The sequence below is a fragment of the Pseudomonas guariconensis genome (assembly GCF_015680235.1).
Lineage (GTDB): Bacteria > Pseudomonadota > Gammaproteobacteria > Pseudomonadales > Pseudomonadaceae > Aquipseudomonas > Aquipseudomonas guariconensis_A.
The window spans coordinates 57,501-112,799 of record NZ_JADLJL010000015.1; the positions used below are offsets into that span (position 1 = coordinate 57,501).

The 55,299-nt window shown below is 63.4% G+C and carries 56 protein-coding genes, 2 pseudogenes and 1 riboswitch (2 of these 59 running past the window's edge); of the genes and pseudogenes, 28 read left to right on the plus strand and 30 right to left on the minus strand.

Annotated features, from left to right (window positions below):
- On the plus strand, positions 1–513 hold the 3' portion of the coding sequence (locus tag IRZ56_RS12670) for a DNA-binding protein (RefSeq protein WP_196145255.1). Its footprint begins 240 nt before the window's first position; only the last 513 of its 753 coding nucleotides appear in the window; the start codon falls outside the window, past its left edge; it ends in the stop codon at positions 511–513.
- A gap of 88 nt (positions 514–601) precedes the next feature.
- Positions 602–769, plus strand: a complete 168-nt coding sequence (locus IRZ56_RS12675) for a DUF6021 family protein (protein WP_196145256.1) — start codon at positions 602–604, stop codon at positions 767–769.
- A gap of 67 nt (positions 770–836) precedes the next feature.
- Here IRZ56_RS12675 and IRZ56_RS12680 read toward each other — a convergent pair whose 3' ends face one another.
- Entirely contained in the window at positions 837–1,091 is a 255-nt protein-coding gene (locus IRZ56_RS12680) for a hypothetical protein (RefSeq protein WP_084857850.1), read from the minus strand.
- Positions 1,092–1,115: 24 nt separating this feature from the next.
- The gene (locus IRZ56_RS12685) at positions 1,116–1,616 is read right to left on the minus strand and encodes a DUF4142 domain-containing protein (RefSeq protein WP_196145257.1); all 501 of its coding nucleotides are present in this window, start codon (positions 1,614–1,616) and stop codon (positions 1,116–1,118) included.
- 167 nt (positions 1,617–1,783) lie between these two features.
- On the opposite strand from IRZ56_RS12685, the gene IRZ56_RS12690 reads away from it, so the two are divergent.
- From IRZ56_RS12690 to IRZ56_RS12700, 3 genes are all read left to right on the plus strand, one after another.
- Positions 1,784–2,026 (plus strand): hypothetical protein, encoded by a 243-nt coding sequence (locus IRZ56_RS12690; protein ID WP_196145258.1) that lies wholly within the window; start codon positions 1,784–1,786, stop codon positions 2,024–2,026.
- Positions 2,023–2,811, plus strand: coding sequence for an exodeoxyribonuclease III (xth, locus tag IRZ56_RS12695; RefSeq protein ID WP_196145259.1), 789 nt, complete (start codon positions 2,023–2,025; stop codon positions 2,809–2,811). Before IRZ56_RS12690 ends, xth begins: the two co-directional genes overlap by 4 nt.
- An 88-nt stretch (positions 2,812–2,899) precedes the next feature.
- The gene (locus tag IRZ56_RS12700) at positions 2,900–4,453 is read left to right on the plus strand and encodes a sensor domain-containing diguanylate cyclase (RefSeq protein ID WP_196145260.1); all 1,554 of its coding nucleotides are present in this window, start codon (positions 2,900–2,902) and stop codon (positions 4,451–4,453) included.
- Between the two features lie 4 nt (positions 4,454–4,457).
- Here IRZ56_RS12700 and IRZ56_RS12705 read toward each other — a convergent pair whose 3' ends face one another.
- Together IRZ56_RS12705 and IRZ56_RS12710 are read right to left on the minus strand one after the other, a co-directional pair.
- Entirely contained in the window at positions 4,458–4,973 is a 516-nt protein-coding gene (locus IRZ56_RS12705; RefSeq protein WP_196145261.1) for a GNAT family N-acetyltransferase, read from the minus strand.
- Positions 4,974–5,040: 67 nt separating this feature from the next.
- The gene (locus IRZ56_RS12710; protein WP_196145262.1) at positions 5,041–5,748 is read right to left on the minus strand and encodes an MgtC/SapB family protein; all 708 of its coding nucleotides are present in this window, start codon (positions 5,746–5,748) and stop codon (positions 5,041–5,043) included.
- A gap of 461 nt (positions 5,749–6,209) precedes the next feature.
- Between IRZ56_RS12710 and IRZ56_RS12715 the strand changes: the two genes are divergently transcribed.
- Complete coding sequence (locus IRZ56_RS12715) at positions 6,210–6,680, plus strand: sterol desaturase family protein (protein ID WP_196145263.1); 471 nt, start codon at positions 6,210–6,212, stop codon at positions 6,678–6,680.
- A 13-nt stretch (positions 6,681–6,693) separates the two neighbouring features.
- On the opposite strand, the gene IRZ56_RS12720 is transcribed toward IRZ56_RS12715, so the two are convergent.
- The 3 genes from IRZ56_RS12720 to IRZ56_RS12730 are packed head-to-tail and all read right to left on the minus strand — an operon-like array spanning position 6,694 to position 9,457.
- On the minus strand, positions 6,694–7,716 hold the full coding sequence (locus IRZ56_RS12720) for a FecCD family ABC transporter permease (RefSeq protein ID WP_196145264.1): 1,023 nt from the start codon (positions 7,714–7,716) through the stop codon (positions 6,694–6,696).
- The gene (locus tag IRZ56_RS12725; RefSeq protein WP_196145265.1) at positions 7,716–8,684 is read right to left on the minus strand and encodes an ABC transporter substrate-binding protein; all 969 of its coding nucleotides are present in this window, start codon (positions 8,682–8,684) and stop codon (positions 7,716–7,718) included. The genes IRZ56_RS12720 and IRZ56_RS12725 overlap by 1 nt, the downstream gene beginning before the upstream one ends.
- Positions 8,681–9,457: an ABC transporter ATP-binding protein gene (locus IRZ56_RS12730; protein WP_196145266.1), complete on the minus strand. Its 777-nt coding sequence runs from the start codon at positions 9,455–9,457 to the stop codon at positions 8,681–8,683. The genes IRZ56_RS12725 and IRZ56_RS12730 overlap by 4 nt, the downstream gene beginning before the upstream one ends.
- A 108-nt stretch (positions 9,458–9,565) precedes the next feature.
- Positions 9,566–9,773, minus strand: a riboswitch (cobalamin riboswitch).
- A gap of 288 nt (positions 9,774–10,061) precedes the next feature.
- Here IRZ56_RS12730 and IRZ56_RS12735 point away from each other — a divergent pair.
- Positions 10,062–10,424, plus strand: coding sequence for a hypothetical protein (locus IRZ56_RS12735; protein ID WP_230390377.1), 363 nt, complete (start codon positions 10,062–10,064; stop codon positions 10,422–10,424).
- 231 nt (positions 10,425–10,655) lie between these two features.
- Here IRZ56_RS12735 and IRZ56_RS12740 read toward each other — a convergent pair whose 3' ends face one another.
- On the minus strand, positions 10,656–11,606 hold the full coding sequence (locus IRZ56_RS12740) for a GlxA family transcriptional regulator (RefSeq protein WP_196145267.1): 951 nt from the start codon (positions 11,604–11,606) through the stop codon (positions 10,656–10,658).
- A 105-nt stretch (positions 11,607–11,711) separates the two neighbouring features.
- Between IRZ56_RS12740 and IRZ56_RS12745 the strand changes: the two genes are divergently transcribed.
- From IRZ56_RS12745 to IRZ56_RS12760, 4 genes are all read left to right on the plus strand, one after another.
- Complete coding sequence (locus IRZ56_RS12745; protein ID WP_196145268.1) at positions 11,712–12,509, plus strand: SDR family NAD(P)-dependent oxidoreductase; 798 nt, start codon at positions 11,712–11,714, stop codon at positions 12,507–12,509.
- Positions 12,510–12,531: 22 nt separating this feature from the next.
- Complete coding sequence (locus IRZ56_RS12750; protein ID WP_196145269.1) at positions 12,532–13,296, plus strand: SDR family oxidoreductase; 765 nt, start codon at positions 12,532–12,534, stop codon at positions 13,294–13,296.
- 35 nt (positions 13,297–13,331) lie between these two features.
- Positions 13,332–13,850 (plus strand): carboxymuconolactone decarboxylase family protein, encoded by a 519-nt coding sequence (locus IRZ56_RS12755; RefSeq protein WP_196145270.1) that lies wholly within the window; start codon positions 13,332–13,334, stop codon positions 13,848–13,850.
- 230 nt (positions 13,851–14,080) lie between these two features.
- Complete coding sequence (locus IRZ56_RS12760) at positions 14,081–14,728, plus strand: hypothetical protein (protein WP_196145271.1); 648 nt, start codon at positions 14,081–14,083, stop codon at positions 14,726–14,728.
- Between the two features lie 400 nt (positions 14,729–15,128).
- Here the strand turns inward: IRZ56_RS12760 and IRZ56_RS12765 are convergent, their stop codons facing one another.
- Positions 15,129–15,593 carry a hypothetical protein gene (locus IRZ56_RS12765; RefSeq protein ID WP_196145272.1) on the minus strand — a complete coding sequence of 155 codons (465 nt, stop codon included), beginning with the start codon at positions 15,591–15,593 and terminating at the stop codon, positions 15,129–15,131.
- Between the two features lie 322 nt (positions 15,594–15,915).
- Between IRZ56_RS12765 and IRZ56_RS12770 the strand changes: the two are divergent.
- Both IRZ56_RS12770 and IRZ56_RS12775 read left to right on the plus strand, forming a co-directional pair.
- Positions 15,916–16,335 (plus strand): annotated as a pseudogene (locus IRZ56_RS12770) (potassium transporter TrkH); the annotation flags it as partial.
- Positions 16,336–16,383: 48 nt separating this feature from the next.
- A complete protein-coding gene (locus IRZ56_RS12775; RefSeq protein WP_196145273.1) occupies positions 16,384–17,346 on the plus strand; it encodes a bifunctional GNAT family N-acetyltransferase/nucleoside diphosphate kinase regulator in 963 nt (320 codons plus the stop codon).
- Between the two features lie 271 nt (positions 17,347–17,617).
- On the opposite strand, the gene IRZ56_RS12780 is transcribed toward IRZ56_RS12775, so the two are convergent.
- Positions 17,618–18,091, minus strand: coding sequence for a DUF1348 family protein (locus IRZ56_RS12780; protein ID WP_196145274.1), 474 nt, complete (start codon positions 18,089–18,091; stop codon positions 17,618–17,620).
- A 260-nt stretch (positions 18,092–18,351) separates the two neighbouring features.
- Between IRZ56_RS12780 and IRZ56_RS12785 the strand changes: the two are divergent.
- The 9 genes and pseudogenes from IRZ56_RS12785 to IRZ56_RS12825 all read left to right on the plus strand — a co-directional run.
- Positions 18,352–18,522, plus strand: a pseudogene (locus tag IRZ56_RS12785) (amino acid ABC transporter substrate-binding protein); the annotation flags it as partial.
- Positions 18,523–18,573: 51 nt separating this feature from the next.
- The gene (locus tag IRZ56_RS12790) at positions 18,574–19,266 is read left to right on the plus strand and encodes an amino acid ABC transporter permease (RefSeq protein WP_196145275.1); all 693 of its coding nucleotides are present in this window, start codon (positions 18,574–18,576) and stop codon (positions 19,264–19,266) included.
- A 293-nt stretch (positions 19,267–19,559) separates the two neighbouring features.
- Positions 19,560–20,912, plus strand: coding sequence for a TULIP family P47-like protein (locus IRZ56_RS12795; protein ID WP_196145276.1), 1,353 nt, complete (start codon positions 19,560–19,562; stop codon positions 20,910–20,912).
- A gap of 64 nt (positions 20,913–20,976) precedes the next feature.
- Positions 20,977–23,151 (plus strand): TULIP family P47-like protein, encoded by a 2,175-nt coding sequence (locus IRZ56_RS12800; protein ID WP_196145277.1) that lies wholly within the window; start codon positions 20,977–20,979, stop codon positions 23,149–23,151.
- 32 nt (positions 23,152–23,183) lie between these two features.
- Entirely contained in the window at positions 23,184–24,578 is a 1,395-nt protein-coding gene (locus IRZ56_RS12805; RefSeq protein ID WP_196145278.1) for a TULIP family P47-like protein, read from the plus strand.
- A 56-nt stretch (positions 24,579–24,634) separates the two neighbouring features.
- Positions 24,635–24,991, plus strand: a complete 357-nt coding sequence (locus IRZ56_RS12810; protein WP_196145279.1) for a hypothetical protein — start codon at positions 24,635–24,637, stop codon at positions 24,989–24,991.
- A gap of 435 nt (positions 24,992–25,426) precedes the next feature.
- Positions 25,427–25,621 (plus strand): hypothetical protein, encoded by a 195-nt coding sequence (locus IRZ56_RS12815; protein WP_196145280.1) that lies wholly within the window; start codon positions 25,427–25,429, stop codon positions 25,619–25,621.
- 2 nt (positions 25,622–25,623) lie between these two features.
- Complete coding sequence (locus tag IRZ56_RS12820) at positions 25,624–25,866, plus strand: hypothetical protein (RefSeq protein ID WP_196145281.1); 243 nt, start codon at positions 25,624–25,626, stop codon at positions 25,864–25,866.
- Between the two features lie 337 nt (positions 25,867–26,203).
- Positions 26,204–26,431, plus strand: a complete 228-nt coding sequence (locus IRZ56_RS12825) for a hypothetical protein (protein WP_196145282.1) — start codon at positions 26,204–26,206, stop codon at positions 26,429–26,431.
- 106 nt (positions 26,432–26,537) lie between these two features.
- Here the strand turns inward: IRZ56_RS12825 and hemB are convergent, their stop codons facing one another.
- The 13 genes from hemB to IRZ56_RS12890 form a co-directional block, all read right to left on the minus strand.
- A complete protein-coding gene (hemB, locus tag IRZ56_RS12830; RefSeq protein ID WP_084857879.1) occupies positions 26,538–27,509 on the minus strand; it encodes a porphobilinogen synthase in 972 nt (323 codons plus the stop codon).
- A gap of 159 nt (positions 27,510–27,668) precedes the next feature.
- Positions 27,669–28,373 (minus strand): NAD(P)H-dependent oxidoreductase, encoded by a 705-nt coding sequence (locus tag IRZ56_RS12835; protein WP_196145283.1) that lies wholly within the window; start codon positions 28,371–28,373, stop codon positions 27,669–27,671.
- 99 nt (positions 28,374–28,472) lie between these two features.
- Positions 28,473–29,888, minus strand: coding sequence for an aldehyde dehydrogenase family protein (locus tag IRZ56_RS12840; protein ID WP_196145284.1), 1,416 nt, complete (start codon positions 29,886–29,888; stop codon positions 28,473–28,475).
- On the minus strand, positions 29,881–31,071 hold the full coding sequence (locus IRZ56_RS12845; RefSeq protein WP_196145285.1) for a pyridoxal phosphate-dependent aminotransferase: 1,191 nt from the start codon (positions 31,069–31,071) through the stop codon (positions 29,881–29,883). Before IRZ56_RS12845 ends, IRZ56_RS12840 begins: the two co-directional genes overlap by 8 nt.
- 12 nt (positions 31,072–31,083) lie before the next feature.
- Positions 31,084–32,691 (minus strand): 5-guanidino-2-oxopentanoate decarboxylase, encoded by a 1,608-nt coding sequence (locus IRZ56_RS12850; protein WP_196145286.1) that lies wholly within the window; start codon positions 32,689–32,691, stop codon positions 31,084–31,086.
- Positions 32,684–34,801 carry an acetate--CoA ligase family protein gene (locus tag IRZ56_RS12855; RefSeq protein ID WP_196145287.1) on the minus strand — a complete coding sequence of 706 codons (2,118 nt, stop codon included), beginning with the start codon at positions 34,799–34,801 and terminating at the stop codon, positions 32,684–32,686. Before IRZ56_RS12855 ends, IRZ56_RS12850 begins: the two co-directional genes overlap by 8 nt.
- Positions 34,802–34,818: 17 nt before the next feature.
- Positions 34,819–35,979, minus strand: coding sequence for an acyl-CoA dehydrogenase family protein (locus tag IRZ56_RS12860; protein ID WP_084857888.1), 1,161 nt, complete (start codon positions 35,977–35,979; stop codon positions 34,819–34,821).
- A 33-nt stretch (positions 35,980–36,012) separates the two neighbouring features.
- Positions 36,013–36,804, minus strand: coding sequence for an enoyl-CoA hydratase/isomerase family protein (locus tag IRZ56_RS12865; RefSeq protein ID WP_196145288.1), 792 nt, complete (start codon positions 36,802–36,804; stop codon positions 36,013–36,015).
- Positions 36,805–37,118: 314 nt separating this feature from the next.
- Positions 37,119–38,528 carry an amino acid permease gene (locus tag IRZ56_RS12870; RefSeq protein WP_196145289.1) on the minus strand — a complete coding sequence of 470 codons (1,410 nt, stop codon included), beginning with the start codon at positions 38,526–38,528 and terminating at the stop codon, positions 37,119–37,121.
- A gap of 199 nt (positions 38,529–38,727) precedes the next feature.
- Positions 38,728–40,983 (minus strand): ATP-binding protein, encoded by a 2,256-nt coding sequence (locus IRZ56_RS12875; protein ID WP_196145290.1) that lies wholly within the window; start codon positions 40,981–40,983, stop codon positions 38,728–38,730.
- Positions 40,980–41,753: a substrate-binding periplasmic protein gene (locus IRZ56_RS12880; protein ID WP_196145291.1), complete on the minus strand. Its 774-nt coding sequence runs from the start codon at positions 41,751–41,753 to the stop codon at positions 40,980–40,982. Before IRZ56_RS12880 ends, IRZ56_RS12875 begins: the two co-directional genes overlap by 4 nt.
- 5 nt (positions 41,754–41,758) lie before the next feature.
- Entirely contained in the window at positions 41,759–42,475 is a 717-nt protein-coding gene (locus tag IRZ56_RS12885; RefSeq protein ID WP_196145292.1) for a response regulator, read from the minus strand.
- A 74-nt stretch (positions 42,476–42,549) separates the two neighbouring features.
- Positions 42,550–43,194: a TetR family transcriptional regulator C-terminal domain-containing protein gene (locus IRZ56_RS12890; RefSeq protein WP_196145293.1), complete on the minus strand. Its 645-nt coding sequence runs from the start codon at positions 43,192–43,194 to the stop codon at positions 42,550–42,552.
- A 128-nt stretch (positions 43,195–43,322) separates the two neighbouring features.
- On the opposite strand from IRZ56_RS12890, the gene IRZ56_RS12895 reads away from it, so the two are divergent.
- On the plus strand, positions 43,323–44,069 hold the full coding sequence (locus tag IRZ56_RS12895; protein ID WP_196145294.1) for an enoyl-CoA hydratase: 747 nt from the start codon (positions 43,323–43,325) through the stop codon (positions 44,067–44,069).
- A gap of 3 nt (positions 44,070–44,072) precedes the next feature.
- On the opposite strand, the gene IRZ56_RS12900 is transcribed toward IRZ56_RS12895, so the two are convergent.
- Positions 44,073–44,939, minus strand: a complete 867-nt coding sequence (locus IRZ56_RS12900; protein ID WP_196145295.1) for a LysR family transcriptional regulator — start codon at positions 44,937–44,939, stop codon at positions 44,073–44,075.
- 135 nt (positions 44,940–45,074) lie between these two features.
- Here IRZ56_RS12900 and IRZ56_RS12905 point away from each other — a divergent pair, with 135 nt between their 5' ends.
- The gene (locus IRZ56_RS12905; protein ID WP_196145305.1) at positions 45,075–46,061 is read left to right on the plus strand and encodes an NAD(P)H-quinone oxidoreductase; all 987 of its coding nucleotides are present in this window, start codon (positions 45,075–45,077) and stop codon (positions 46,059–46,061) included.
- A 13-nt stretch (positions 46,062–46,074) separates the two neighbouring features.
- Here the strand turns inward: IRZ56_RS12905 and IRZ56_RS12910 are convergent, their stop codons facing one another.
- From IRZ56_RS12910 to IRZ56_RS12920, 3 genes are all read right to left on the minus strand, one after another.
- Positions 46,075–46,803 carry a PA1136 family autoinducer-binding transcriptional regulator gene (locus tag IRZ56_RS12910; RefSeq protein ID WP_196145296.1) on the minus strand — a complete coding sequence of 243 codons (729 nt, stop codon included), beginning with the start codon at positions 46,801–46,803 and terminating at the stop codon, positions 46,075–46,077.
- Positions 46,800–47,675 (minus strand): glyoxalase III HchA, encoded by an 876-nt coding sequence (hchA, locus tag IRZ56_RS12915; RefSeq protein ID WP_196145297.1) that lies wholly within the window; start codon positions 47,673–47,675, stop codon positions 46,800–46,802. Before hchA ends, IRZ56_RS12910 begins: the two co-directional genes overlap by 4 nt.
- Positions 47,676–47,834: 159 nt before the next feature.
- Positions 47,835–48,971, minus strand: a complete 1,137-nt coding sequence (locus IRZ56_RS12920) for a glycerate kinase (RefSeq protein WP_196145298.1) — start codon at positions 48,969–48,971, stop codon at positions 47,835–47,837.
- Positions 48,972–49,897: 926 nt separating this feature from the next.
- Between IRZ56_RS12920 and IRZ56_RS12925 the strand changes: the two genes are divergently transcribed.
- Together IRZ56_RS12925 and IRZ56_RS12930 are read left to right on the plus strand one after the other, a co-directional pair.
- On the plus strand, positions 49,898–50,185 hold the full coding sequence (locus tag IRZ56_RS12925) for a hypothetical protein (RefSeq protein ID WP_084857532.1): 288 nt from the start codon (positions 49,898–49,900) through the stop codon (positions 50,183–50,185).
- An 88-nt stretch (positions 50,186–50,273) separates the two neighbouring features.
- Positions 50,274–50,888, plus strand: coding sequence for a Yip1 family protein (locus IRZ56_RS12930; RefSeq protein WP_196145299.1), 615 nt, complete (start codon positions 50,274–50,276; stop codon positions 50,886–50,888).
- A 17-nt stretch (positions 50,889–50,905) separates the two neighbouring features.
- Here IRZ56_RS12930 and IRZ56_RS12935 read toward each other — a convergent pair whose 3' ends face one another.
- On the minus strand, positions 50,906–51,169 hold the full coding sequence (locus IRZ56_RS12935; protein ID WP_196145300.1) for a DUF1652 domain-containing protein: 264 nt from the start codon (positions 51,167–51,169) through the stop codon (positions 50,906–50,908).
- Positions 51,170–51,505: 336 nt separating this feature from the next.
- On the opposite strand from IRZ56_RS12935, the gene IRZ56_RS12940 reads away from it, so the two are divergent.
- Entirely contained in the window at positions 51,506–51,733 is a 228-nt protein-coding gene (locus IRZ56_RS12940) for a DUF6555 family protein (RefSeq protein ID WP_084857528.1), read from the plus strand.
- A 67-nt stretch (positions 51,734–51,800) separates the two neighbouring features.
- Here IRZ56_RS12940 and IRZ56_RS12945 read toward each other — a convergent pair whose 3' ends face one another.
- Together IRZ56_RS12945 and IRZ56_RS12950 are read right to left on the minus strand one after the other, a co-directional pair.
- Positions 51,801–52,673: a pirin family protein gene (locus tag IRZ56_RS12945; protein WP_196145301.1), complete on the minus strand. Its 873-nt coding sequence runs from the start codon at positions 52,671–52,673 to the stop codon at positions 51,801–51,803.
- 165 nt (positions 52,674–52,838) lie between these two features.
- Positions 52,839–53,726 (minus strand): EamA family transporter, encoded by an 888-nt coding sequence (locus IRZ56_RS12950; protein WP_196145302.1) that lies wholly within the window; start codon positions 53,724–53,726, stop codon positions 52,839–52,841.
- Positions 53,727–53,986: 260 nt separating this feature from the next.
- On the opposite strand from IRZ56_RS12950, the gene IRZ56_RS12955 reads away from it, so the two are divergent.
- On the plus strand, positions 53,987–55,299 hold the 5' portion of the coding sequence (locus IRZ56_RS12955) for a purine-cytosine permease family protein (RefSeq protein ID WP_196145303.1). Its footprint extends 85 nt past the window's final position; 1,313 of the gene's 1,398 nt are visible here — the first part of the coding sequence; its start codon is at positions 53,987–53,989; the stop codon falls past the right edge of the window.

The following is a 55,299-nucleotide window of genomic DNA, read 5'->3' on the forward strand; positions in this document are numbered from 1 at the left end:
GAGGAAGCCCAGGTAAGCATTCGCGAAGCGCAAGCTTCGTTCGACCAACAGCGCGAGCATCTGCAGGCCCAGTTGCAGCTGGCCCAGCAGGCGCTGGGGGAGCTGCAAGCGCGCCTGGCCGACAAGGATGAGCGGGTTCGCTCGCTGGAAGAGCTGCAACGCCATGCGCGCGATGCGCAGGAACAGGACAAGCGGCGCCACGAGACGCAGGTGCAGCAGTTGCAGGTGGAAGTGCTGCGCCTGCAGCAAGCCATTGCCTTCCGCCAGGAGGAGGGCACGCGCCTGCATCGGGATAACGAACGGTTGTTGGCGGAGAGCCGCCGTGCTGCGGCCAAGCGCAAGGTATTGGATGAACAACTGGAGCAACGCGACGCCCAGATACAAGGGCTGCGTTCGATCCTCGCCCAGGCACAGGGCGCAGGGGATGAAATGCGTCGGCAGCTGGAGCAACTGCAGGCCAAGCTGGACGCCCGCACAGCAGAGCTCTCGGCGTGTCAGGCGCGTCTGCGCTGACGCCATCGGGCGCCGTGGTGCGCAGATGAATCAAACTTCGTAGGGGCTGCGGACTCTTCCGTAGACACCCTCTACCGGAGACAACCGCATGAGCAGACCTGAACAGCACAAGCCCGTTGACGGCCCCCATTCTTCCGAGCACGCGACACGCAAGAGCGACCTGGGTTTCGATCCGGATTCCCCCGACCTGGAAGACCCGCAAGTCGACCCGCAAGGCCCGGCCAAGGCGCCTCGGGACGAAGAAAAGAAGGATTGACCACGAAGGCTTCGCCAGCGCCCCGGGTGTCGAGTCGCTGGCGAAGGTTTGGTACCGTCAGGCGTGATCAGCCTTGGGGCATTTTCTTGGCTTCTTCCACGCCCGCCGAGGACAGCTTGATCGGGTAGTTCACGCTCAGCCGATGCTCGGCATCGACATCGACGCTACCGTCCTGGATCAATCCCTGCTCCTGCAGGGTCTTGAGCATCCCTGCCACGGCCTTCTCGCCGCGGTAGTTGTCCAGCAGTTCCTTGCCCAGCCCTTGCGGGTGGGCATGGAACAGGCGGGTGAGGATTTCGGAACGCAGTGCATCGTTACTCATGGCATGCCTCACGCGTGCTGCAGGTCATTTGCCGTGCTTGGCCTGGAGCTGCTTGGCGTGCTCCAGGTGCTGTTCGAGCTTGGGCAGGGTTTCGCTGGCAAAGGCCTTGAGCTCGGGTTTGTCGGAGGTGTTCGCTTCGTCCTTGAACAGTTTCACGGCCTTTTCATGGGCCTCGACCTGGTTGTTGATATACGACTGGTCGAAGGACTCGTCGCGCCATTGCAGGATCATCTTCTTGACCTTGTCGGTCAGCGCGGCCTCGTCCGGCACGCTGATATCCAGCGAGCGGGCGACATCGCCGAGTTTCTGGTTAGCCTGGGTGTGATCGGTGACCATCTGCTGGGCGAAGGCCTTGATCTCAGGGTTCTTGCTCTTTTCCTGGGCCAGGTTGCCCGTCACCACTTCGGCGATGCCCGCCTCGGTGGCGCTGTCGACGAAGTCGTTGGAGCTGGCGGCCAGCACATGCATCGAAGCCATGCCCAGCGCGACGGTCAGGCCGACTCGCTTGAGGAACAGATTGCTCATGTGTCACTCCTTATCCATTGGCGCGACCTCAGTGTCGCTTAGGGTTGAGCATGGCCGATGGGCAAAGGTTTGATTTTTCTGCGCACCACGAGGCGAATGGTCATTGGGTTGAACGTTGCCGGCAACCTGGGCTCAGACATTCAAAGGTTGCACCGAGGAACCTGCCCATGAGCATCGAACGCAGCATTCCCGAGCTCGAAGCCTGGTACGCCCAGTACGATGACGCGAGCTATCGGCGCGAGTCGCCGGATGCTTACCACCATGAACTGATCCGTACCGCCGAAGCCCTGCGCGACGATGGCGCTATCGACTGGGACGACTGGCTGGCGCTCAAGGCCCTGGCCGACCAGGCCCATGGGCGTGCCCTCGCAGAAGCCGTGCAGGCCCATGTCGACGACCCTGACGCATGAAGACCTTGAAGATCGCCACGTTCAACATCAACGGCATTCGCAGCCGCCTGCCTGGGCTGCTGGCATGGCTGGCGCGCGAGCAGCCGGACATCGCCTGCCTGCAGGAGCTCAAGGCCGCCGACAAGGACTTCCCGCGCGATGCTCTGGAGGCTGCAGGCTATGGTTGCCTACACCACGGCCAGCCGTCCTGGAACGGCGTGGCCATCCTCGCCCGGGGCAGCGAGCCGCTGGAAGTACGACGGGGCCTGCCAGGCATGGAGCAGGACAGCCAGAGCCGGTACCTGGAAGCCGCGGCCCATGGGGTTTTGGTGGCCTGCCTGTACCTGCCCAACGGCAACCCCCAGCCCGGGCCAAAGTTCGACTACAAGCTGCGCTGGTTCCAGTGCCTCAACACGCACGCCCAGGGGCTGCTGGACAGCGGCCACCCGACGGTGCTGGCCGGAGACTTCAACGTGGTGCCCACCGACCAGGACATCTACAATACGCGCTCCTGGCTCAAGGACGCGCTGCTCCAGCCCGAGAGCCGCGAATGCTACCGCCAGCTGCTGGCCCAGGGCTGGAGCGACGCGATCCGCCAACTGCACCCGCACGAGCAGGTCTATACGTTCTGGGATTACTTTCGTAACCATTGGCAGCGCAACGCGGGCCTGCGCATCGACCATTTACTGCTCAGCCGCGAGCTTGCGCCACAGCTCGAGGCCGCCGGGGTGGATGCCTGGGTGCGCAACGAGCCGAAGGCAAGCGACCACGCGCCGGTGTGGATCTCGCTGCAGACCGCGTCGTAGGGCGGCGTAACTTGCCAAGCGTTGTCCGCGGGCCCGGTACGCTGATCTATAGTCATAGGCGGCGAGGGCTGGACAGCAAGGGAATGTAATGGCCGTAAGCAGGAAGCAGAACGAGGAAGGGCCATTTGCGCTCACCAGCGAAGACCGGGCCGTTGGGCTGTTGCGCCTGGTCGTGAGCTTCATGGCGGTGGTGCTACTGGCCTTCCTGTCGATCGAGGGCTGGCGGATCGCCCGTGATTACCGCCATGCCTCCCTCAACGCCGAAGATGCGGTGATCAACCTGGCCAGGGCCACTGCGCAGCATGCCGAGGACGCCATCCGCCAAGTCGATGTCATCACTGCGGCACTGGCCGAACGCCTCGAAGGCGATGGTTTCGCCAACCTTGACCGGCCGCGGCTGCATGCCTTGCTCAAGCTACAGAAAACCATCATGCCACAGCTGCACGGCCTGTTCGTGTACGACGCCGACGGTCGCTGGGTGGTGACCGACCAGGCTGCCATACCCAAGCACGCCAACAACGCCGACCGCGACTACTTCATCTATCACCGCACCCATGCCGATCGGGACGTGCGTATCGGTTCGGTGGTGCGCAGTCGGTCCACGGGAGACCTGATCATCCCGATCTCTCGACGTCTGGACCACCCGGACGGCCGTTTCGCCGGCGTGCTGCTGGGCACCATCAAGGTGGATTGGTTCGTGCGTTATTACGGCGACTTCAAGATCGACGAGCGTGGCGCGCTGGTGCTGGCCAAGCGTGATGGCACCATCCTGGTCCGGCGGCCCTTCGTCGAACAGGTGGTGGGGCGCAGCCTGTCGGAGAGCGAAATCTTTCGCAATCACCTGCCCTATGCCGACCAAGGCGTGGCCGAGGCCGTGGCGGTGGTGGACGGCACGCCGCGTTTGTACGCCTACCGGGCGCTATCGAGCTACCCGCTGGTGGTCGAGGCAGGCTTGTCGCGCGAGTCGATCCTCGCCCCATGGCGTCACGACATGCTCAAGTCGGTACTCGTGCTGCTGCTGTTGCTGGTGGGGCTGGCGGCCTTCGGCTGGGTGGTACTGCGCCAGTTGCGCGAGCGCATCGTCATCGAGCGCGCCTTGCACCAGGCGCACCAGACCCTAAAGTCCCTGGCGCTCACCGACAGCCTGACGGGCCTGGGCAACCGCCGGCGGCTCGATGGTGTATTCGACGCCGAGATCCGCCGGGCGCGGCGCCAGGGCTACCCGTTGGCGCTGGTGATGATGGACCTGGACTACTTCAAAGCCTACAACGACCGCTATGGCCACCCAGGTGGCGACCAGTGCCTGCGGCGTTTCGGCGAGATGTTGCAGCATGCGCTGAAACGGCCGGGCGACCTGGCGGTGCGCTATGGCGGTGAGGAGTTCACCTTGCTGCTGCCCAATACCGATGCCCAGGGTGCGGTGGCGATCGTGCAGGAGATCCTGGCCTTGCTGCGCCGACAGATGATCGAGCATGCCGGCAGCCCGCTGGGGTATGTCACCGCCAGTGCAGGCATCGCGGTCGGATATCCAGGCCCAGAGGCGGTTACCCCGGAAGGCCTGATGGCGGCGGCGGACGGAGCCCTGTACGAAGCAAAACGTCAAGGGCGGGACCGGCATTGCCTGGCCTCCAGCGCGCCCTGATCATTCAGCCTGCCGACTGGACCAGCAATGCCATGGCGCAGCGTCCAACCAGGCCATGTGCATGCTCCTGACGCAGGACCTCACGCAGGCGAGTATCCAGTTGAGCCTGTTCGACGACCTTGAACCCATGGCGCGCGTAGAACGGCGCATTCCAGGGCACCTCGGCGAAGGTCGTCAGGGTGACGACACGCATGCCTTGGCTGCGCGCCACGGATATCGCCCACTGCAGCAGAGCGCGACCGATACCTTGGCCCTGCGCCTGCGCGCACACCGAGATTTCATGGATATGCAGCCAGTCGTTGGCCTGTTCGGTGCAGATGAAACCCCGCAGGTGGTCGTTGTCGTCAATGGCCACCCAACTGCCTTGCCCGGCGATGAATGCCCGGTGGGCCGCATCGTCCAGCACATCGCCGCTCGCCAGCCAGGCCAGGTCGGGCAAAGACAGGAACGCCTGGGCCGCCGAGCGCTCGATGGCCGCAAGCAAGGGGACGTCATGAAGGCGGGTGGGGCGAATGCGCATCGGCTGTCCTTGGCGAAACGCCCAGTTTGCGAGCCTTGCCGTACAAAAGACAAGGCTCGCGTGAGGCTCATTCGCCAACCAGCTCGCGCAGCTGCCAGCGAACCGAGCTGACGCCTTTCTCGAGGCTTACCCGGCTGACCAGGCGTTCGAGCTGGGTGGGGGCCTGTGGCGTGCCGAGCAACTCGGCGCGAACCTCCAGGCGCGCGGGGTTGGCCAGGTCTTCGCTGTGCAGTGATTGCAGGCGCAGGCCTGGGTCGCTGAGGCTGTGCAGCATCAGGCTGCGCACCTGGATCTCGTCCTCGGCGCGGCAGACGATACGCACCTCGAAACGCTGCTCCACCTCGCTGGCCGGCAGCACGTCCTGGCGGTCCAGGCGTTGGGCGATGTCACGCAGCAGGATATTGGCGCACAGCACCACCAGGCTGCCCAAGGTCGCCTCCAGCAGCAGGCCCAGGCTGCACAGCACGCCGACGGCAGCCGTGCACCAGAGGGTGGCTGCGGTGTTCAGGCCTCGCACGTTGAAGCCGTCGCGCATGATCACGCCGCCGCCGAGAAAGCCGATGCCGGACACTACATAGGCAGCGATACGCGAGGCATCGGTGGGCGCCATGCCAGGCACCGCCTGGGTCATGAGTACGAACAGGCAAGCGCCAGTGCTGACCAGCGCGTTGGTACGCAGGCCGGTCAGGCGCTGGCGCAGTTGACGTTCGGCACCGATCAGGGCGCCGAGTACCAGGGCTACGCTGACGCGCAGCAGAAAGACTTTCCAATCCATAGCAAACCTCATTTCCCGGGCGCATGCCCGCGGGGCGCCGTCACGTGCGGCGCAACTGAAAACAACGAGTGCGAGGACCACATGCCCGCATGCCGGGGCACGGGGCAGGAAGGAAAGAAGGGGAGACATCGGCCCGCTTGGGCTGTGATGAACCACCGTCTACCGAGTGCGGCAAGACAGTGGCAGGAGGGCTGCCGGACTAGCTTGCCGTGTGGGCCTGTCGCAATCGACTGGGGCTACTGTCCAATGCAGGACTCCTGTTGTGGGATGCAAAACTGCGCCGCGGACCTTACGCCTGGCGCCGGGCAGGGTCAAGGGCAGTTGCGTGACAATTGCGCTTTCTGGGAAATTTCCTTCATGAAGTCAGGCATTAGCCGACTGGGACTTTCATGAAAAAGGCCACCGAAGCGCCCCCAGGCGGTGTTAACCTTGCCCCCTTCGTTACAACTTCGGACCGTTACATGCTGTTCAATCTCGCCATCCTGTTCGGCACGCTGGTGGCCATGGAAGGCGTCGGCACACTGGCCCACAAGTACGTGATGCATGGCTGGGGTTGGTGGCTGCACCGCTCGCACCATGAGCCGCACCTGGGCATGCTGGAGACCAACGACCTGTATCTGGTGGCACTCGCCCTGATCGCTTCGGGCCTGGTCGCCCTGGGCAAGGCCGGGTACGCGCCGCTGCAATGGGTCGGCGCTGGCGTGGCGGGCTACGGCGTGCTGTATGTGTTGGCCCATGATGGCTTCTTCCATCGCCACTGGCCCCGGGCGCCGAAGCCGGTGAATCGCTATCTGCGGCGCTTGTATCAGGCTCATCGGCTGCACCACGCGCTGCCTGGGCGCAAGGGCAGCGTGTCGTTCGGCTTCTTCTACGCACCACCTTTGCGTGTGCTCAAGCGCCAGGTACGCGCGCGACGGGCACAGGGCCTATAGACGCGCGACGCAGTCAAGCCTTGCGGCGCAGCATCAGGATGAAGAACATCCCGCCAATGGCGGCGGTGGCGATGCCGATGGGCAGGTCCTGGGGCGCGATCAGGGTACGTGCGCCAATGTCCACCCAGACCACGAACAACGCTCCGAGCAAGGCGCAGGCCGGGAGCAGCCGACGATGTTCGGCGCCTACCAAGTGGCGGGCGACATGGGGCAGCATCAGGCCGACGAAACCGATGGCCCCGGACAACGACACCAAGACGCCGGTAAGCAGCGCGCACCCCACGAATACCTGGGCCCGCACCCGACGAGGCTCGAAGCCCAGACTGACGGCTGTCTGTTCGCCGCTCATCAAGCCATTCAGGGCCCGCGCCAAGCTCATCAGCAAGGCGAAACCTGCCAGTACGCACAGTGCTGGCAGCCACAGCAGCGACCACTGCGCCAGGCCCAGGCCGCCCAGCATCCAGAACATCACCGAGCTGGCTGCGTGAGGGTCGCCGGTGTAGAGCAGCAGGTTGGCCAGGGCCATGATCACGAAGGACACGGCCACCCCCGCCAGCAACAACCGGTCGCTGTCCAGACGGCCACGGCGGCTGGCCACCGCCAATACCAGCAACATGCTGCCGAGCGCGCCGATGAACGCCGCCAGTGGCAAGCTGAATGGGCCGGCGAAGGCGCCCAGGAACAGCACCACCAGCACTGCGCCCAGCACTGCACCGGAGCTGACCCCGAGCAGGTGCGGGTCTGCCAGCGGATTGCGTGTGACGGCCTGCAGGGCGCCCCCGACCAGGGCCAGGCCTGCGCCCACCAGCGCTCCGAGCAGCACCCGTGGGGCGCGGATCTGCCAGACGATCTGCGCCTGGCCGCGGCTCCAGCTCCCTGTGTCGCCCAGGCCGGCCTGTTGCATCACGATGCCCAGCACGTCGGCCAGTGGCACCTTGGCAGCCCCAAACCCCAGGGACAACACGCACGAGCACAGCACAGCCACCAGCAGCCCGGCGAGCAGCAGCCGGTAGGCACTGCGATCACGCACGGGCATCACTGCGGCGTGCCTGCGAACAGGCGGGGATGCAGCGCCGCTGCCAACAGCTCGATGGCACCGGCATTGTCCACCGATGGGGTGACCTGGAGGTAGGAAAGCACCACGAAGCGTCGATCGCGAATGGCCGTTACCTCGCCCAGGGCCGGCTGCGCGAGCAGGAAGTCGCGCTTCTGTTGCCAGGAGGTCGGGCCGTAGTCGACGATGACGATCACCTGCGGGTCGCGCTCTACCACGCTCTCCCAGTTCACTTCGGTCCAGCTGGCAGCGACGTCGGCCATCACATTGTCACCGCCAGCCGCCTCGATCAGCGCCTGGGGCATGCCGAGACGGCCAGAGGTGGTGGGGCGGTCTTCGCCGCTGTCATAGAGGAATACGCGGGGAGCCTGGTGTACATCGGCGACATGGGCCTGCACGCGGGCCACGCGCTGGCGCAGGGTATCGATCAGCGCCTGGGCCTGCTGGCGAACATCGAAGATGCGCCCCAGGTTGTCCAGGTCCCGGTACAGGTCGTCGAGGCTGGCGCGGCGCTGGGGCATCACCCGCGAGCAGGACTCGCTGAGCTCGTACACCGGGATGCCGAACGGTGCCAGGGCCTGCGGCGTGACCGGGCCGCCTACGTACATGCCGTAGCCCCAGCCGGCGAAGAGAAAGTCGACGTTCGCATCGAGCAGGGTTTCCACCGACGGGTAGCGCGGCGCCAATTCAGGCAGGCCGGCGAGAGCACCGGTCAAGGATGGGTCCAGGGTCTTCCAGCCACTGATTCCGGTGAAGCCAACCATGCGCTCGCGCAACCCTAGGGCCAGGAGCATGCCGGTCAGGTTACTGTCATGGCTCACCGCCCGCTGGGGCGGCTGGCTGAAGGTGACGTCGCGATCGCAACTGCGCACGGTAACGGGATAGTCGCCGGCCCAGGCGGCGAAGGGCAGGGCGGCCAGCAGGGCCAGGCAGGCAAGGTGTCGCTTCATGCGGGGCTGATCCAGGTGATACGTGGGTGAAAAGCCACGGGGTGACGGTCGACCAGTGCCCGTACGCCAAAGACCTCGGCCAGGCACTGCTCGGTCAGCACGTCGGCTGGGGGGCCGTGGGCAACGATGCGGCCAGCCTCGATGACATACAAGCGGTCACAGAAGGCCGCAGCCAGGTTCAGGTCATGGAAACTGGCGAGCAGGCTCAGGCCGGTGGCGCGCAGGTGCTTCAGCAAAGCCAGCTGGTAGCGGGGGTCGAGGTGGTTGGTGGGCTCGTCAAGGATCAGCAGACGCGGTTGCTGGACCAGTGCACGGGCCAGCAGCACACGTTGCTTCTCGCCGCCAGACAACGGCGCGAAGCCGTGATCGCCGCGTCCCTGCAGCCCCAGGCGATGCAGGCTGTCGTCCACCAGCGCGTCGTCATCGTCGCCATCGAACCAACCCTGGTGCGGCGTGCGGCCCATGGCAACCACGTCGCGTACGCTCAGGCCAAAATCTTCGGGAAACTCCTGGAGCATCACTGCGACGCGTTGCGCCACCCAACGCGCTGGGCGCTGCCAGATGTCCTCGTTCTCGAGCAGCACGCGCCCGGCATCGGGCCGAGTGAAGCGATAGGCACAGCGCAGCAGGCTGGTCTTGCCGCTGCCATTGGGGCCGATCAAGCCGACGCATTCACCAGGGCGCACCTCCAGATCGATGTTATCGAGCAGCCTCCGGCCACCATGGGATGGCGCCCAGTGCAAACCTTCGAGACGCAGGGTAGGGGCGGACATGACGAGCAACCGTACCGGGAATGAATGTAACCCGACGATGACGGCGCGCAAGGGAATCGCGGGCAGGCTACTGCCCCAAGACCGGCCCGCGCCCGCCCACCGCGGGAGTTGCCAAACGAGGTGACAGGCCGGTCTCCGGGCTTGCGAGAGTCGTGAGGCATTCACCTTCCCATGCTGGCGGCACAGTGGCGTATCGAATGCATCGCTCGCTTACCGTTGCGGGGGCAGCGCCGGACTGGTCGCGCAAGGCGATGCACCGGCTTCCCGTTTAATCCCCGGCGCGGCGGCAGGGGACACCTGAAACTGGGGCGCATCTGAGCATTTATGGGGTGGGGAGTCAACCTGTAGGGCGCCCCCGGGCTAGGCGGAGTCTGTAGACAGCGACCGCGTACCGGGTGCGTTGAAGCATTTATCGAGTTTGCGCGTGTGAATGCATCAATGAGGAGGAGCACTTTATCGAACACAGAACATAAATATAAACAATATAACTAAACTAAATGAATATTTAGTTTAGTTATTCCTTAAGCTCATATCATAAGGACAGGGTAGCCCATCTGGTGAGCTATGGGGTAACTCATGCGTGATCGCTAAGGAGTACCATTCGATGATTCACTATCCAGGCTGGATGCTTGAAAGCGCCCATCATTACCTCAAGGCCGCTGAGATTCTAGACGCCCAAAACCTCCCGCATGTTGCCATGGTCAATGCAGCGATCGGTATGGAAATCTTGCTGAAAAGCTTTATTTCCGTACCGGATCAGCACCAAGGTACGTCCGGCGAAACCTACAAGCTCGACGTCGAAGCACTTAAAACGGCTCACCAGCACCTGCAGTCGATCGGCAAGATTCCACCCAAACAAAAGCGTGACGCACACGATCTGCTGACGCTGTTTCACGCGGTGCCTCCAACGATTCGTGAGAGCCTGGCTCTGAACAGCCAGGAACACTCATTCGAGCGGTATCGCTGAGGTCCAAGTTCGATCTGCAGCGCAGTGATCGAGGCCAGGGGCCTGGCTTCAAATCTGCCACACACACGACCCAGGTGGCTCCATACGAATTTGCGCATAATGTATATTATGTTAAATATCATATTATTCGAGGACAATACCGCGGTTCTCTCCGCCCCAATCCATCTCACCTCGCTGTTCAACCAGCTGGCCCTGAGACCAGCCCATGTCCCGAGTAAATGGCCCTTGTGATCAAGAAGCAATCACTCGCCTGGCATCCCTTCGCACGGCTTGAGGGGGTACGCCATATCCGCGAATAAAGACCTCTCGCATATGCCGGCGATCCCTGAAGCCAGCTTCCTTCGCCACGACATCCAAACTGTGTCGGCTCTGCTCGATCATCAACCGGGCCGCCTCAAGACGCAGGCTTTCCACGGCCTTGGCGGGTGACTGCCCTGTCTCGGCAGTGAAGACGCGGGTAAATTGTCGGGGACTCAGATGCACCACTTCGGCGAGCTCCTCAACGCCCAGAGCGCGGCTCAGGTTCTTGCGCGCGTAGTCCAAGGCGATCTGAATCCGATCCGATTTCGGCGAAAGCGTCAGTAGCTCGGAGTGTTGGGATTGTCCACCTGACCGCCGTTGATGCATCACCAGCTTTCTCGCCACCGACCTGGCCATCTCGGCGCCCAGATCTTTTTCCACCATGCCCAGCGCCATATCCAGGGCGGCGGTCATGCCAGCGGACGTCCAGATTCGCCCGTCCACAATGTAGATCCGATCTTCTTCGACTTCGATTTTCGGGTGCAGCTCGCGCAGTTTTTTCGCGTAGGCCCAGTGCGTCGTTGCCCGTCGATTATCCAGCACGCCCGCTTGGGCCAATACGAAGCACCCGGTACACAGACCTGCGGTGCGTCGAGCGCTGTCGACAAAACCTCGCACGCTGGCCAGCACTTCCTCGCCCGGCGGTGTGAGCGGCGTCAATGTCCCGGTGATCATCCATGTGTCGGCCAAACCAGGAGCCCCCAACGCAAGCGTGTCCATGCACATCCCCAGGGACGAGCGCACCGTGCCGCCCTCGATGGAAAAATTCTGGATCTTGTAAACCGCTTCGCCCGCCACGATGTTCGCGAACTCGAAGACGGCCTGCGTCGCCAGCGACATGATCTGGAAACCTTCGGTTATGAGGTAGCCGACCCGGTGCATGATTGAAACTCCATTATTTTACGTCCTAAAAACGTACCATATGCGTCATTTAAGACGAAAGCGACATTCTGCATCATGGCTCCACATAACCCACGGAGCACGACCATGACGCAGCAATTCAAAGGCACTGCCCTGATCACCGGCGCTTCCACCGGCATCGGTTCCATCTACGCGGAACGTTTGGCCCGGCGGGGTTACGACCTGGTCCTGGTCGCCCGAAACCGTGATCGCCTCAACACCCTGGCGGCCCGGCTCACCACAGAGACCCGCCAGAACGTGGAGGTGTTTCCGGCAGACCTCGCCAATGCTGCTGATCTGGCCAAGGTGGAGCGCAAGCTGCGTGAAGACGCCAGCATCAGCTTGCTGGTGAACAACGCCGGGATCGGCACCCACACCAGCCTGCTGGAAAGTGACGTCGAGCGTATGGCCGAAATGATCACCCTCAACGTCACCGCCCTCACCCGCCTTACCTATGCAGCCATCCCGGGGTTCGTGGCTCGCGAAAAAGGCGGCGTGATCAACATCTCGTCCATCGTGAGCCTGGCGCCAGAACTGCTCAATGGCGTGTATGGCGGCAGCAAGGCCTATGTCACCGCCTTTACCCAGTCCCTGCACAAGGAGCTGGCAGATAAGGGCATCAAGATCCAGGCGGTGCTGCCAGGTGCCACCGCAACCGACTTTTGGCAGATCGGCGGTTTGCCTGTCGAGCACCTTGACCCGGGCATCGTGATGTCGGCCCAGGATCTGGTGGACGGCGCCCTGAAGGATTTCGACGACCACATTCTGATCTCCATCCCCTCGATGCATGACCTGCAGTCATTCGAACGCTACGAAGCCAGCCGGCAGGCCCTGTTCAGCCAGTTGTCCAGCAATCGGCTGGCTCCGCGTTACAACGCCAATTGACCACCAGCAAAGGAAACGGATCATGAAACTCAGCGCAAACACCATTTTCATCACCGGCGGTACCTCAGGCATTGGCCGCGCTCTGGCCGAGGCATTCCATCAACGTGGCAATCAGGTGATCGTTGCGGGGCGTCGGCAGGCATTGCTGGATGAAATCGCCCGGGCCAACCCCGGCATCGATACGGTGCGCCTGGATATCAACGATCCGCAGCAGATCAAGGAAGTGGCTCAAGCAGTGATCCGCCGCCATCCCTCGCTGAATGTGATCATCAACAATGCCGGCATCATGCCGTTCGACAACCCGGCCTCTGGGGACTACGACGACGAACAGGCGATGAACCTGCTGCAGACCAACCTGCTCGGCCCGGTGCGCGTCAGCGCTGCCTTCGTCGAGCACCTCAAGCGCCAACCGGATGCCTATATCATCAACAACAGTTCGGTGCTGGCCTACCTGCCGCTGGCGGCCACCGCACTGTATTCGGCAACCAAGGCGGCCATCCATTCCTACTCGCTGTCGCAACGATTCAGCCTGCGTGACACCAGCGTCAAGGTGCTGGAAATCGCGCCGCCATGGGTAGACACCGACCTTGTTCACAAGAGCGGTGATGAACGTGCCATGCCACTGGGAGACTTCATCCAGGAAACCCTGGCCAAGCTCGAATCAGCGACTACGGAAGTCCTGGTGGATCGCGTCGTCCCGCTGCGAGCGAACCAGGGGGCGAACGAACACGCACTGATCCATCAGTTCAACCTGTCGCTGGTGGAAAACCCGATTCCTGTTGCCTGAACCCAAATTCCCGAATCCGTTCAAGGAACTGCCTCATGACTCGCATCAACGCTCTGTCACTCGAACAGGCACCTGCCGCTGTCCGTACCGTCCTTCAGGGCGTGGAAAAAAGCCTGGGTTTCATCCCGAATGCGTTTGCCACCCTCGCCCATTCCCCTGCTGCGCTCAATGGCTACCTGGCACTTTCGCAAGCATTGAACAAAAACAGCCTGACACCCGCCGAACGTGAGATTGCGGCGCTGGCAGCATCTGAGGTCAATGGCTGTGACTACTGCGTTGCCGCACATAGCTTCTTTGGCAACAAGGCGGGGCTTGGAGTCGATGATCTATTGGCAGCACGCGCCGGCACGCTCGATGGCGTCGCTGCACTGGCCAGGGCGGTTACGTTGAGCCGGGGCCAGGTCACCGATGCGCAGTTGGCAGCAGCACGGGAGGCAGGCCTGGATGATGCCAAGATTGTCGATGTGATCGCCCAGGTGTCTTTGCTGACGCTGACCAATTACCTCAACAACGTAGCGAAGACCGCTATCGATTTCCCTCCCCAAAGCCACTGATTACGGCTGGCCGTGCCGGGTGAAGCTGTCGGCCTGTCCAACCAGGACGACAGCTATGTGAAAGCAGGTTGTCTGCTGCAAATGCCACTCTGAAGATGCTCATCGAGAGCATGTACAAAGTGATACACGACAGGCTTTTCCAGACATATCCCGGATAAACGCTGTTGTCACCATGGCCCCTCGAATCGTGGCGGCATCCCGCGCGCCACATTCATTTCTTGGAGCCCGCCATGAATCGTCACGCCGAAATCGCCAGCCTGCACGGCTGGAGACTGTTTTCACTGCTGTCGCTGCTGGTACTGATCGTCACTTCCCTGGCCTTGTGGTCCCAGCCTCAATGGGTTGAAGCCCTGCGCAGCGCGATCCGGGCTACTGCCCGTACGTCCTTCATGTTGTTCCTCGCGACTTTCCTGGCGTCCTCGCTGGCAATCCTGGTGCCCACTGCCTTCACCCGCGGTTTATTGCGTGAGCGACGCTTCCTGGGATTGGCTTTCGCCTTTTCTCACGCCATACATGCAGTGCTGATCATTCTCTACGCAAATATCTTTCCCGAAACCTTCTGGCATGGCCGCACGGCCGCGGCGAACATTCCTGGCTCGATCGGATATCTGTTCATCATCCTGTTGACCGTCACCTCCTTCCCGGGTGCAGTGAAACTGCTCGGTGCCCGCACCTGGAAAGGCCTGCATAGCACCGGAACCTGGGTGATCGCCGGCATTTTCATCCTGTCCCTCTACAAGCGCATACCGATGGGGTCTTGGTACCCACTGGGCTTTGCACTGATCTTCAGTGCCATTGTCTTCAAGCTCATCGCGAAACTGGCCGTACGTTTGCGCAACAACACGCGTGCCGTTACAACGCCAAGCGCTACACGGTGATTCTTCTCTCAAGCTGACAAGCTATCTGGGCCGGTACTTCCCATTGCGGTAAATGCATGGCTTCAGTGGCATAGCGCAATGCAGCGATCGGCCTGATCTGCAATTTTTCCTCCTCCAGCAGCGCCCTTTTCTTTTCTGAAGAGGGCGTTTGTCGTTGTGCTGAATAAATCCTCCATCAAGACGTCTGCTCATCCTGCAGGAGAGATAACCCTGTTCCATTGCCCTGCCGTGCAGACCGGTAGCGACTTGCTTCACCGCCCTCCATTCGTGCTCGCGCAGTGCTGCAGGAACGCAAAAAGCCCGCATACCTTCAGGGTATGCGGGCTTGGGTGACACCCGAACGAACGGCGGATCAGATTCCCTTCCTGACCAGGTGCTCAGGGAGGAAATCAGCGAACGTTCATTCCTTGGCCTGGCTCAGCCTGCTGTACAGGTCGGAAGGGAACGGCTTGCCGTTGGCGTCGAACTGGCCCTTGCGGAACTGATAGACCTCGCCTTCGGAGAGGAAACCGTCATGGTTGGCGTCGATGGCGTCGAATTCGGCATTGGCCTTCGGCGCGACCGCCAATAATTCGGCCCGGGAAACACGGCCATCATGGTCGGTGTCGGTGCGGGCGAATGAGGCATCGCCACACTTGCCTTCACCGCATTTGCCTTCGGCCTGGGTGGTTTTCACCTGGGCGCCGCCAGCGCCGCACTTGCCCTCGCCACATTTACCCTCCCCGGCCTTTTCTGCCGAGGCGAGTTGATACCCCTGCGGCAGGGCTTCTACGGCAAAGGCTGCAGACGTCATGTTGAGACCGCCGACCAGGGCAACTGTGAGCAGGCCAAGGCGGGTCTTGTTAGGCAACTGGATACGAGACATTGTGCTTCTCCGGATTTCTATGATTGGCCTCATGGCCGAAAGCGCCAGTGAACGAGGCCCAGGGGCCGTTTCGTTCAGGCAGGCTCATTTGATCGGCGGCATGTGTCCGAGGCGTATCCCGAAACAGAGCCATTTGTAGCAAAACCCTGGAAACACGCAGGAAGATACAAAGAGATACACACCCAAATACCACCAGGAACTGGCCAGGCGGCTACGTGTACAGTGGACCCTGTTTAAAAGCGCTTGGGAATTTACGCCTTTTTTACTCGACATTTCCCCTCCGTCTCCAATACTCCCGGCATCGTCGACACAGGTTCATTCAATGCCACTTCCCGCCTTGCGCTTCATTGCCTTCATCATCGGAGTATTCCTGATCACCTTGGCTGTCGGCATGGTGATTCCCATGGCGACGCTGCTGGTCTACGAGCGCAGCGACGATCTGAGCGCCTTCGTCTGGTCTAGCCTGATCGCGCTTTGCGCGGGCCTGCTGCTGGTCGCTCGGGGCATACCCGATACGCCGCAACTGCGCGCCAGGGACATGTATCTGCTGACCACCGCCAGTTGGGTCGTCGTTTGCGCATTCGCGGCCCTGCCGATGGTGTTCATCCGGCATATCAGCTACACGGACGCATTCTTCGAGACCATGTCGGGAATCACTACGACCGGCTCGACGGTCTTGACCGGCCTGGACACGGCATCGCCCGGACGCCTTTCGTATCGTTGCGGTTACGGCATGGTTGGGCACCACCCGCGTTATGTCGTAAAGTAGCTGGTTGCCGAAAGAACCGTCATGGCCATAGCCATGGAGGGCTTTCATCCTTTACAAGTAAATGTGGTGAAGATGAACAAGCCTTTCATTTCGCTGTGCCCTGAAATTACTCGGGCACACGCGTTGATGCTGATGGATTGGTTGCAGGATGAGCGTGTCACCTGCTATCTGAGCGATTCGCGTCATGTCTCCCGCTCCATCGAGCAAGCCATCGATCGGACTCAATTGCCGATCCTGACCCATCTGTTCAACCGCGGCGGCCGATTCTTCATAGCCTATGACCGGCATGACGCGCCGGTGGGATTTGTCCGTCTCGTCAAGACCGGCTCAAATTGCGAGATCGTCCTGGCCATCGGAGACCGCAATAAATGGGGCCGACGTCTTGGTGCCCGCACGATCCGCGAAGGCATGAAGCTGGCCTTCTTTGACATGCGGGCCGCGAAACTGATCGCTAAGGTCCACCCTGACAACACCCGTTCGCTGAAAGCCTTCCTGCGCAGCGGCTTCGTGCTTGAAAGCGAAACGCCGACATTGAAGTCGTTTTCCATGACACTGGGGCGCTATCGCCAGCTATTGCGCGAAGGTGTTGTTAGCGACTCCTCTGGGATCTACATCACTGAAATCGACAAGGCCAGGCTCGAGCGTCTGCTTGCGCTTGAACAAGGCCCGGCCGTTGTCGAACTCGAACATGAGCTTGAGCGAGCCATTGTAGTCAAGCCGCAGAAGGTGGCGAGTACGGTTGTGACGATGAATTCCAGGGTCTTGCTGCAGCTGGACGATGAAGAGATCGAAGTGGCCTTGGTCTACCCTGAGGAAGCGGACAGCAATGCGGGGAAGCACTCCGTGTGTTCCGACATCGGTGCCGCCATTCTCGGCTACCAGGAGGGAGATACCATCGACTGGCGAATTTCTGAACGCAACTGCCGGATCGAGATCAGGAAAGTGCTTTACCAACCGGAGACTGCGGGACATTTTCATCTGTAGCCGCACGCCATTTGCAGTGCGATACATAATGCGCCTTGCTCGACACATCCTGGATGAACACCACTGACACAATGGCTCCACCGGGCGTCGGCATCCCGCCCGCCGCGCCCCCTCCAGAAGCTGCCATGACCCGTACCGCTGACACTCCCAACCTGCTTGCACGGGTACAGAGCCAACCACTGCGGCTTGAGCAATGGACGTGCTGCTCGGGCGGGTGATGCTGGTCTTGTCTTTCCTGCTTTCTAGCGATTCCAGGCCCGGTGCGATCGATTCAAAGCCCGAGCTCACTCAACCCAGGGTGGTCATCCGGCCGCCGCCCCAACGGCCAATGGTACTTGCGCTCACTTTCGCTAATCGGCAGGTCGTTGATACTCGAAAACCGCCGCTGCATGAGCCCGTTGGCAGCGAACTCCCAGTTTTCGTTGCCGTACGAGCGGAACCAGTTACCCGAATCGTCGTGCCATTCGTACGCATACCGTACCGCGATACGGTTATCGGCAAACGCCCACAGCTCCTTGATCAACCGGTAGTCCAGTTCCTTGTGCCATTTACGTTCCAGAAACGCCTGCACCTGGGCGCGGCCCTCGATGAACTCGCTGCGGTTACGCCAATGGGTATCTTCCGTATACGCCAGCGCCACTTTGGCTGGGTCCCGTGAGTTCCAACCGTCTTCGGCTCCCCGGACTTTCTGGATGGCCGTTTCCAAGGTGAATGGCGGCAAGGGTGGGCGTGATGCTTCGGTCATCTCGGTGTCCTCTGTAAATGATCTGGCGCATTAAGCTATAGCTCAACCAAGCCGACTTGGTGCGGCCGCTATATTCCTAACCTGCCGATACATATCAATCCAACTAAGCGATCAGGTTATAAGGTAGACCAATTCATTCTCCTCTCCCTCTCGCGTCCCTGCCAGAATCCATCTCGCCAGCGGTCTACCGCCGCCGCTCTACAACGGGCCTTTCCTCCCCACAAACCCTGCCCTCGCCCATCCCCAGGAGCTGCATATTCATGAAGAAACTCACTGCCCTCACCGCCCTTACCCTGGCTGTCCTTTCCGGCGTGGCCCATGCCGATCGCCTGGCGGATATCAAGCAAGCCGGCGTGCTGCGTGTCGCGGCCTTCGACAGCAACTCGCCGTTCGGCTTCGTCGACGCCAAGAGCAAGCAGATCGAAGCCCTCGGCCAGGCCCTGCAGAACAGCCGCCGTTACCGCCAGGGAGGTGCGTGAGGCATGGACTTCTCGGTGATTGTCGACAACCTGCAGTACCTGTTGGTAGGCGCCTACCCCGACGGCCCGCTCGGTGGCGCCGCGCTGACCCTATTGCTGGCACTGCTCTCAGGCCTGGCCTCGGCTGTGCTGGGCCTGGGGCTGGGCATCGCCCTGGCAGTGCTGCGCGGCTGGCCGCGGTGGGTACTGGTGACGGTGCTGGGTTTCTTCCGCGCCATCCCGGTGCTGATGCTGATCTTCTGGAGCTACTTCCTGTTGCCGATCGTCTTCAAGGTCGACGTGCCGGCACTGGCCACGGTGGTCTGTGCGCTGTCATTGATCGGCGGCGCTTACCTTGCGCATTCGGTGTATGCCGGCATCCACAGCCTGCCCGCCGGCCAATGGGCGGCGGCGAAGGCCTTGGGCCTGCGACCCGCGCAGGTGCTGCGGCTGGTCATACTGCCCCAGGCGTTGCCGATCATGCTGCCGTCGTTTCTCAACCAATGGATCTCGCTGATCAAGGACACCTCGCTGGCCTATGTGATCGGGGTAGGTGAGCTATCGTTCGTGGCGACCCAGGTAAGCAATCGGGTGATGGTGCATCCCACGGAGATCTTCCTCTTCGTCGCCCTGCTCTACTTCTTGTTGTGCTCCACGCTCGACCTGCTGGCTGGATTGTTGGCCCGACGACATTCTTCAAGACAGTTATCTCATTAAACACATAGCAGGCAGTTCTATATGCCCACACCACGGATCCCTGTTCTGCTGAGTGTAAATATTCAACGAAACCAAAAGGTTTTGGCGCGGCACGGGCATTGTGCGTGATCTCTCCTGGCAATAAAAAAATGTCTGCAAAGGCATGAAAAAAATAACGCGCCCCGCCACTTGGCCTTCGCCCTCGCTCGCCTTTTTTGAACGCGTTGACCCCTCCAAGAAAGTGGCTAGCCTAGAAACACACCACGCGCTTGCTCATGGGGTGAGCGCAGCTGCAAAGAGGCAGGGACGCTCTTATGGACACCTATCAATATGATTATTCCTATGCGTTGACCCAGGACAAAGTCAACGACATCATGCGCAACAACTTGGCATCGGTATCGATGCCCCTCGCCTATACCGACCACGACCCCATGACCGGTGCGATCACCATGCTCGATGTCCATCTGGATGTCTGGAGCATGGCCGACGGTGGCCAAAACGGCCTGATGAAGCTCAATGTGCCCATCAAGGATGGCAGCCTGAGCATCTCGAACCTCCCCGGCGTCAATGGTGAATGGAATATGGCTGGGGTCAGTTTGTTGCTGGAAATCACGCTAGGCTGGATGGGCCCCGGCAGCCAGCAAACACTCAGCGGCGAAGGGGCGGCGACCCAACTGGTGTTTTCCCCGAGCCAAGGCGCAACGCCTGATGATCCCGGTTATGTCGCGATTCTCACGGTCACCGACCCTTCCGGCCTGCTGACGAGTGCTGCCATCGGCATGCTCAAGCAGATCATCCAGGCGGCGTTCTACGAAAACCGGGGCAACCTGCAGTATGTGTTCGCCGGGGTCGTCCCGGTACCGGCAGGGGCGTCGAGCTGGCTGCGCCCGTACAAGTGGCAGTATTACATTGCATCGGGTGACATCGAGGCGCTGTGCTTCTTGTCCATGCTGGACGATACGCCCTTCCCATCAACTCCCGCATTCGATTCGACGGCATTGGTTCCAGGAGCCAATGCCGTCGCGCTCATTTCGCAGGCGGCATTCTTCAAGTACACATTGCTACCGGGCGTCCAAGCAACGTTCCCGGGTGGAGCGTTCTCCGTCAGCCAAGCGAACCAACACTCGCTGATTGCCAATAATGGCCCGTTCACCGTGGTGGTGGGCGGCGACTCGATCAACACCACCCATTTTTCCCTTTGGCCTTCAGATGCAGGCGACGGTTTGCAGACCTCTTCGGCAGGTGGCGGTCCCCTCACCTTCCTGTTCGGCCTCGCCGATCTGCCTGACGCGTCCTACAGCTGGACCACCCAGACGGTCAATCCGCTGTCGCTGGACGTCTCCACTGGCGTCATGACCTTCAAACAGGATCCGAACCCGAAGACCACCCACGACCAGGACATCCCATGGTACGACTACATCATTCTGGTGGGGCTGGGCCTGACACTGGTCGGCCTGATCGCTGACATCACCGATGCCGTCAATGACTTCGGCGACCAAGTCAACGACATCGGCATGTCCAACATCAACGCAACCCTGCAGGCCACCCTCGGCAATCATGCGGTGAATGTCACCGACCTTCTGGATTGGCAGGCAAACGGCCAGTCGTTCACGTTGACCGACGGCGGACTCGACGGCGCCCTCTACGTGCGTGGAAATCTTTCTTGAGCGTTCCAGGTGCCCGGTACGGGTTCCATGCCGGGAAATTGATCCATCCAGGAGGAAACAGCCAATGGCCGTCACGACCGACAACACCGCGATCGCCCCGGTACCCGTAGCGCAAGTCGACACCCACCCAACGGCCGATACCTATGATTGGGATACCGTGGTGGCCTTGCATTTCGATACCACCAATACCGCCCTTACCGACAACTGGAGCAGTGTCGATGATCGGGCCAAAACCCTTTCCCAGGCCGCCAGCGACGACCCTACCTACCAGATCCAGGCCAGCCTGGGCGCCTGGCAATTGACCACTGGTGGCGATGGCAAAAACATCAATATGAGCGTGCCGATCGTCAGTGGTGTCTACCAAGCGGGCACCAACAGCTATCCGCTCGACGGGCTGGGCATGAGCGCTGTCATCCAGATCAACATGGACTGGATTCCCGATCCGGGCCAGCTGTCCTTCGTGATCAACAGCGGTGTAAGCGCCATCGTCACCGACCTTGACAACAACATCATCGATGCGGCGCTGATCAGCGAGTTCGAAGCCAACGGTGTCACCATCACCAGCGAGTCACCGCTGTCGCCGGTCAAGCCGTCGGCCGCCTGGTTGATCGCCGCAGCCGACAATACCTTCTATTACCTATTCCTCAGCCAAGACAAGGACCAGAACCAGTTCCTGTCCGTTTACCAATACACCGAAGCCTTCAAAAGTCAGCTCTGCGCCCTCAGCGAGGAGGCCGGGGGTACGCCAGCCGTCGTGGTTATCACTGTGCTGAACCCTCCGAACGCCGGCACCATCGGTAATGCGGTGCTTCCGGATCTTCTGAGCGAATGGTTCAACAGCAACATCGCCTACTTCAACTTCGTGTTCTCGGTCATCGACCTGACCCCCCAGCTTGCGCAATCGCCCAATTACACCTGGATCGACCCGACCGCCACCAGCTATGCAGTGATCGACCAGCAGACCATGGAGAGCTCGGTGATGGGGGTGATGACCATGGTGCAAAACAATGCGCCCGGCACCAATCACCAGGTTTCGCCCAACGCCATTCCCTCCGGCAGCGATGCTAACGGTGCTGACGTGGGGCTGTTGATCAGTGGCCCGAACTTCATGAAGAACATGATGCTCGGAGGCGCCAAGCACCTGTTCGACGATGCCAGCGACGAGGACTTCTCGATCTTCAACGATGGTTTGTCGATCAAGAACGTCAACGACTTGGTCTACGGCTACTTCAAGATGGAAGACGACCCCGACGCCACCACGCCGGACAACGGCTACTCTGCCCAGTTGGACGAGGGTACGCTGCCTCAGGGGCTGGTCGATGCCTTCAAGCAATACAATGGCAACGGCGGCTACTTCTACAACCCTGACCTGCGCGGCGATACCGTCAGGGTCAATGTCAAGGGCAGCCAGTGGTTTCTCAGCGGCAGCGGCGGCGAGTACATCGTCGATCTCGAGAACGGCCAGCTCGAGTTCTACACAGCCACCCAGGTCAGCATTCCTGCGGGGCAGTTCGAGATGAACCTGGAGCACAGTTTCCTCGAAATCAAGTTCATCGACCTGACCTACGCCCAGAGCTGGCAGTACGACGTGCACATCAACTACACCGAGCAAGTCAACCTTGGCCTGAAGACGGTCACTACCTCGACGGGGGCGACGAAGCAGATCTTCAACTTCACCCAGTCAGCTCGCGACATGACCATCAATGTCACCAAGACCCAAGCGGAGATCACCTTCGAGATCGTGTTGGGTGCCGTCACGGCCACGCTAGCGCTGGTAGCCGTGTTGGGCCCGATCGTCGATGGCCTGGCCGGCGCAGCGGAGGTCACGGTCGAAGGCGTGGACGAAGGCAGCGCCCTGCTCAATGAATCTTCCTTCGTTGATGAGCTCAGCGGTAGTGAGGAAGCGGACGCGCAGAACCTTGCCAATGAGCAGGATGCCTTGAGCGTGAGCGCCAACCAGACCGGTGGGCGGATGACGAGCATCAAGAACGCTTTCAACTCCACCCGCTGGAAAGTGTTTGGCGGAATCACCGGTGCCATCGCCGCCGCCTCAGGGGTGGAGATCGCCGTCTCCGCCATCCTGGCGTCGGTGTACAACAACGAATGGGAGAATGTGCCTGGCTTCGATGCCTTCGCCAATGACGCCATCGAGCCGTACACCTTCCCCGGCGTCAACGGCTATGACCTCACCTCGGCGTGGCTCGCCGACTCGCTTCAAATCGGCCTGAAAACCAAATGACCGCAACGGCGTACGGAACAAGGAGACGCGATATGGCGAGCAACACAGGGGTCTACACCTACAACTGGGATACCGCCTTCGCCATCCCTGTTCCAGACGTCAACAAATCCATCGTCGACCAGCAGTCGTCTCCGCCGGCGTTTTCCCTTACGGCGCCGGATGCGTACACAGTCTCGGCCCATTTCGGCGACTGGCAGATCTGCATGGGAGGGGATGGCAAGAATGTACGTTTTGCCATCCCCATGACCGAAGTCGTGGTGGACTACAGCAACGGCCAGCGCGTGGCCTGCGAAACGGGCGCGGCGGTCATTGAAATCAACCTGCACTACATTCCCCATGATGTATCGGGTGATGTCCCGTCCAACCCTGTCGCGCTGGTCGCGAAAACCACTTCGGATGACCCATCGACTCCCGTGGCCGCCCTGGTCGGGCAAGTAACGCTGTCTCCTGACCCCGGGACCGTCACCAGTGCAGTGTTCGGACAGGCGTTGCTGGAATGGATCAACGAAAACCTGGAGGCATTCAGCCATATCTTCTCGGTCGTCGATCTCAACCGCATGATCGACCAACAACAGTGGGGCTTCGTGACCCCCAACTACACAAGCTACGCCTACCTCGATGGCGCCACGCTGGAAGACAGCGTCCTGGGTGTACTCACCATGACCGGCGATCGTAGCGGTGAAGCCCTGAGCGACCAGATATCGCCCTCGGCGATACCCGCGGGAAGCGAAGCCGGGTTCCTGGTCTCCCAGGAACGAACGCTCTATGACCTGATACGCCCGGCGATCATGGTCGCCTACCCCGGGCTGACCGATGACAACTTCCTGATGAGCGACGACAAGACCCGCCTCTACCTGGTGCAGGGGGTATCCGTCGACATGCCGCCGGTGCAGCAAGGCAGCTCGACCTACTACCCTAAGCTCACCGCACTTACCGTGGAAACCGACGGCGAGACATTCACCGTCACCAGTACCACCACGACCTACATCACCTTTGGCATCACCTCGCAGACGACCGCCACCAACTGGTACACCCTGAACCTCGGGACGTCGAACAACGGCCAAACCATCACCTTCATCCAGACGCAGCCGACGGATCAGCAATACACCGTCCACCAGGACCCCGGCGTGGTCATCACCGAAGTCATCCTGTCGATCATCATCGGCCTGGTTTCCGTGATCTGCGCCCCTCTCACCGACGGAGCCTCGATCGTCGTAGGCGGCTTGGTGATCGGCCTGTTGTTGGGGGCCTCGCAGATCGCCACAGGCGCCATCGAGTCGGTCAACAAGGACACGTCGCCCGCCGTCGACCTGCTCATGGTCAATGCCGTCGACCCGATCAAATGGACGGGCAGTTCGTCGTTCACGCTGGACTACGTGCACCCGAACATTTCACTGCAACTGGGCGGTGATCCGCTGTTCGTCTAGGCCTTCAGGCACAGAGACAGCTTACCCTGCCCCGACGGAGCAACAGGAGCCATACCATGGCGAGCCAGTCGACCCACTTCGTGAAGTACCGCTTGAAAGACAGTGCCCAGGGCGAACATTACCTGACTTTCTCTTCCCGGGCGCCTAGGGTTCCGGTGGACGGAAAGGATCATGCGCTCGTTCGCAAGGTCGCTGAAACCGACCAACAGGCGGCTGATGCGATCACGTGGCTGATCCAGGAAATGACCGCCAATGAGCAGCGCTTCTTTGCCTGGCTGGGAGGCGATGCTTCGCGTATGGAGCATTTCATGCAAGACCCGATCGGCGCATTGAAACAGGCCATTCCTGAGCTATCAGAGGCCTTCTATGCGCAACTTGCCGCCTTGCCGAAGCTGTACGCACGCCGTCGGTAGCGACGCTGCTGCTCATCCTTCGGCAACTTCGAGCAACCCGATGTCACGAGAACGGCCCTTGAGTTGGGTCACGGGTGGACGTCTGCGTTATCTATACGTTTCGTCAGGAATGGGGATGTAGTCCCCAGGTATATATATGCGCGGGCACGGGGCGAATGCGGGTGCCGTTATGAGTACGGAAGTTTGAAACGGCGCTGGCCCTTCAGTTAAAAGCTCATTGAAATCGTTACGGGCATCAATGAACTTTTAACGAATTAGAAATGGGCTGGCCACCCTTTGTTTTCGGGCAAGCATCGAGCGCCGCCCGCGCGGCGCATCGTGCAAACAGGGGTGCCTTATTGCGCCAGAAAACACAACGACGTATTCTCGCGCAACTTCCGAATTATCGACGGAAGTTGCGCCGCTATATGGCCATTACTTGCATAAAGCCATCACATGAACTTGAACATTCCCACCACCGAAGATATATGCAAGTGGTTGCTGGATGCTGGCGCACTTCAAGCCACGGATATCCAGCGTGCCGCCCGCTTGGGCGTGGCACAAGGCATTGGCGAGGATGAAAAGTTGCGCACGCTGTTACGCCTGGGAGCGGTAAAAGAGCAGCAAATGGCCACTGCCTCGCCGGCTTGACCTTGAGCGGCGTGGTCCTGAGCACCGATGCCAAGCTGGCCTACCTGCGCGACGGCAACGAGCCGGCGCACAAGGTCGAACTAGGCGCGACCCTGGGCAGTGGCTGGACCCTCAGCCACCTCACCGCGACCACCGCCACCTTCACCCGCAATGCCCAGACCTACACGCTCAGCCTGCCCCTGCCGCGCTTGCCCGCGCCACCCAAGGCTTCCGTCATCACACCGTCACGTACTCCATCACTATGACCATGCACCTATCTTCGCGTTTTCTCCTGCCGACAGTGCGCACACCGTTGCTGGGCCTATGTGTCGCTGTCGCCCTGGCCGGGTGCACCCCTCCCAGGCAAGGCCTGCAGACTGACCAGGCGCTGATGCGCGAAGCCCTCGAGGGGGCCGGAGCGCCGCTGCCACCTGCGCACAGGCACCGACGACCGCTCGCAGCGATACGATTGCCGCGAGCCCTACACGGCGCATCATCGAAGGCGACCAAGCCTTCGTTCGCCCGTCGTCAAGCGCCGCGCGCACGCCTGCCCCGGAGCCCGGTGACATCGTCTTCAATTTCACCGACCAGCCGATCGAGGCCGTGGTCAACAGCATCATGGGCGACCTGCTGCATGAGAACTACAGCATTGCCCAAGGTGTGCAGGGCACGGTCAGCTTTTCCACCTCAAGTTCGAAGAGCCGCGATCGTACCGAGCTGGTCGTGCTGATCACACCGAAGGTGGTGAACAACCCCGAGCAGGCGCGCCAGGTGACGGCGGAGTATCGCCAGCAGATGCAATTGTTGAAAGCCCAGGCGGCGGGGTCCTGAACCCATTGGGGCTGCTGCGCAGCCCATCGCGGCACGAGGCCTCACACGGTACAAGTCGGACCGCCGCCCCTACAGGACCTACAGTATTACCCTGCCCGGCCCCGCATCAGATCCCGTCGCGGGCCAGGTCCATCGCGAAGTAGGTCAGGATCAGGTCGGCGCCAGCACGCTTGATCGAACCGATGCTCTCGCGCACCACCCGTGCCTCGTCGATGGCACCGGCCAAACCACCGAACTTGATCATCGCGTACTCGCCACTGACCTGGTAGGCCGCCAGCGGCAGGCGCGAGGCGGCGCGGATGTCGGCGATCACGTCGAGGTAGGCGCCGGCCGGCTTGACCATCAGCACATCGGCCCCTTCCTGCTCGTCGAGCAGCGACTCGCGCACGGCTTCGCGGCGGTTCATCGGGTTCATCTGGTAGCTCTTGCGGTCGCCCTTGAGCGCGGTACCGCCGGCTTCGCGGAACGGGCCGTAGAGCGAAGAGGCGAACTTGGTCGAGTAGGCCATGATGGCCGTGTCATGGAAGCCTGCGCCGTCCAGGGCGCTGCGAATGGCCTGGACCTGGCCGTCCATCGCTGCCGACGGGGCGATGAAATCGGCACCGGCGGCAGCGGCCACCACCGCTTGCTTGCCCAGGTTGGCCAGGGTGGCGTCGTTGTCCACGCCATGGTCGTGCAGCACGCCGCAATGGCCGTGGCTGGTGTATTCGCAGAAGCAGGTGTCGGACATCACCACCATTTCCGGCACGGTGTCCTTGCAGATACGCGCCATGCGCGCCACCAGGCCGTTTTCGTTCCAGGTATCGCTACCGGTCGCGTCCAGGTTGTGCGAGACGCCGAAGGTCATCACCGACTTGATGCCGGCGCGGGCGTAGCGCTCGATTTCGCTGGCGAGCCGCTTCTCGGGAATGCGGTTGACCCCCGGCATGCTGGTGATGGGCACGAAATCGTCGATACCTTCTTCGACGAAGATCGGCAGGATCAGGTCGTCGAGGCGGAATTCGGTCTCCTGGAACAGGTTGCGCAACGATGGGTTCTGGCGCAGGCGACGTGGGCGGACGATGGGGAAGTTCGACATTGGAGCTCCAGACAAGTTTTGCTACCCGCCACCTTAAGTCGTAGGGCCGCCACTGACCAGTCCTGACGTGAAGAATATGTGTTGCGCCCCGGGCAACAAAACCAGGTGGGCGCGGTATCGCGCCCGTCCGGGTGTCCGCTCAGCGACAATCGGTCGCAATCACTTGGGCAGCGGATACAGCGCCTCGTCGAACTGCGACAGCTTGGGGAACTCCAGTGGCAGGTCGTCCGAAAGGTGGGTCAGGCGTTGCTGGTAGTCATGCAAAAACCCTTTGCGCGCCTCGTCGCTGATGTACGGCACGTGCCAGGCCACGAACGGTGGCAGCACCTCGAAGCCGACATAGGCCAGGGTGCCACGCAGGATCGGCCGCAGCATGTCCTCCAGCGGCCCGTGGATGGCACCGTCGCCGAACATGTGCTCGCGCCCGCCCAGGGTCACGGTCACCAGCGCCTTCTTGCCCACCAGCCCGCCCTGGTCGTAGAAACGCTTGCCGCCGTAACACACACCGGAGACCAGCACGCGGTCGATCCAGCCCTTGAGCATGGCCGGGGCGGAGAACCAGAAGATCGGGAAGTTCAGCACCAGTAGGTCAGCCCACAGCAGCTTGTCCAGTTCGGCCTGGATATCCGCGGCGATGGAGCTACTCTTGACCCCCAGGCGCTGCTCCAGGGCATATACCAGGTAGTCGGGGTTCTCCCGGGTGCCGAAGTCTTCGGCGCTGGCCACCGGGTTCCAGCCCATGGCGTACAGGTCGCTGACCTGCACCTGATGGCCCTGGGCGGTGAAGGTCTCGACTGCCTGGTCGCGCAGGGCGGCCGTGAAGGATTGCGGCTCGGGGTGAGCGTGGACGATCAGTACATTCATGAAAGGGTCCTTGCTAGTGAATCGTTGGGGCTGCTTCGCAGCCCTTCGCGGTGGTCCGGGCAAGCCGCTCCTATAGGCGGCGTGCAGTGGCTGTTGGCTTCAGACCTGTACGGCCTTCACTTCGACAAACTCACCCAAGCCCTCCTCGCCCCATTCCCGACCATTGCCGGATTGCTTGTACCCGCCGAACGGCGCGCGGTAGTTGAACCCGGCCCCATTGACGAAGCACTGCCCGGCGCGCATCTGCCGCGCCAGCTCCAGGCCGCGCTCGCGGCTACCGGCCCAGACGGCGCTGGACAGGCCGAACGGCGAATCGTTGGCCATCTCGACTGCCTGGGCCTCGTCGGCATAGGGAATCAGGCACAGCACCGGCCCGAAGATTTCCTCCTGGGCGATGCGCATGCGGTTGTCGACGTCGGCAAATAGCGTAGGCGCCACATAGTAGCCCCGCTCGAAGTCCGTGGCGGTGTCGCCGCCGCATAGCAGCCGCGCACCCTCCTCCTGGCCCAGGCGAATGTAGTCCAGCACGGTGCGCCGCTGCCCAGCCGAACACATCGGGCCAAGGAAGCTGCGCGGGTCACGCGGGTCGCCCATGGTGAGCACCTGGGTTTCTGCCACCGCGATCTCCAGGGCCTGCGCATAGCGCTCGGCCGGCAGCAGCATGCGGGTGAGCGCCGTGCAGGTCTGCCCGGAGTTGATCATCACGTCCTGCACCCCATGGCGCACGGCCGCTTCCAGGTCGGCATCGGCGGTGATCAACAGCGGCGACTTGCCGCCCAGCTCCAGGCACACGCGCTTGACCGTCGGCGCGGCGGCCTGGGATACCCGCACCCCGGCGCCGGTGGAGCCGGTGAACGACACCATGTCCACCTGCGGGTGCCGGGCCAGGGCCTCGCCCACCTTAGAGCCTGGCCCGCTGACCAGGTTGAACACACCCGCAGGCAGACCGATGGCGTCGATCATCTCGGCCAGCAGGAAGGCATGCAGCGGCGTTTCCTGGCTGGGCTTGACCACCACCGTGCAGCCGGCGGCCAAGGCCGGGGCCAGCTTGCCGATCATCTGGTGCAGCGGGTAGTTCCAGGGGTTGATGAAAGCGCATACCCCCACCGCCTCGCGGTACACAAGTGAATGGCCGACTTCGCGCACCTCGTCCATCAACCCGGCCAATTCGCTGTACTGCTCCAGCCCCTCGATCGGGCCATCGACCTGAACCATCTGGCACCACTGCACCGGCATGCCCAGCTCGGCGGTGATCACATCGGCCATTTCCCCGGCCTTGGCCTTCAGTTGCGCGGCCAGGGCACGAATGTAACCAGCGCGCACACCGGAGGGTGTGCGCGACCAGGCGCCGAACGCACGCCGGGCAGCCGTCACCGCGCGCTCCACGTCCTGCTCGTCGCCCAGCGGTACGCGGCCGATGGCGGCCTCGCTGGCCGGGTCGATGACCTCGGCCATGCCCTGCCCGCTCGGCAATTGCCAGGCACCGTCGATGTACAGCCGCGGGTACTCACGCATGGGCCTGTTCCTCCACTAAGGCCCGCGCACAACGGGCGATACGCCGGCACGCGTCGTCCAGCGCCTCGGCGCCGAGCACCAGGCCCAGACGGATATGCCCGGCGGCGCTCGGCCCGAAGGCCTCGCCTGCCAGCACCGATACCCCTTCACGGTCCAGCAAGCGGTCGGCGAAGGCCTGGGCGCTCAGGCCGGTCTCGCGGATATCGACCATCACGAACATGCCGCCATCAGGCTTGAGCGCCTTGATGCCCGGGCAGCCTGCCAGGCGCTCGCAGACCAGGTCGCGGCGCTGGCGATAGGCGTCGCGCATCGCCTCGAGTTCCGCCAACGGCTGTTCCAACGCCACGACCGCGGCATCCTGGATGAAATCGGGCGAGCCGTAGAGCATGCACAGGGCAAGGTTTTCCAGGTGGCCGGCCAGCTCGGCTGAACCCACCACCCAGCCGACCCGCCAGCCGGTCATGGCGTGGGACTTGGACAGGCTGTTGAGCGTCGCGGTGCGCTCGGCCATGCCCGTCAGGCTGCCGGGGCTGACGTGCTCGCCGTCGTACAACAGCTCGCTGTAGACCTCGTCGGAAATCAGCCACAGGTCATGGGCGATGCACAGCTCTGCCAGCGCCTCCCAGGTAGCGCGCGGCAGGCTCGCCCCCGATGGATTATGCGGGCTGTTCAGGGCCAGGGCACGGGTACGGGGGGTGATGCGCGCAGCTACATCCGCGGGGCACACGCGAAAACCGTTCTCCGGCTTGACCGGCACCGGTACCACGGTCGCGCCACAGGCGCCGAACACGGCCTCGTAGGTGACGTACATCGGTTCGGCGACGATCACCTCGTCGCCCGGTTCCAGCACGCACTGGGCTACGCAGAACAACGCGCACTGGGCCCCGGCCAGCACGGTGACTTGGTCGGCATCCACCTTCTGGCCGCTGCGTTGCTGGTGGCGACGGGCAATGGCCTGGCGCAGGGCCAGCTTGCCGCGCACGTCCGAATAATGGGTATGGCCGTCGCGCAAGCTGTCGATGGCCGCCTCGACGATGGGCGCCGGGGTATCGAAGTCGGGGTCGCCCACCGACAGCAGCAGGATGTCCTTGCCCTCGGCCTGCATCGCCAGGGCGCGGTAGTGGATGTCCCAGGCGGCGGCGCCGTCGCCGGCGATGCGTTGGGTCAGCGTGGAAAAGCGCATGGCAATCCTCCGTCAGTGGGCACAGGCGTGCTTGAGTTCGACCAGGGTCACGCCGTTGCGGGCAAAGCCCGCCTGCAGCTCCTGTTGCAGCTCGTCGAGGCTGCGCGGTTGCGCCACGGTGCAGCCGAACGCCCGACCGAGCGCGGCGAAGTCCGGGTTGCGCGGCAATACACCGATGGGCTCGATGTCCAGGCCGAGCATGTCGTCGCGGATCTGGCCCAGGGCATCGTTGTTCCACAACAGCACCACCAGCGGGCGGTCCAGCTCCTCGACCGCGGTGGCCAGCTCCTGGGCGGTATAGAGGAAACCACCATCGCCCACCAGCACCAGGCCTGGGCGGTCATCACTGGCGAACATGCCGCCGATACCCGCTGGCAGGCCATAGCCGAGGGTGCCGTAGCCGGTGGGGTGCAGCCAGCTGCGTGGGGCCCGGCTGGTGAAGGCATAGTTGCCGGTGTAGGCCAGCTGGGTCATGTCGCTGCTGATGAAGGCGTTTTCCGGCAAGACAGCAGCGATACGGTCGAGGATCGCCTGGTGGATGCCTTGCAGCGGGCCATGGCCTGCGCGGATCGCCTGGCGCAGGTAGGCCACCGCCTCGATAGCGGCGCCGGCGTCGCGCTGAACGTGCGGCAGGTGTTCCAGCAGGCCCGCCAAGGTCTGCCGGGCATCGCCATGCAAGGCCAGAGCACAAGGGTAGAAGTCGTTGAACTTGCGTGGGTCGATATCCACCCGCAGCAAGTCACCACGAAGCGGCAGGCGCTCGCGCCAGAAGTCGGTGTCGGCCATTTCCGTACCCACTGCGAGCACCACGTCGGCTTCGGCGATCATCTGCCAGCCAGGTTCCACGCACAGGCTGGCACCGGCATTCAAAGGCGACTCAGGCGGCAGCAGGCCCTTGCCGGCCACACTGGTGAACACCGGCGCCGCCAGGCGCTCGCTCAGTTGCCGCAGTTCATCGGCGGCCTGCAAGGCGCCGCCACCGGCGATGATCATCGGTCGCTTGGCAGCAGCGAGCTTCAAGGCCGCCTGATCCAGGCTGTCACGGTCCGGCAGGCCACGCCCGGGGCGGCGTACCACCTCGGCGCTCCAGTCCCGGGCGACCGGGGCCGCCAGTACGTCCAGCGGCACGGAGATATGCACCGGGCGTGGGCGCTCGCTGTCGAACACGGCCCAGGCACGGGCGATCAGCTCTGGCAGGTCCTCGGCGCACAGGGCCACGGCGGAGAACGCGGTGATCGGCGCGGTCATGGCGCGCTGATCCTGGGTTTCGTGCAGACAACCCCAGCCTTTGCCCAGGCTTGCGGTGTGGTTGACGCTGGAGATCACCAGCATCGGGATGGAGTCGGCATAGGCCTGGCCGATGGCGGTGGCCGCGTTGGTCACGCCGGGGCCAGTGATGACGAAACACACGCCCGGCTTGCCGCTGACCCGGGCATAGCCGTCGGCCATGAAGCCGGCGCCCTGTTCATGGCGGGTCAGCACATGGCGGATGCCGCTGCCCGGCAAGCCCCGGTACAGCTCCAAGGTATGGACCCCAGGGATACCGAACACGGTATCCACGCCATAGTTACCCAGCAGCCGCACCAGGGCCTGGCCGGCGGTCATGGAAGGTTCATGCATGTCGTTCTCCTTGCGGCTGGCCGAGGCGGATCAGCGCATCGACCGCGGTGGTGCCCTGGGCACCGACCATCAATGGGTTCACGTCCAGCTCCAGCAAGCGGCCTGTGTTCTCGCAGGCGTAGTCGGCCACGGCGCGGATCGCCGCCACCAAGGCGTCGAGGTCGGCCGCCGGGCGCCCGCGGAAGCCTTGCAGCAAGCCGGCGCTGCGCAGGCCCAGCACGGCATTGCGGATGGCGCCGTCGGTGGTGGGAAGCAACAGGTTGACACTGTCCTTGAGCAGCTCCACCAGCACCCCGCCCGCACCGATCACCAGGGCCAGGGCGAAGTCGTTCTCGCGCTTGATACCGACGATCAGCTCGGCCAGCGGCGCCTCGGCCATGGGCTCGAGCAGCACCTGGTCGAACGGCACGTTCGGCGCGTAGGCCGCGATACGCTCGCGCATCTGTTTGAGCGCCGCCTCCAGGGCGCTGGCGTCACGCAGGTTGAGCGCCACGGCGCCGGCTTCGGTCTTGTGCGGCAACTGTGCGCTGACCGCCTTGAGCACCAGAGGGAAGCCCACCCCGGCGGCCTCGGTGACAGCCTGCCCGGGCGTGGTCAGCACACCGGCCGGCACCGGCAGGCCAAACGCGCGCAGCGCCTGCTTGGATTGCCATTCATCGAGCATTTGCACCTGGCCATCCAGCGCCTGTGGGCACAGCGGTACCAGGGCCGACTCGCCCAGTGCCAGCAAGCGCGGGCGGTTCCGTTGGTAGGCGACGATCCGCCCCCAGGCCGCCAGGCCGTCCTCCACGCCCTGCAAGGCGGCGATGCCATGGGCGTGCAGGCGCTCGCGGGCGCAAGCCGGCAGCAGCTCCGGAAAGGCCGAGGTGACGAAGCCGACCTTGCCATGACGCGCCAGGGCGTCGCAGTAAAGCCCCAGCAGCAGGTCGCACTCCTTGCGCTCGCCGGTGAACTGCGCCGGGTAGTCCAGCACCAGCATGGCCGCGTTGGCATCACCGCACAGGGCACTGTCGAGCATGCGTTCGAGCGCGGCGGCATCGCCCCAGATCGCCGTGGTGAAGTCCAGCGGGTTGACCAGGTTGGCGTAGGCCGGCAGCACCTGGGCCAGCTCATCTACCTGCCCCTGTTCGAGTGGAGGCAGAGCCAGGTCATTACGCTCGGCATAGTCGGCGATCAATCCGGCGTCGCCACCGGAACACGCCAGGGCGATCAGGCGGCCATCCTTGGGCAGTTGCCCGCAGGCGGCGGCCTTGAGGGTTTCGACAAAGCTTACCGGGCCGCTCACGCGGATCACGCCCAGACGCTGGAACAGGCTGTCGTACAGGGCGTCGGAGCCCGACAGCGAACTGGTGTGGCTGAGCGCGAGTTCGGCACCGATCTGCGAGACGCCGGTCTTCAGGGCGATCACCGGGATGCCTCGCTCCAGGGCCTTGTGCGCGGCGCGGGCAAAGCCGGGCACGTTCTTAAGGCCTTCCAGGTGCAGGCCGATGGCCGTTACCCGTTGCTCATCCAGCAGCACATCCATCAGCTCGGCTACGCCCAGTTGCGCCTGGTTGCCGACCGAGGCCATGTAGGCTACCGGCAGCGAGCGGTCGCTCATCGACAGGTTGTAGGCGAAGTTGCCGCTCTGGGTCAGGATCGCCACGCCCTTCTCCACCTGCTTGCCGCCATGGGCGACTGGCCACAAGGCAGCGCCATGTAGGTAGTCGAGCAGGCCGTAACAGTTAGGGCCGAGCAAGGCCATGGAACCGGCGGCCTCGAGCAGGCGCTGTTGCAACAGGCGCCCTTGTTCGCCGCTCTCGGCAAAGCCCGAGGCATAGCAGATGGCGCCACCGGCACCGAGCTCGGCCAGGGCCTGGACACATTGCAGGGTCAGGTCTTTGTTGGTGGCGATGAACACGGCGTCCGGTGCACAGGGCAGGTCGGCGATGCTCGGCACGCACGGCACGCCGTCCAGGCTTTCGTGCTGCGGGTTGACCAACCACATCTGGCCGGCGAAGCCGCCTTCGACGCAGCGCTTGAGCGCCCGTGCCATGCTGCGGCCACCGACGAAGGCCAGGTGCCTGGGTGCCAGCAGGCGCTTGAGGTTGTCACGGATCGAATGCGACATGGGGTTCTCCAGGCCGATCAGCGCAGCAAGGGGCGCAGCAGTTCACGGGAAATGATGTGCCGCTGAATCTCCGAGGTGCCCTCCCAGATGCGCTCGATGCGCGCGTTGCGCCAGATGCGCTCCACCGGCCCTTCGTCCATCAGGCCCATCCCGCCGAAGATCTGCACCGCCTCGTCGGCGACCTTGCCCAGCACTTCGCTGGCGAATAGCTTGGCCATACCGGCCTCGCCGTCGGTCATACTGCCTTGGTCCATCTTCCAGGCGGTGTGCAGGGTCAGCAGCTCCGCGGCGCGAATCTGCGTGGCCATGTCGGCGAGCTTGAACGACACCCCTTGGTAGCTGCCGATCGCCTGGCCGAACTGCTTGCGATCGGCCGACCATTGCAGCGACAGGTCCAGGGCGCGCTGGGCCTGGCCGACGCAGTTGGCGGCGACCATCACCCGGCCGGCGGTGAGCCAGGCGTTGGCGACTTCCCAGCCCTTGTCCACTTCACCCAGTACCTTGCTGGCCGGCACGCGGCAGTCGTCGAAGAACAACTCGTAGGTGTGGTAGCCGCGGTTGCTCACGCACTTAGGCCCACGGCGTACGGTCATGCCCGGGGTGCCGCGGTCGACCAGGAAGGCAGTCACGGCGTTGCGCTTGCGCCCGTTGTGCTCGTAGGTATCGGTGACGGCGAAGACGATGGCGAAGTCGGCGTGGCCCGCGTGGCTGATGAAGTGCTTGCTGCCGTTGATCACGAAGTCATCGCCGTCGCGCACGGCGCGGGTCTTGATGGCGTTGGCGTCGGAGCCGGCGCCTGGCTCGGTGAGAGCGAAGCAATCGATCTTCTCGCCTTGCACGCACGGCAGCAGGTAGTCATTGATCTGCTCGTCCTTGCAGGCCATGAGGATCTTCGAGGGGCGTGCGACAAAGACATGCAGGGCCCAGGACACCTTGGACAGCTCGCGTTCGATCAGCGCCTGGGACAGGTAGTCCAGGCCACCGCCACCGACCTCCTCAGGCATGTTGAAGGCGTAGAAGCCGGCGGCGATGGCCTTGCCGCGGATTTGCGCAGCAAGCTCCGGCGACACGGCATCGGCGCGGTCCACCTCTTCCTCGTAGGGCAGCAGCTCCTTGTTAACGAAGCTGCGTACCGCTTCCACCAACATTTCTTGTTCTTGGGTGAGTTGGAAATTCATCTGGAATGGTCCTGAAGAAGGTCGTGTAAGTATTTATTTACCAACGAAATGAGGTGCGCGCTTCTCGATCGAAGCGCGCAGCGCCTCGGCGCCGTCCTGGCTACGCCCGCACAGCAGGCCGGCGGCAAGTTCCGCCTGTAGCTGCTCGGCCAGGGTGCGTTGGGCACCGTCGCGGATCAGGCGCTTGGTCTGGGCATGGGCGAAGGTCGGGCCATTGGCCAGGCGCCCGGCCAGTTCGGCTGCGACCGCCGGCAACTGGTCGTCGGCGCATACCTCGCCCACCAGCCCTGCGGCCAGGGCTCGTTCGGCGCTCCACAGTTCGTCGAGGAACAGCAGGCGCTTGGCCTGTTCGGTGCCGATCAGCCGTGGCAGGTGCCAGCTGGCCCCGGCGTCGGGGCTGTAGGCCATGCTGGTGTAGCCGGCCTTGAAGCGCGCCGAGGCGGCGGCGATGCGCAGGTCGCAGCACAGGCTCAGATCCATACCGGCGCCGACGGCGGTGCCGTTGATGGCGGCGATGGTAGGTTTGTCCAGGCTGTGCAGGCGCTGCATCAGGGCGTGGGCGGTCTCGGTCCAGCCGTAGCTTTCCAGGGCGCCACGGGCTTCGGCCTCGGCCCATTCGGCAAGGTCTGCACCGGCACAGAAGCTGCGGCCGGTACCAGTGAGCACCACTACCCGCACGGCTGGGTCGGTGTTGAAGGCCTCCAGCAGTGCGTGCAGCTGCTTCAGGCTGGGGATGTCCAGCGCGTTGCGCTGCTCGGGGCGGTTGAGGGTGATCCAGGCAACGCCGGCTTCGACCTTGCTCAGCAGTGGCGACGGGCTAGTCATGGGAGGCCTCGATGTTGTTGTGATGGTGTGAGGGACAAGGTTTGAAGAGATACTAAACGAGTGTTCAACAAGGCGGCAATCGAGGTAAAACTGCGTGTAACAAATGAAGTTACTCGTATAACTCATTGTTTTTAATGGATTTAAAATGACGAAGAATGAGTTCGATCGCTGCGTTGTTACAACTTTGCACAACTGAAGTTTTGTCGTGCCTGCTCCAACGCAATCGCGGGACAAGCCCGGTCCCACAGGGGAACCAGCGCTAGCCTGTGGTACCGGGCTTGTCCCGCGATAGGGGCTTCAGGTGAGCGCGCGGTTCAAACCCCAGGCGCGCTCGGGGCGAAGGCCCCCTGACGACGGCGATTGACCAGGAAATATGCCGCATAGCACAGGGCAATGAAGCCAAAGCCCCAGTACAGCGACGGCCGCTGGGTCTCGTCCATGGCCAGGAACACGAACAGCGAACTGCACAGGGCGATGCACAGCAGCGGCACCAGCGGGTACAGCGGCGCGCGGTACTTCAGGTCCTCGAGCTTGCCGCCGTCACGCAGGTACGCCTTGCGGAAGCGGTACTGCGCCAGGGCGATGACGATCCAGGTCACGGTGCCGGACATCCCGCTCACCGCCATCAGCACCATGAACAGCGTATCCGCGGCGATGAAGCTGGTCATCAGCGATACCAGCGCGAAGCACAGGGTGACGCTCAAAGCCCGCAGCGGTACGCCACGCTTGCTCAACGGCGACAGACTCTTGGGCGCCATGCCGGTCTTGGACATGGCCCAGAGGATGCGGGTGGAGGCGTACAGCCCGGAGTTGCCCACCGAGAGGATGGCGGTGAGGATGACGAAGTTCATCAGGTCCGCCGCGTACGGGATGCCGACCATGTCGAACACCTGCACGAACGGGCTTTCCATCAGACCGGCCTGCTCATGGGGCACGATGGCCGAGAGCACGGCGATCGCCAGCACGTAGAAGATCAGTACACGGAACACCACGTTGCGCACCGCACGCGGAATACTCTTTTCCGGATGCTCGGTCTCCCCGGCGGCCACGCCCATGATCTCGCAGCCCTGGAAGGCATAGACCACGGTCATCATCACCGCGAACACCGCCGACAGGCCATGGGGGAACGCGTCGCCGACCAGGTTGTCCAGCATCGGTGCTGGCGCCCCGCTCTCCAGCGGGATGCCGCCGAAGATCACCAGCACGCCGATGACGATGAAGCCCAGGATGGTCGCGACCTTGATGCCGGAGAACCAGTACTCGGCCTCACCGAAGGCGCGGGTGGCCAGGGCGTTGAGGCCGAACAGCACGCCGACGAACAGCGCCGACCAGTACCAGATCGGCACGTCGGGGAACCAGCGGGTCATGAGCATGCCTGCGGCGGTGAACTCCAGGCCCACGGTGGTGGCCCAGCTCATCCAGTACACCCAGCCGATCATGAAGCCGGTGGCCGGGCCGATGAATTTCGTGGCGTGGGCCTGGAACGAGCCGGATACCGGCATCTGTACCGACAGCTCGCCCAGGCAGACCATCACCAGGTACATCAGCAACCCCGCCACCAGGTAGGCCAGGATCGCGCCCACCGGGCCGCCTTGGTTGATGGTGACCCCCGAGCCCATGAACAGGCCGGTGCCGATCACGCCGCCCAGCGACAGCATGAAGATGTGGCGGCTCTTGAGCGCGCGGGTCAGCTGGATACCTTTGCGGTCGGTGGCCTCAGACATGGCGCACCTCGGCTCGGCAGGTACGCTGCAACGGCAGGGAATTGAGAGGGGCATCAGCTTTACGGCAGTTCATTATTGTTATCTCCAATAAGCCTCATGGACCGTGGGGCGCACGGTTGCCATCGATTATTGGAAACGGATGTAAGGTGCCGTTGTACGAAAGGATCGAAGATGTAAAAAGTCGTAACTTTTTTGTACGTCAGCCCTGTATCAGCTGTTCCAGGGTGGCGCGCGCCCCGGCAAGCTGCATGGCCAAGGGCTCGCCGAGGCCTTCCAGAGCCGCTAGGTCATCAGCCAGCGCAGCATCCTCCAGGCGCCGCAGTACCGCCCCCAGGCCACGAAAGCCCAGGGAATCGCTGCTGCCCGCCAGGCGATGGGCCAGGTGCGCGACCTCGGTGCAGTCCTTGGCCTGCATGGCCTGGGCCAGCGCCGCCTGGTGCTGCTCGATGGCCTTGCGCAGGACCACCAACAAGCCTTGCACCTTCTGCTCGCCGAGCAAGGTGCGATGGGTTTGCAGCAATGCCCAATCCACGCTGTCGTCCGGCGCCTTGGCTGGTATCGCTGGCGCCGCCTCGGCCAGGGCCTGGCGCAAGCTGTCCAGGCGCAGCGGTTTGGCCAGCACGCCCTGCATGCCCGCTTCCATGTAGCCGGGCACCTGTGCAGGCTGCACACCAGCGGTCAAGGCCAGGATCCGGGTATCGCGATTGGGCCCCGTCGTGGCGCGCACGTGGCGGCACAATTCGACGCCACTCATACCCGGCAGGTGTACATCCAGCAGGATCAGGTCGAAACGGTGCCGCGCACACATCGCCAGGGCCTGCCCTGCATCTTCGGCGAAGCTGACCAGGTGGCCATCGCGGGTGAGTAGACCGCCGGCCACCTCGCGATTGAGCGCCACGTCCTCGACTACCAGGATGTCCAGCGTTTGGGAAACCTGGCGAATGGGAGCCTGGGCCTGAGGCTGCCGGCCTCGGGCCAACTCCAGCTCGAACCAGAAGCAGCTGCCCTGCCCCTCGGTGCTGTCAAGGCCGATGCGCCCGCCCAGTTTTTCTACCAGGTGCTTGCAGATCGCCAAGCCCAGGCCCGTGCCGCCATAGCGCCGCGCCACAGTCTCGCTGGCCTGGGTGAAGCGCTCGAAAATCCTGGCCTGCATGGCCGGGGCGATGCCGATGCCGTTGTCGCTGACCTTCACGCTTACCCGCTGGCTCGCACCCTGGTTGGCCAGCACCTGGACCTGAAGGCTGACTTGGCCGTGCTCGGTGAACTTGATGGCGTTGGCCAGCAGGTTGCTCAGCACCTGGCGCAGGTACTGCTCGGCACCATAGTGGAAAGGGAGCAGTTGCGGGTCGATCTGGCAATGCAGCCGGTTACCGTTGTCCACGGCACGGGGCTCGAGCAGGGTCATGACCTCCTCGCAGAGCTGACGCAGGGAGAAGTCGACCCGGTCCGGGCGGCTCTCGCCCTCCTCCAGACGTGCGAAATACAGCACTTCGTTGAGAATCGTGAGCAACCCCTCCCCGGCCTTGTACAACGCCTCCAGACGCTGCCGGTCGAGGTCGTCCAGGCGCCCGCCGCGCAGCAGTTCGGCCATGCCGAGAATACCGTTCAGGGGGGTGCGCAGCTCATGGCTCATGGTCGCCAGGAAACGCGACTTGGCCAGGTTCGCCGCCTCGGCCTCGTCCTTGGCCCGAGCCAGGCTCTCGGTGCGCCGCTCGACCATGGCCTGCAGCTCGTCGCGCTTGTCCTGCAAGGCCAGGCGATCTAGCTCGCGGCGCTCGATGTCGCTGAGAATCGCCCGGCGCATGTCATCCAGGGCATGGGCCACGGTGTCGATCTCGTCTGGGCGCGCCGAATGGCGCCGGCCCAGGCGCAGAGGCTCCTGCCACTGCCCGGCGCCGATACGTCGGGCGAACTCGGCCATCACCTGCAGGTGGCGCGTCACCAGGCGGTAGAACAGCCCAGACAGCGCCACGGCCAGGCCGCACAGGAAGACGCCCATCCATAACAGGCTGGTGAGACCGGTTGCGAACAAGCGGCGATGCACCGCGCCCAGGTCGATGCTGACTTCCAGCTCGCCCAGATGGCGCAATGGCCCGGAAGGCGGCTGATAGTCCAACGGGAAGCGCTCGATGCGCAGCGGCCCCTTGGGCTCGGCCTGGCCCCGTAGCAGCCGGAAGTCGTCGCTCAACAGCCGCACCCGGGCCACATCGGAAAAATCCACCAGGCCACGCAACTGCACATCCAGCTGCGCCTCGTCCAGGTCCCACAGGCTGCGCTCCAGGCTGGCCAGGTAGCCGGCGCGGATCAGGTCCATGCGCGCTTCGATGTCGCGCATTTCCCGGCGGTATTCGAAATACAGCTGCACCGAGCTGGCCAGCACGGTGAAGCAGAGGCTGAACAGGAAGATGAACAGCAGCAGGCGGCGCAGCAGGCCGTCGGTGTGCAGGCGGATCATGGTGCATCCGCCGGTAAATTGATCATGTCGCGGTAGGTCACCTCGCTCTGCCCCAGCCAGACGTCGATCTCGCCGCTGTCGGTCATGCGCCGCAATTGCGCGTCGATGGCATCCATCTTCCGGCTCAGGGGCGAGTGGCGCGAGACTGCGACACGCAGGTAGTCCACGCTCAGGGCCTTGGGCAACGCCTGGATGTCCTCGGCGCCGGCCAGGTGCTCGACGAACAGTTCGCCGGTGCGCCGCTCCTGGATGACGAAGTCGATGCGGCCACGGATCAGCTTGCCGAAATTCTGCTGGCTGGACGACACCCATTCGATGTTCTGATGCCGGGCCACGAAACGGTCGAACTCGGCGCCATAGCTCTCGCCGAACAGCAGCCCGCCGCGATAGCCGGCCAAGTCTTCGATGCGCTGGAAATGCACCGGCCGGCGTCGGTTGTAGAACACCGCCACTTCCTCGCGCAGCACCGGCACCGTGGAAAAACGCATGCTCTGGTCGCGCTGGTCGGTGTTGTAGGCCAGCACCACGTCGACCCGCCCGGCCGCCGCGTCCATCAGGCAGCGTTTCCAGTTGCCCAGCACCACGATCTGCACGTCGTAGCCCAGGCGCCCGAGCAACTCACGCACCACGGTCGGGGCCAGGCCACGCACCTGACGCCCGTCACTCCAGGAGATCGGTGGGTAGACCGGGTAATCGCAATAACGGATGCGCTCCCCGGCCCCAGCCTGCAGGCTCAGCAGCACCAGGGCCAGCACCAGCAGGCGGCCCATGGGGTTCAGGCCGCCACGCTGGCGGTGAACAGGTAGCCGGTGCCGTGGATGGTGATGATCAACTGCGGCTCGGCCGGGTCGTCGTGCAGCTTGCGCCGCAGACGGCCGACCAGTACATCGATGGAGCGATCGTTGGGTACCCATTCGCGGTTGCGGATCTGGTCCATCAACTGGTCGCGGGTCAGGGTATGCCCGCTGTTGCGCAGGAACACGCTGAGCAGCTGGAATTCGCCATGGGTCAGCAGCGTTTCGCCGCCATCGGGGTCGATCAGCCGGCGCCGGTCGGTATCGAGCGACCAGTCGGCGAACTGCTTGAGCGATTGGGTGCACGCCGGTGCGGGCTGGGCGACGCGGGCATGGCGCACGCGGCGGATCAGGTTCTTGGCACGTGATACCAGCTCGCGGGGGTTGAGCGGCTTGATCACGTAGTCGTCGGCGCCGCATTCCAGGCCGACGATGCGGTCGATGTCATCGTTGCGGCCGGTGATGAGGATGATGCCGACCTCCGAACGCACCCGCAGCTCCCGGGTCAGGGTCAGGCCGTCCTTGCCCGGCAGACGGATGTCCAGCAGCACCAGGTCGACATCCTGGCTGGCGAGGAAGGCATCGGCCTGCTCGGCGGTATCAGCGCTGTGGACGTCATAGCCTTCCTGGGACAGATAGGCATGCAGCAAGTCGCGAATAAGCGGATCGTCATCGACGACCAGTACCCGAGGCGTCATTGCGTGTTGTCTCTTTCTTATTGGTGTTGTTCTTCGAACCCGCGACGGCAGCGTACCCGTTACTGAACAGGTGATCAACAGCCCTCGATCAGGCTGAAGCGCCGCCTGCCGCCGGCCTGCAAGCCATCGACCCAGGCTTCGCAGATCAGCACCCCTTGTTCGGGCGAGAAGGTTCCGGGGTTAAGCCCGGATTCGAGCCACAAACCGTCGAGCAAGGCGCTCAGGCTGATGGCGGCAAGGTCCGCGTCGAAGCCCTGCCAGCTTTCCTCGCTGGCCAGCGCGCCCAGCAGGCGGCTCAGTTCGTTGCGGTATTCACCATAGGAATGGTCATGCACCTGGTTGATGGCGTCGGCCGTTTTCACCGCGCCCCAGAACGCCAGCCAGGCATCGAGTAGCTGTGGGTCGAGCAGCTCGGCGCAGAACGAAGCGCGGAAGAACGCCGACAGCCGCTCGCGCGCATTGGGCGCAGCCTGGGCCATGGCGTCGCGCAGCAGGCCCATGACCCGCCCCGTCACCGCCATGTAGGCCTCGGCGACCAGTTCGTCCTTGCCCGAATAGTGGTGGCTGATCAGCCCCACCGAGACCCCGGCCTCGGCCGAGATCTTGCGGATCGAGGCGCCCTGGAAGCCGTGCCGTTTCAGGCAGGCAAGGGTCGCCTCGACCAGGTTGGCCTTGCGCAGTTCCGGCAGCATGCGGTTGTAGCGGGCTTCCTGGCTCATCGTGGTTCTCATTGGGACTAGTCTGGCTGAACGACTGTACAACAAGCCGAGCACCGTGATAAACCCTCCCTGCCACCGGCCTGGCGTTCATGCGCCGAGGCCCCGATCACAACAACAAAGCGGCTGCCATGAACGACCTGATCACCTACGCGCTGGACCAGGGCCTGCTGACCCTGACCCTCAACCGCCCCGACAAGCTCAACGCCCTGAACGTCGCCATGTACCGCCAGCTGGGCGACCTGCTGCGCGCAGCCGACGAAGACCCGCTGGTCGAGGTGATCCTGATCACCGGTGGTGTACAGACCTTCAGCGCCGGCAATGACCTGCGCGATTTCCTCGACAACCCGCCCCGCGACCGCGACAGCCCGGTGTTCTGCCTGATGCGCGTGGTCATGGGCCTGGCCAAGCCGCTGATCGCCGCCGTCAATGGCCCGGCCATCGGCATCGGCACCACCCTGCTGCTGCACTGCGACCAGGTGCTGGTCAGCCGCTCGGCCAAGTTGCGCATGCCGTTCGCCCCGCTCGGGGTGTGCCCGGAGTTCGGCTCCAGCCTGTTGCTGCCCCGGCTGCTCGGCCACGCCCGGGCCGCGCGGTTGCTACTGGCCAACGAACTGCTCAACGGCGAACAGGCCGTGGCCTGGGGCTTGGCCAACGAGCTGCATGAGGATGGTGAGCAATGCCTGGCCGCCGCCCGGCAACTGGCGCGCAAGCTGCAGGCGATGCCCCAGGAGGCCCTGCGTATCAGCAAGCGGCTGCTCAAGGACAGCTACCGAGCGGAGCTGGAGGCCACGGTAGAGCGTGAAAGCCAGTTGTTCGTCGAGCGCTTGCAGAGCGCCGAGGCCAAGGCAGCATTACGGGCGTTGGTCAAGGACTGAATCTCAGCGTGCGAAGGCCCGGACCAACTGTTCGATGATCAAGCGTATCCGGGTCGTGTGGCGAAGGTCTTTGTGGGTGACCATCCACACGTCGTAGGGATCCCTGCGCTCGCGCGTCGGCCACAGGCGCACCAGGCCATCGCGCTCGCCCATGTCGATGGGGATCTCGCCGATACCCAACCCTTCGGCGATGGCGCGGCGCACCATGAAGCTTGAATTCACTGCCGCCACCACTCGACCCTGGTCGATCGCCTCGTCGACCAGGGTCGGTACCGATCGGTCGCGCCAATACGGTTCGTACATCACCAGGTCGTGCCCGGCGAATCCGCTGCCCGGCACGGGCTCGCCGTGCCGCTGCAAGTAGTCGGCACTGGCGTACAGGCCCATCGGCCAACTGGCGAGCTTGCGCAGAATCAGGTCCGGGTTGTCCGGACGCAGGTTACGGATGGCGATATCGGTCTCGCGTTGCGACAGGTTGATCAGCTCCGAGGAACCATGCAGCACCACGCGGATGTCAGGGTGTTCCAGGTGAAGCTCGCGCAGCGCCGGCAACACGAAGTCGCAGGCTAACGAGTCGGTGGTGGAGATCCGTACCTCGCCCGAGTCTTCACGATCGACCCCGCGGATACGTCGGGCCAGCTCCAGCGCGGCACTTTCAACCTTTTGTGCCAGCGCGAATGCTTCTTCGCCGATGCTGGTCAGTTGATAACCCCCTGGGGTTCGCAGGAACAGGGTCGAACCTAGATCCGCCTCCAGCGCGGCGATGCGCCGCCCCACAGTGGCCTGGTCGACCCGCAACACCCGTGCGGCACGGCGCAATGTCAGTTCGCGGCCCAGGGCCAGAAGGATCCTGGCGTCATCCCAATTCATCGATGTTTTTCCTCGTAGCACATCTGCAACACAGCGCCGCAAAATCGCCGCGCGCCCGCAACAACGGAGTTCCGTACCTTGTCATGCAATGTCTTCTACACCAAAAGGCTGGAACCCATGAACAAACGCTCCGATATGATGGCCATCGAAATCACCCAACCAGGCGCTCCCGATGTCCTCAAACCTACCCACCGGACCGTACCCGAGCCTGACGCACGGGAAGTGCTGATCAAGGTTCGGGCTGCCGGCGTCAATGGCCCGGACCTGCTTCAGCGTAAGGGCTTGTACGACCCGCCCGCCGGCGCTTCGGACATTCCTGGCCTGGAGGTCGCCGGCGAAGTCGTCGCCCTGGGTCGCGAGGTCCGGCATTTTGCAATTGGCGATCCGGTGATTGCCTTGGTCACCGGCGGAGGCTACGCCGAATACGCAGTGGCCGATGAACGCACCACCTTGCACCTGCCCGAAGGCCTGACAATGGTGGAGGCCGCTGCACTGCCTGAAACCTTCATGACCGTCTGGGTCAACCTGTTCCAGCGTGGCGCCTTCAAGGCCGGCGAATCGGTGCTGATTCATGGCGGCGTCTCCGGCATCGGTACCACCGCGACCATGCTGGCCAAGGCGTTCGGCGCCTCACGGATCTTCACCACCGTGGCCAACCCTGAACAGCAGGCGGCCAGCCGGGCCCTCGGCGCCGATGTGGCGATCAACTACAACCGTCAGGATTTTGCCCACGAAGTGCTGCACCATACCGACGACCAAGGCGTGGATGTGATTGTCGATATCATCGCTGGCGATTACGTGGCACGTAACCTCCAGGCCGCCGCCTTGAACGGTCGTATCGTGCAGGTTGGCGTGCTCAAGGGCCCCGCGCCGCAACTGGACCTGTTCCCGTTGCTGACCAAGCGCCTGACCCTTGTTGGCTCGACCCTGCGCTCGCGCAGCGCCGACGACAAGGCGCAGATCATAGCCCAGCTGCAAGAACAGGTCTGGCCTCATGTTCGCAGCGGTGCGGTCAAACCACTGATCTTTTGTACCTTCGACCTCGTCGAGGCAGCCAAGGCCCATGCCTTGATGGAAAGTGGTCAGCACATGGGTAAGGTGGTGCTCACCGTCGACGCCTGAATACCGGGCCTTTTCAGTCGCCCATGTCCGTCAGTTCGCCGTTGCGCAAGGCGACCCTGACGGCTTGGGCGGTCGTATCGACGCCAAGCCGACGGCGTGCCGAACGCAGGTGGTTCTCCACCGTGCGCGGCGACAGGCCAAGGGTCGCGGCGATGTCGGCCTGGCGTCGCCCGGCAGCTGTCCAGGCCAGCACCTCCCGCTCGCGCTCGGAGAGCTGGCGCACATGGCCGTCGACGGGTGCCTCCAGCAATCGGCGGGCGGCCCAGAACGCCGCCGTCGCCAGCATGGTCAAGGCCACCCGCGCACGCGGCGACGCGTCGATCCGCTCACCGCCCAGGCTCATCGCCCCCTCCAGCCCTGCCGGGCCGAACACCGGAACCTGCAGGCCATGGACGCCGGGGCCAATGGGCGAGCGCACCACCCGGTAGCGTTCGTTGCCGTCCACCGACACCTTGCTCCAGTAGAACGGTGCGCGTGCCTGCAGGATGTGATGGGTCACCGGGCAATGGCGCACATAGGTTTCGGCATCCACCGGCAAATGGTCGCCGAACCAGTTTCCCTCCACCCAATGAATGCGCTCGACCACCTCGTCTCGCGCCGCTGTGGCGGAGAACAGCACGAAGCGGTCGTAACCCAGCGGCCCAGCGAAGCCACGCACTGCGTTCTGGACGACCGTGAGCGCCCTGGCGCCCTCGATCTCCAATGCCGTGCCGAATATCCCGTCGACGGGTAGGCTGCTCACCTTGCGCCCACCTCGTCGAGCAGCGCAGCAGCCGCCAGCTTGCCGAGCGCGTTGCCAGCCAGTGGGCTGTCACCGGTGAGCAGCTTGCGGTCGCGCAGGGTCGCACCAGAAATGTCCTGGTTGACGATTTCAACGCCCAGAGCTTTGAGCCGCTCGCCGAACCTCCAGGTCAGGTGGCCGGGCATGTAGCCGATGTCGGGGGTTTTGGCGTCCAGGTCATCGGGGAATGCGCAAATACGGTAGCCGTTGTAGATACAGCTTTCGCGGCTTTCATCGAGCCCCGCAGCCAGCAGCGCAGCGGGCCCGTGGCACAGGGAGATCACGAACTTGTCCTGCGCAGCCGCCCATAGCAACACCCGCTTGACGTCCTGGCTTTCGGGTAGGCCGATCAATGCGCCATGGCCGCCGGGTATGAACACACCGATATAATCCGAATCCGGGCCCAGTGCTCGCTCGATCACATCGGCAAGCTTGAGCGGCTGCTTGAATGCATCCCGGTAGCGGGCATACAGCCCCTTGACCTCTACGTCCTGCGAAGGCATGGCCCAGAACTCGAATTTCACCGGATTGCCGGACAAGGTCGCCACGTCGAAGGCGAAACCGGCCTTGTCCAGGTGATACATCGGCAACAGGGTTTCCACGGGATGGTTGCCGGTAGAGAACATGGTGCCGTTGTCGGTCAGCAGATAGCGCTCGTCGGCACCGATCATCAGTACCTTCCAGCGACCGCCGGTGTAGGGTTTGGGGTAGTCGGCGCCACTGAGGTCGGATTTGGGCGCGGTGAACTGGCTGAGCGAATAAGGGGAAGGGAAGAACGCGTTATCTTCGGCGGGGTCAGGTGTGGGGCGCTTGTCGTCCTGGGGGCTCGTCATGGTGTTCTCCAGCTGAGTTGGATTGGCGAAATCCATGCTAGGTGCCTGATCGGCCAGCGACAATGAGGGTTTTCCCGCAATTGCGCTGATGCCAACCCGGCAGTCTAGCCCAGTGACCAGTAGCGCGTGCTGTTGCGCTGAGTGGAGGTGACTCGCGCCTCAGCGCAACGCCACCTGCCATAGCCTGGCAATGTCGGTCGCCCGCGCCTTCAGCAGTACCCCGGCTTCGGTACAGGCCCGCTCCAGGGTCATCGGCCCGCTGGTCAGGGCAAACGCGGCATCGATACCGTGGGCGTAGAGCTGTTGGTAGCCCTCGCCGAGCGTGCCGGCCAGCACCACCACCGGTACGCCATGACGCTTGGCGACGCGGGCCACGCCCATGGGCGTCTTGCCGCGCAGGGTCTGGGCATCGAAGCGCCCTTCCCCGGTGATCACCAGGTCGGCGCCCTGCACCAGGGCGTCGAGGCCGGCCAGGTCCGCGACCACCTCGACTCCTGGGCGGAAGCGAGCGCCCATGAATGCCTTGGCGGCGAAGCCCATGCCGCCGGCCGCACCGCAGCCCGGGAAGTCGCGTACATCCTCGCCCAGCAGGTGCGCGCAATGGTCGGCGAAATGGCCCAGAGCCTGATCCAGCACCTGCACCTGCTCAGGGTTTGCTCCTTTTTGCGGACCGAAGATCGCCGAGGCGCCATGGGGGCCGCACAGGGGGTTATCGACATCGGCGGCCACTTCCACCTGGACTTCGGCCAAACGCGGGTCCAGGTCACTGGCATCGATTCGCGCCAGGCCGGCCAAGGCCTGCCCGCCTTCTGCCAGCGGTTGTCCGTCTGCATCCAGCAAGCGCAGGCCGAGCGCACGCAGCATACCGCTGCCGCCATCGTTGGTCGCGCTGCCGCCAATGGCCAGGACGATACGCGTGGCGCCGGCGGCCAGAGCCGCAGCGATCAGCTCGCCGGTGCCCCAGGTGCTGCTGCGACAGGCGTCGCGCTGGCCGGTGGGCACCAATTGCAGGCCGCTGGCCTGGGCCATTTCGATGATCGCCGTGCGGCTGGATGCCAGCCACCCCCAGCCGGCTTCGACCGGCGCACCCAGCGGACCACGCACCATCTGACGACGCAGTTCGCCCTGGCTGGCGGCGAGGATCGCCTCCATGGTGCCTTCGCCACCATCGGCCATGGGGCATTCGACCAGTTCCGCGTCCGGCCAAACCTCGGCCAGACCCGCACCGATGGCGCGGGCGACAGCGGCAGCGTCGAGGCTGTCCTTGAACGAATCGGGGGCGATGACGACTTTCATGGGGATTCTCCTGATCCAGATAACCCGCATGCTGACAGGTGTAGCGCAAGGTGGCCTCTGGCGGATGCACAAAAGTGTGATGGTGGTGTTTGGGCGAATGCCTGCGGCGCGGAATTTCCAGGGGCATTACGGGCCCCATCGCCGGCAAGCCGGCTTGTATGGTGATACTTGAAGGGGTGGTGGGAGATTACCCAGCCCTTCGGGCTGCGCTGTCGCGCAGAGAACAAGCGGCTAGCGCGGCCCCTTGTGGGAGCGGGCTTGTCCCGCGATTAAGGGCGCAGCCCTTGCCAGGCGACGGTGATATCCGGCCCGGCCCAATCGCGGGACAAGCCCGCTCCCACAAGGCCCGCAAAATCAAATAGTTATGCGTTGTTCTATGAGAGCCGGCTTGCCGGCGATTGGCCGGAACGGGCAACAGCATCATGAATCCTGAGCGAGCAAGGCTGGTTGAGCGCATTGGTGATTACCCACATTGGGATGCGATCTGGCTTTGAGTAAAGGGTTGTCTTCATCGCCGGCAAGCCGGCTCCCACAGGGTGTGGTTGGCGCTGCACCAGTGGGAGATAACCCATCCCTCCCGGGCTGCGCTGTCGCACTAAAGAACAAGCGGCTAGCGCCGCCTGTGGGAGCGGGCTTGTCCCGCGATCAAGGGCGAAGCCCTTGCCACGCGACGGTGATATCGGGCCCGGCCCAATCGCGGGACAAGCCCCACAAGGGCCTGCACAATCAAATAGTTATGCGTTGTTCTATGAGAGCCGGCTTGCCCACAACCATAGAATCTCCCAAAAACGGTCCGTGAAACCAAAAGCACGACCACCCGTGAAATAAATTTGAACGCCATCCTCCGATAGGCTTCGAAAGATCGATACCCCGCGATCCTTGCCCAAGGAGCCAGTCATGACTTTCCTGCTGCGGCCATACCTGCCATGAAGCCCTATTACCGTGCCCCCTGCGCCTGCCTGGAGCTGGATTTCGTGCGTGACACCCTGTTCGGCCCCGTGGCCCAACGCGTGGAGTGCCATGTTCAGCTCGCCGCCCTCAACCTGCAAGGTTCCCCGGCCCTGCGCCTGCACATCGACCCACCCCTGCCGGACAAGCTCGACCGTGCCCATAGCGTGGCCTTCGAGTGGGATGGCCGCAGCTATCACGGTGTGGTGCGCGACCATGCAAAGTGCGGGGACGGCGGCATGAACCTGGTGCTGGAGCTGCAATAAGCGATCAACGGCCCACAGTTCGCCTGAACCCTGGGCCCTTTGCGCTTCTCCATAACAAGAGGACACGCCTGCCCTCGAGGAGAATGCCATGAACAGTCCGTTGCTCAAGCTCTTCACCCACCCCGGTGCCGCCTGGCTGGACATCCGCCGCGCCGAGGAAGCCCATCCGCAACAGTACTTGCCACGCCTGTTGGCCCTGGCCCTGATTCCCGCGCTGTGCCTGTTCGTCGGCACCACCACCTTCGGCTGGAGCCTGGCCGCGGAGGAACGGGTACGCCTGAGCATGGGCAGCGCCGCGCAACTGGCAGGCCTGCTGTATGCCACCACCGTGGTCGGCGTGATGCTGATGGGCGTGATGATCCGCTGGATGTCCCGCGGTTTCGACACCCAGCCGACCCTGAACCAGTGCATCGGCTTCGCCGCCTACTGCGCCACGCCCTGGTTCGTCGCCGGCGTGGTGGGTTTGGTGCCCATGCGCTGGCTGGCGGTGGCGGCGCTGCTGGCGGCCTCGGCCTATGCCACGGTGCTGTTGTATGGCGGTTTGCAGACCTTCCTGCGCCTGCGCAAGGAACAGGCGATGCTGTTCGCGACCTGCGTCTGGGGGGTGGGCCTGTTGCTGCTGGTGACCATCCTGGTGGCGATGATCCTGTTCTGGTTCAACGGCCTGATGCCCGAATATGTGCGCCCGGCCAGCCTCGGCTGACCGGGTCGCGACGACCGTCAGGCGATGGCCTTGAGCGCGGCTGTGTGGCCCAGGCGTTGCGCCTTGCGCAACTGGGTCACCAGCTCGTGCAGGTCCCGGCAGCTGTTCAGGCTGTCCAGAGGAATACCGCTGACCGTGAGGCAATCGTCCAGGCTCTCCCCTTGCCCCAGGCGGATGGTCAGGCTGACACCGTCCGGGCAGGTCACCTCGCAGCGGTCCGGCAGGCAGGCCTGTTCGATCAGCTGACGCATCTCTAGTAGCGAAACACCTATCAACGACATGGTTCGACCCTCTCTATACTGGATGGCCTGTTGTGTGTGAGTACGCCCTATGTTGGCGAAGTGCCAATTGATATTGCGCATGCTCAAGCGGCGGTCCATTCGCGTGAACAATGCAGCCGCGCAAATCTCTTAGCACCTTAGAGGAAGAACGCCGCAAGGCTCCGGCTGTTCGATCGGCTGCGGGCCAGAGGCGACGGGCGGTCGGGTCTTCACCGTTCGTCGTTGGAAACGAACTTTTTTCAAACTTTTGCGCCTCGGTGTGATTCCCACGGATAGGCCATGGAATGTCTTGCACCTGGCCAGCCCTCGATGCTGCGCAAGGGATGTGGATACCCGATGATCGATGCAAAACTCTTCGTGATCGACTATGAACTGCACGGCCAGCACAAGTCCTTCGTGATCCGGGCCGAGCGGATGGACAACGCCGAGGCCTGGCACTGGGCCAGTTGCGATGCGGGGGTGGCCCGTATCGGGCGATATGGGCGGGAGAAGATCAAGAAAGTCAGCAAGCCCGTGGCGGAGCGCTACGGGATCACTGAGGTGCATTGGCGCCAGTCAGGATAATGGGCTGGGTGATCTCTCACAGAGACCTGAGCGGGCTCGCCCCGCGATGGGCCACAAAGCGGCCCCTTTACTGCCCCCCCACCATCTGCCCAAACCGCCCCGCCTGGAAATCGGCGAACGACTCGGCGATTTCTGCCTGGCTGTTCATCACGAACGGGCCATAGCCAACGATGGGCTCGTCGATCGGCTCGCCGCTGAGCAACAGCAGGCTGACTTCTTCCAGCGCCTCGACCTGCACATGCTCGCCATCACGCGCCAGCAACACCAGGCTGGCCGGGCCAGTCTCACGCTCGCCATTGACCCGCACGTTACCGCGCAGTACCACCAAGGCTGCGTTGCGTCCTGCGGCGATCGGCAACTGCAGGGTGGCACCCGCTCTCAGGCGCAGGTCCCAGACGTCCATGGCGGTGAAGGTTCGCGCCGGACCTTGATGGCCCTGGTAGGCCCCGGCGATCACCCGCAGGCTACCGGCCTCGCCTTCCAGCGACACCACCGGGATATCCGTGGACAACAGGGTCTGGTACCCCGCTGCCGCGCGCTTGTCACGGGCCGGCAGGTTGACCCACAGTTGCACCATCTCCAGGGTGCCGCCAGTGCGGGCGAAGGCCGGCGAGTGGAACTCCTCGTGGAGGATGCCGTTGGCGGCGGTCATCCACTGCACATCGCCAGGGCCGATCAGGCCACCGGCGCCGGTGGAGTCGCGGTGCTCCAGCTCGCCCTGGTAGACGATAGTCACGGTCTCGAAACCCCGGTGCGGGTGCTGGCCGACCCCACGCCGCGCGGTGGTCGGGGTGAAGTCGTGCGGGCCTGCATAGTCGAGCAGCAGGAATGGGCTGATATGGCGCGCCAGGTTGTCGTAGGTGAACAGGCTACGAACCGGGAAGCCGTCCCCGACCCAATGGCCGTGGGGGCTGCGGTGGATACCCAGAATCTTTTTCATGAGAAGTCTCCTCTCTCAGATGGCTGGGTATAACACTACTTATGGAACCAATGTTGCGGTAGACGGCAAAATTGGCATTGTTCGTCTCACTAGCGGAACAATCATGACGTGTTCGCCGTAGCAGGTTCGGCGGCTGTGAGATCTCGCAACCCGCTCTCAAGCCGTCTACTGAACGCTGATCGCCCGCAACCGCTGCCCTACCCGTGGCCCGAACACATTGATCAGCAACCCCAGCATGACCAGTACAGCGCCCCAACCCTGTACCGCACTCAAACGTTCATCGAGCAGCCAGGCCGAGGAGCTCAGGCCGACCACCGGCACCAGCAGCGAAAACGGCGCCACCTTGCCTGCCGGATGCCGCGACAGCAATGTGCTCCACAGACTGTAGCCAAGCATGGTGGCCACGAATGCCAGGTAGGCCAGGGCCAGTGCCGAGCTCCAACCAATGTTGGCCAGGGCATGGCCGATCCGCTCTGGCCCCTCCAGCCACCAGGACAGCGCCAGGAACGGCAGCGGCGGTATCAAACCGCCCCAGATCACCAGGGCCACCAGGTCCACCGAGCCGAACCGGCGGGTGATGATATTGCCCATGCCCCACATGGCGCCGGCGCACAGGGTCAGCAGCAGCGCCAACAGCGGCACATGGCTGCTGTTCTCGCTGCCGATCAGCACCAGCCCGCCCGCGGCCACCAGCAGGCCCAGGAGGCTGGCCAGGCGCAGGCGCTCGCCGAGAAACAGCGCGGCGAACCCGAGGGTGAAGAACGCCTGGGACTGCAGCACCAATGACGCCAGCCCTGGCGGCATGCCGCTGTACATGGCCTGGAACAGGAAGGCGAACTGGCCCAGGGAAATGGTCATGCCGTAGGCGATCAGCCAGCGCCAGGGCAGTTTCGGGCGCCTGACCAGGAGCACCGCCGGAAAGGCCACCAAGGCAAAGCGCAAGGCACCGAGCAGCATGGGCGGCAGGCCATCGAGGCCAACCTTGATGACCACGAAGTTGACGCCCCAGGCGATGATCACCACCAGGGCGATCAGCAGGTCCTTGACTGGCATTGCGGTTTCCTTCTTCAGGCTTTCTAGACATATTTCGTAACAGCATAAGGCCTTTGTTTTCCCACGGACCAGCACAGTTGGCCATCAGCCTTGCGCAACAGTCGTGCCGGCGAGGCGTCTGGTACAACGAACTGCGGCCAGACGGACCGTGTCAAGCTTCACTTGACCCTACTTGTCTATACATGCTCATATCGCACACAGCCATCCTTTCCTTGCAGATGGCTGCCCGCCCCCACAAGAACAAACAAGCGGAGTGCCCCATGCCCAGCAAACCCGTGATCGAACGGCGCTCGATCGACTACATCCCCGAAGCTGAACGCCATGGACGCGTGTACAGCCAATTCACCTTGTGGCTGGGAGCCAACCTGCAGATCACTGCGATCGTCACCGGCGCCTTGGCCGTGGTGCTCGGCGGCGATGTGTTCTGGTCGCTGCTCGGCCTGTTGCTCGGCCAACTGATCGGCGGCGCCGTCATGGCCCTGCACGCCGCCCAGGGGCCGCGCCTGGGCCTGCCGCAGATGATCTCCAGCCGAGTGCAGTTCGGGGTCTACGGCGCGGCCATTCCCATGGCCCTGGTGTGCCTGATGTACCTGGGCTTCACTGCAACCGGCACGGTACTGTCCGGCCAGGCCATCGGCCAGTTGTTGAGCGTGAGCGACAGCACCGGCATCCTGATCTTCGCCGGGGTGATCGTGCTCGCCACCCTCGCCGGCTACCGGGTGATCCACTGGATCGGCCGCGTGGCCAGCGTGCTCGGCATCATCGCCTTCGTGTACCTGTTCAGCCGCATCCTGATGCTGGCCGACATCGGCCAGTTGCTCGACAACCGCCACTTCACCTGGGCCTCGTTCTTGCTCGCGGTGTCGCTGGCCGCTTCTTGGCAGATCGCTTTCGGCCCCTATGTCGCCGACTATTCGCGCTACTTGCCCAGCACCACGTCACCGGTCAAGACCTTCCTCGCCGCCGGGCTGGGGTCGGTGATCGGTGCCCAGGCCTCGATGATCCTCGGCGTGTTCGCCGCAGCTATCGCCGGTGGGCAATTCTCCGGCCACGAGGTGGCGTACATCGTCGGCCTGGGAGGCGCTGGTACCACGGCCGCGCTGCTGTACTTCAGCATCGCCTTCGGCAAAGTGACCATCTCGACGCTGAACTCCTACGGCAGCTTCATGTGCATCGCCACCATCATCAGCGGGTTCCGCGGCCACCTCGAGATCAGCCGCCTGCAACGCCTGGTGTTCGTGCTCGGCATCGTCGGCGCCGCCACCCTCGTCGCCCTGCTCGGCCAGCACTCGTTCCTCAGTGCGTTCAAGTCGTTCATCCTGTTCCTGCTGACCTTCTTCGTGCCTTGGAGCGCGGTGAACCTGGTGGACTACTACTTCATCACCAAGGAGCGCTACGACATTCCGGCCCTGGCCGACCCCGAAGGCCGCTACGGGCGCTGGAACTGGCCAGGGATCATCGTCTACACCATTGGCGTGCTGGTGCAAATGCCATTCATCGATACCAAGCTGTACACCGGCCCCATGGTCGCCCACCTGGGCGGCGTCGACGTGTCCTGGCTGATCGGCCTGGT

Bases quoted from the DNA above. Each gene is read 5' to 3' on its own strand.
- IRZ56_RS12715 (WP_196145263.1), top strand. From the start codon at position 6,210: ATGCTGTTCAATCTCGCCATCCTGTTCGGCACGCTGGTGGCCATGGAA.
- IRZ56_RS12800 (WP_196145277.1), top strand. From the start codon at position 20,977: ATGGCCGTCACGACCGACAACACCGCGATCGCCCCGGTACCCGTAGCG.
- IRZ56_RS12790 (WP_196145275.1), top strand. From the start codon at position 18,574: ATGGACTTCTCGGTGATTGTCGACAACCTGCAGTACCTGTTGGTAGGC.
- IRZ56_RS12795 (WP_196145276.1), top strand. From the start codon at position 19,560: ATGGACACCTATCAATATGATTATTCCTATGCGTTGACCCAGGACAAA.
- IRZ56_RS12950 (WP_196145302.1), bottom strand. From the start codon at position 53,726: ATGCCAGTCAAGGACCTGCTGATCGCCCTGGTGGTGATCATCGCCTGG.
- IRZ56_RS12865 (WP_196145288.1), bottom strand. From the start codon at position 36,804: ATGACTAGCCCGTCGCCACTGCTGAGCAAGGTCGAAGCCGGCGTTGCC.
- IRZ56_RS12905 (WP_196145305.1), top strand. From the start codon at position 45,075: ATGATGGCCATCGAAATCACCCAACCAGGCGCTCCCGATGTCCTCAAA.
- IRZ56_RS12860 (WP_084857888.1), bottom strand. From the start codon at position 35,979: ATGAATTTCCAACTCACCCAAGAACAAGAAATGTTGGTGGAAGCGGTA.
- IRZ56_RS12840 (WP_196145284.1), bottom strand. From the start codon at position 29,888: ATGCGTGAGTACCCGCGGCTGTACATCGACGGTGCCTGGCAATTGCCG.
- IRZ56_RS12880 (WP_196145291.1), bottom strand. From the start codon at position 41,753: ATGGGCCGCCTGCTGGTGCTGGCCCTGGTGCTGCTGAGCCTGCAGGCT.
- IRZ56_RS12920 (WP_196145298.1), bottom strand. From the start codon at position 48,971: ATGAAAGTCGTCATCGCCCCCGATTCGTTCAAGGACAGCCTCGACGCT.
- IRZ56_RS12705 (WP_196145261.1), bottom strand. From the start codon at position 4,973: ATGCGCATTCGCCCCACCCGCCTTCATGACGTCCCCTTGCTTGCGGCC.
- hchA (WP_196145297.1), bottom strand. From the start codon at position 47,675: ATGACGAGCCCCCAGGACGACAAGCGCCCCACACCTGACCCCGCCGAA.
- IRZ56_RS12690 (WP_196145258.1), top strand. From the start codon at position 1,784: ATGAGCATCGAACGCAGCATTCCCGAGCTCGAAGCCTGGTACGCCCAG.
- hemB (WP_084857879.1), bottom strand. From the start codon at position 27,509: ATGTCGAACTTCCCCATCGTCCGCCCACGTCGCCTGCGCCAGAACCCA.
- IRZ56_RS12945 (WP_196145301.1), bottom strand. From the start codon at position 52,673: ATGAAAAAGATTCTGGGTATCCACCGCAGCCCCCACGGCCATTGGGTC.
- IRZ56_RS12850 (WP_196145286.1), bottom strand. From the start codon at position 32,691: ATGCATGAACCTTCCATGACCGCCGGCCAGGCCCTGGTGCGGCTGCTG.
- IRZ56_RS12900 (WP_196145295.1), bottom strand. From the start codon at position 44,939: ATGAATTGGGATGACGCCAGGATCCTTCTGGCCCTGGGCCGCGAACTG.
- IRZ56_RS12760 (WP_196145271.1), top strand. From the start codon at position 14,081: ATGAATCGTCACGCCGAAATCGCCAGCCTGCACGGCTGGAGACTGTTT.
- IRZ56_RS12885 (WP_196145292.1), bottom strand. From the start codon at position 42,475: ATGACGCCTCGGGTACTGGTCGTCGATGACGATCCGCTTATTCGCGAC.
- IRZ56_RS12740 (WP_196145267.1), bottom strand. From the start codon at position 11,606: ATGCACCGGGTCGGCTACCTCATAACCGAAGGTTTCCAGATCATGTCG.
- IRZ56_RS12845 (WP_196145285.1), bottom strand. From the start codon at position 31,071: ATGCGCTTTTCCACGCTGACCCAACGCATCGCCGGCGACGGCGCCGCC.
- IRZ56_RS12855 (WP_196145287.1), bottom strand. From the start codon at position 34,801: ATGTCGCATTCGATCCGTGACAACCTCAAGCGCCTGCTGGCACCCAGG.
- IRZ56_RS12935 (WP_196145300.1), bottom strand. From the start codon at position 51,169: ATGTCGTTGATAGGTGTTTCGCTACTAGAGATGCGTCAGCTGATCGAA.
- IRZ56_RS12925 (WP_084857532.1), top strand. From the start codon at position 49,898: ATGAAGCCCTATTACCGTGCCCCCTGCGCCTGCCTGGAGCTGGATTTC.
- IRZ56_RS12720 (WP_196145264.1), bottom strand. From the start codon at position 7,716: ATGCCCGTGCGTGATCGCAGTGCCTACCGGCTGCTGCTCGCCGGGCTG.
- IRZ56_RS12805 (WP_196145278.1), top strand. From the start codon at position 23,184: ATGGCGAGCAACACAGGGGTCTACACCTACAACTGGGATACCGCCTTC.
- IRZ56_RS12875 (WP_196145290.1), bottom strand. From the start codon at position 40,983: ATGATCCGCCTGCACACCGACGGCCTGCTGCGCCGCCTGCTGCTGTTC.
- IRZ56_RS12895 (WP_196145294.1), top strand. From the start codon at position 43,323: ATGAACGACCTGATCACCTACGCGCTGGACCAGGGCCTGCTGACCCTG.
- IRZ56_RS12675 (WP_196145256.1), top strand. From the start codon at position 602: ATGAGCAGACCTGAACAGCACAAGCCCGTTGACGGCCCCCATTCTTCC.
- IRZ56_RS12730 (WP_196145266.1), bottom strand. From the start codon at position 9,457: ATGTCCGCCCCTACCCTGCGTCTCGAAGGTTTGCACTGGGCGCCATCC.
- IRZ56_RS12725 (WP_196145265.1), bottom strand. From the start codon at position 8,684: ATGAAGCGACACCTTGCCTGCCTGGCCCTGCTGGCCGCCCTGCCCTTC.
- IRZ56_RS12890 (WP_196145293.1), bottom strand. From the start codon at position 43,194: ATGAGCCAGGAAGCCCGCTACAACCGCATGCTGCCGGAACTGCGCAAG.
- xth (WP_196145259.1), top strand. From the start codon at position 2,023: ATGAAGACCTTGAAGATCGCCACGTTCAACATCAACGGCATTCGCAGC.
- IRZ56_RS12765 (WP_196145272.1), bottom strand. From the start codon at position 15,593: ATGTCTCGTATCCAGTTGCCTAACAAGACCCGCCTTGGCCTGCTCACA.
- IRZ56_RS12775 (WP_196145273.1), top strand. From the start codon at position 16,384: ATGGCCATAGCCATGGAGGGCTTTCATCCTTTACAAGTAAATGTGGTG.
- IRZ56_RS12780 (WP_196145274.1), bottom strand. From the start codon at position 18,091: ATGACCGAAGCATCACGCCCACCCTTGCCGCCATTCACCTTGGAAACG.
- IRZ56_RS12870 (WP_196145289.1), bottom strand. From the start codon at position 38,528: ATGTCTGAGGCCACCGACCGCAAAGGTATCCAGCTGACCCGCGCGCTC.
- IRZ56_RS12930 (WP_196145299.1), top strand. From the start codon at position 50,274: ATGAACAGTCCGTTGCTCAAGCTCTTCACCCACCCCGGTGCCGCCTGG.
- IRZ56_RS12680 (WP_084857850.1), bottom strand. From the start codon at position 1,091: ATGAGTAACGATGCACTGCGTTCCGAAATCCTCACCCGCCTGTTCCAT.
- IRZ56_RS12735 (WP_230390377.1), top strand. From the start codon at position 10,062: ATGATTCACTATCCAGGCTGGATGCTTGAAAGCGCCCATCATTACCTC.
- IRZ56_RS12940 (WP_084857528.1), top strand. From the start codon at position 51,506: ATGATCGATGCAAAACTCTTCGTGATCGACTATGAACTGCACGGCCAG.
- IRZ56_RS12815 (WP_196145280.1), top strand. From the start codon at position 25,427: ATGAACTTGAACATTCCCACCACCGAAGATATATGCAAGTGGTTGCTG.
- IRZ56_RS12810 (WP_196145279.1), top strand. From the start codon at position 24,635: ATGGCGAGCCAGTCGACCCACTTCGTGAAGTACCGCTTGAAAGACAGT.
- IRZ56_RS12685 (WP_196145257.1), bottom strand. From the start codon at position 1,616: ATGAGCAATCTGTTCCTCAAGCGAGTCGGCCTGACCGTCGCGCTGGGC.
- IRZ56_RS12745 (WP_196145268.1), top strand. From the start codon at position 11,712: ATGACGCAGCAATTCAAAGGCACTGCCCTGATCACCGGCGCTTCCACC.
- IRZ56_RS12710 (WP_196145262.1), bottom strand. From the start codon at position 5,748: ATGGATTGGAAAGTCTTTCTGCTGCGCGTCAGCGTAGCCCTGGTACTC.
- IRZ56_RS12755 (WP_196145270.1), top strand. From the start codon at position 13,332: ATGACTCGCATCAACGCTCTGTCACTCGAACAGGCACCTGCCGCTGTC.
- IRZ56_RS12700 (WP_196145260.1), top strand. From the start codon at position 2,900: ATGGCCGTAAGCAGGAAGCAGAACGAGGAAGGGCCATTTGCGCTCACC.
- IRZ56_RS12750 (WP_196145269.1), top strand. From the start codon at position 12,532: ATGAAACTCAGCGCAAACACCATTTTCATCACCGGCGGTACCTCAGGC.
- IRZ56_RS12835 (WP_196145283.1), bottom strand. From the start codon at position 28,373: ATGAATGTACTGATCGTCCACGCTCACCCCGAGCCGCAATCCTTCACG.